Raw genomic sequence first — 56917 nt, 5'->3', positions numbered from 1 at the left:
TTTTTCTTTTCAGCGATACATTCCAGATACATTCCCGGGTCCGCCAGCTGTCACAGCGCGGCGCTCTTCGGTTATCCTTTCACCTATGAAAAATTATCTCCGGCCACTCTGCCTCGCGCTCGCAGCGGCATCCCTGATGAGCGGCTGCGCCACGCGCCCGGCAGCGCCGCTTGAACTCAACGTGGTCGCGCTGAACGACTTCCACGGCCACCTCGAAGGCGGCAAGTTCAACTACACGGTCAACGGCCGGCAAACCACCGTCCACGCCGGCGGCATCGACGTCATCGGCGCCGCGCTGCAGGCCTGGCGCAAGGAAGACAGGGAGCTGATGTTCGTCGGCGCCGGCGACCTGGTTGGCGGCACCCCGGCGCTGTCGTCGATGTGGGCCGACGAAGCCAGCCTGACCGCGCTGTCGATGCTGGGCATGAACGCCAGTTCGGCGGGCAACCACGAATTCGACCAGGGCCGCGCCGAACTGCTGCGCCAGCAGCATGGCGGCTGCGACTCGCACCGCGCCGACAAGGCCTGCAAGCTCGATCCGGACTACCGCGGCGCCTCGTTCACCTACCTGGCCGCGAACGTGATCGACACCGCGACCGGGAAAACGCTGCTGCCTGCCTACAAAATAGAGGAAGCCAAAGGCGTCAAAGTGGGCTACATCGGCGCGGTGTTGAAGGACACGCCATCAGTGGTGCTGGCCTCGGGCATCAAGGGCCTGGCCTTCCTCGATGAAGCCGACGCGATCAACAAGGCGCTGGTTGAAGTGCGCGCCAAGGGCGCGACCGTGTTCGTGGTGCTGATCCACGAAGGCGGCCACACCGACGAAGCCTTCAACGAGCCTGACTGCAAAAACCTCAAGGGCCCGATTGTCAGCATCGCCAAGCGCCTCGACCCGGAGCTGAAACTGATCATCAGCGGCCACACCCACACCGGCTTCCAGTGCAAGGTGGACGGCCGCACGATCACCCAGGCCGAGATGGGCGGGCACGTCCTGTCGCGCATCAAGCTGCTGGTGGACCCGGATTCGCGCCTGCTGCGCGACATCAGCGTGCGCAACGTCGTGCTCACGCCGGGCGAGTACCCGGCCGACCCGCGCATGGCGGCCTACCTGCAGCAAGTCAAGCAACGCAGCGAGGCCGTGCTGGCGCGCCCGGTGGCGCGGCTTGGCGCCAAGGTCGTCACCCGCAAGCTCAATGACGCCGGCGAAGCCCCGCTGGGCAACCTGATCGCCGACGCGGTGCTGGACGCGACCAAGGCGCAAGGCGTGCAGGTCGCCTTCATGAACACGGGCGGCATGCGCAAGGACCTCGAAGCCGGCGACAACCTGGTGGCCACCTACGGCCAGGCCCAGGTGGTGCTGCCGTTCTCGAACACCATCGTGGTGATGGACATGACCGGCGCGCAGCTGCGCGCGGTGCTCGAACAGCAGTGGATCCGCAAGCATGCCGACAGCAACGCAGCGATGCTGCACCCGTCGCGCGGCTTTACCTATCGCTGGGACGGCGCCAGGCCGCGCGGCCAGCGCGTGGTGCCGGGCAGCGTCAAGCTCGATGGCGTGGCCATCGACGAGGCCAGGATCTACCGCGTCGCGGCCAATAATTTCCTGGCCGAGGGCGGCGACGGCTTTGCCGCGTTTGCCGAAGCGTCCAACAAACGCGATACGCAGATACTCGATCTCGACGCCTTTGTGCGCTACCTTGCCGCCAGCGACCGCTCCGGCAAGCCGGCGGGCAGCAGCGCGGTAGCGGGCCGCGTCGAAACAACGAAATAAACTTGAGAGAACAAACAATGAAAAAGCTGGCTTGTGTACTTGCGCTGTCGAGCGCCTTTGCGTCGTTCGACGCGCTTGCGTGGGGTTATGAAGGGCACCGCGTGGTCGGGTCGATCGCCGAGAAGCTGATCAAGGGCAGCAACGCCGAGAAGCAGGTCGCGGCCCTGTTGTTGCCTGGCGAGACGCTGGAGTCGATCACCAACTGGGCTGATGGCGCCAAGGGTGGCGTGGGCTATCCGGCGGCGACGCCGGAGCAGGTCGTGTACACCACGGCCAATCCAAAGCACGAGGAGTACCACTACGTTAACATCCCGTTCCAGAAGCAGCATTATCACGACCATGAAGTGGGCACGTCGCCGCACGACATCGTGAAAACGCTGCGCCAGGCGATCGCGGTGTTGCAGGGCAAGACGGGACCGGACGTCAATCCGCACAACTTCACCAAGCGCCAGGCGCTGCTGCTGGTGGCCCACATGACCGGCGACATCCACCAGCCGCTGCACGTGGGCGCGGCCTTCCTCGACAAGAACAGCAAGTTCGTGGTGCCGAAGACGCAAGCGGAAGTCGACGGCGTCAACATCTTCGAATCGCGCGGCGGTAACAGCCTGCTGCTCGACGACGACAAGCTGTCGACGCTGTCGAAGGCGCTGATTCCGGGCCAGGACAAGCCGCTGCCGGAAGGCGCGAAGAAGTGGACCACGCGTCCGTTCCACTCGTACTGGGACAGCACGGTGGTGAACTACGCGATGCGCCGCATCAGCACCACGACACCGGCGCAGTTCGCCGAAAAGGTGATCACCGACCCGGACAAGTTCCGCAACTGTGAAATCTGCCCGGTTCTCCCGGTTAACACCACGACTGACCCGACATTCTGGCCGTACGAATGGGCAAACGACTCGCTGGCCATCTCCAAGCGCGCGTATGATGACGTGACGCCGGGCCAGATCGCCCCGCAGGTCAACAAACGGGGCGAAACGTATTACACGTTCAGCCTGGAAATGGGCCAGAACTATCCAGTACCGAGCTCGGCCATTGCGAAGACGCAGCTGATCAAGGGCGGCCAGAACCTGGCGGCCGTGTTGAAGGCGATCTGGCCGGACGCGTAAGCCGAGCGGTAAGGCATTGGGTGGCTCACGGTCGAATCATCATCTGAACGGAGACACCCGATGCCGGAATTGAATCGTCCCTTGCTGTGCGCTGTCTTGCTGGCGTTCCCCCTTGCCGCTGCTGCCCAGCAAAACCTGCCGCTGTGGGAAATTGGCGTCGTCGCAGGCGCCGTTTCCTCACCAGCCTACCCGGCCGCCGACGACCGTTCGTCGCGCCTGCTGGTGCTGCCGGCCCCGATCTACCGCGGCAAAATTTTCCGGTCCGATGAATCGGGCATCGGCGCGCGCCTGTTCCGCAGCGACGTGGCCGAGTTCGATGTCGGCTTTGCAGCCTCGCTGCCGTCGCGCTCGGATGATGTCGATGCGCGCGCCGGCATGCCCAATCTGGGCACCCTGGTGGAATTTGGCCCGCGCCTGAAGCTGACCCTGATGCGCAGCGAAGCGGGCCGCTTGCGGCTGGAGCTTCCGCTGCGCACGGTGATTGAAGGACGGGGAGGGCTGCGTAACCAGGGCTGGAACTTCGCGCCGCGCCTGTCCTATCAGATGGGCGACCGTGGCAATGGCTGGAGCGGCGACGTACATGCCGGCATCTCGGTTGCCACCGAAAAGCTGAACCGCTATTTCTATGACGTGCGGCCCGAGTATGCGACCGCGCAGCGGCCCGCGTATGAGGCGAAGTCGGGCCTGGTGCTGCTGCGCACCGGCGCGTCGGCCTCACGCAGGATCAATCCCGACCTGCGCGTGTTCGGCTATGTCTGGTACGAGAACTACGCGAAGTCTGCCAACCAGGACAGCCCGCTGTTCCGGAAGAACAGCGGGACCGCGGCGGGCGTCGGCTTGCTGTGGACCCTGGCGCGGTCATCGCGCCGCGCCGGGGACTAACTCAGTTCCACTTGCCGTTGATGCCGCCAACGCTGTAGCGGCCGGCGCCAAGCAGTGCCACGGCGATCGCGCCAAACAGGAACATGCCCTGCAGCTCCAGCGCCCAGCCGCCCTGCTTGTTCAGCTGCGCCAGTTCGGCGGAGTGGGCCAGCATGATCGCCACCACCATATTGATCGCCATGACCGCGGCGGCCGGGCGCGTCCACAGGCCGATCAGCACCAGCAGCGGCGCGAGCACCTCACCGACATACACACCGTAGGCAAAGACGGCAGGCAAACCTGCGCCCGCGACCATGCCGGCAATACCGTCGATGCCGCCAGTCAGTTTGGAGATGCCGTGCAACAGCACCAGGATGGCGACTGCGCTGCGGATGACGAGTTTGCCCAGGTCGTCGGTTGAGGTATTGATCGTGTTGGTTTGCATGGCGATTCCTTTTGTTTGATTGAGTTATCAAGAACGACACCGCGGTCTATTCTACCCCTGGGTGAACGCGTACACATCCATTGCGAGGATGCCATATTCGTAGCTCGCGTGAAGCCTCTCCGCCCGGGAGTTGTCGCCCGCCGCGCCAAGCGCGACATACAGCGGCAGCAAATGCTCTTCGGTGGGGTGATTGCGCGCGGCGTTCGGCGCCCGCGCGCGGTAGTCGCGCAGCGCCTGCAGGTCGTTCGCATCGAGCCGCGCCTTCATCCAGTCGCCGAAGCTGCTGACCCATTCGGGCGCCGGGATGTCGATGGGCTGGCCGCGAAATTCGTGCAGGTTGTGCGTCAGCGAGCCGGAGCCGATGATCAGCACACCGTCCTCGCGCAGCGGCGCCAGCGCGCGGCCGATGCGTTCGTGCTCCTCGGGGGACGCGCCGCGCACGACCGAGATTTGCGCGACCGGGATGTCGGCGCCGGGATACATCAGGTGCAGCAGCACCCAGGCGCCGTGGTCGAGGCCGCGGCTGGGGCTTTGCGCGACCGCCACGCCTTCGCGCGACAGCAGCGACGCGGCGCGCGCAGCCATCTCCGGTGCGCCCGGCGCCGGATAGCGAATGTCGAACAGCGCGTCGGGAAAGCCGCCGAAGTCATGGATGGTCTGCGGGGTGGCCGCCAGGCTGACGGCGGGACCGCCGTGCGATTCCCAGTGGGCCGATGCGACCAGGATCGCTTTCGGCCGCGGCAGCGTCTGGCCCAGCTCGCGCAGGAAGCGGCTGGCCGGGCTGTCGACGATGGCCAGGGTCGGCGCGCCGTGGGAGACGAACAGGGTCGGTAAGGTGCTCATGGTGACCTCCTTGAAGAATGTATCCAGTTTATCTGTCTCATAAATCGAGATAAATATGCTTTAATTAGATAGTTCGTTTCATATTTAGAGACAATGGATAAATTCCAGGAAATGCAGGCCTTCGTGGCAGTGGTCGATGCGGGCAGTTTCGTGCGCGCTGCGGATGCGCTGGGCAGCTCCAAGGCGGCGGTGTCGCGCTACATCAGCGATCTTGAGGACCGCCTGGGCGTGCGCCTGCTCAACCGCACCACGCGCAGCCTGTCGATGACCGGCGATGGCCAGGCGTTCTACTACCACTGCGTCGAGCTGCTGGCCGCGCTGGACGAAGCCGAGGGCGACCTGAGTACCCGCAGTGCCGAGGCGAGTGGCCTGGTGCGCATCAGCGCCCCGGTCACCTTCGGCATCCTGCACCTGGCGCCGCTGTGGGGCGATTTCCTGGAGCGCTATCCGAAGGTGCGGCTTGAGGTGGCGCTGTCGGACCGCGCGGTCGACCTGGTCGAAGACGGCTTCGACCTCGCCATCCGCATCTCCAGCGTGATGCAGCCGTCGCTGATCGCGCGCCGCCTGGCGACCACGCGGCTGGTGCTCTGCGCGTCGCCGTCGTACCTGGAGCGGCGCGGCACACCGCAGCACGCGAGCGAGTTGGCGCAGCACGACGTCGTCGCCTACACCTATGGGGCGTTCCGCGACGAGTGGATATTTGAGGGGCCGGATGGCGAAGTGAGGGTCAAGGTCAGCCCGCGCCTGTTCGCCAACAACGGCGATACCTGCCGCGCCGCCGCGCTGCGCGGACAGGGCGTCATCCTGCAGCCCGACTTCCTGGTCGGCGGCGACCTGCGCTCGGGTGAGCTGGTTGAAATCCTGCCTGGGTACCGCACGCCGGACCTGGGCGTGTACGCCCTATACGCGTCGCGGCGCCACCTGCCGCTGAAGCTGCGCTACCTGATCGATTTCCTGGTGGAGGCGTTCAAGCCAGCCGCCTAGCCTTTACAGGCGATACCGTAAGGCGTGGCGACGCAGCCGCGCTTGACGCACTGCTGCGCGTGATAGCCGGCGGCGCGGCACTGGCGCAAGGTCTCGGCCATCTGCGCTTCACGGATTTGCGCGGCGCTCGGCGCAGGAGCGGGCTTCGGACGGCGCGGCGCGGCGGCGATCGTGCGCGCGCGGCTGCGCGGCCGTTTCGCCGCGACCGGGGTCGGGTCGAAGTCCGGTACGTCGGCGTAAAAGTCAGTTTCCAGCGGCGCCAGTTCGGACGCCTGGATATCGATCGGTTCAACCGTCTTGAGCGGCGCGCGCGTCACGTTGGCAGGGATTGGGTCGTCCAGGGCCAGCGAGGCGACAGCCAGCGCCTCGTCTGTCTTGGTTTCGGTGTACATCCACGCGGCGGCGCCGGCCACCAGCACGAGCGCGGCGAGACCGGTGCTGACGGCTGCGGCGCGGCGTCCCCAGCGCTCGAACCAGGTCGGGCCGGTGCTGGGATTGGCAATTGCCCAGCTCTCGGCCAGCGGGTCGGGATCGAACGAGTGGATCTGTGGCTCGGGAAGGAGCGGGGCAGGCGCGGGGGGCGGTGGCGGTGGTGCGGCCGCGACCGGTTCGCTGGCCGGCGGCGCGGCCGCCATGCGCTGGCGCCACGGTCCCGCGGTCCATTTGTCCGCCTTCGGCGCGGCAGCAGGCTGCACCGGCGCACTGGCACGCAGCAAAGCGGCATCGTCGGGAGAAACTGCCGGCAGAGAATTGTTTTCGCCGATGTCTTCGAGGAGTTGGGTTTTCATGTTTCAGTGCCACGCCCTTTAGCAGACCCCGAAAGTCTAGAACAAACCGGCAACTTGGGGCGCACGGCCCCAAGCACCTGGATCAACGCGACTTGACGAACGGCTTGCCGATCGCTTTCGGCGCCACCGACTTGGCCATCAGGCCGGCCAGCACGATCACCGTGACAACGTATGGAATCATCTGGATCAGCGAGCCCGGAATGCGGCCGATGCCCGGCAGGTCGACGCCTTCGATCTGGATCTGGACCGCGCTGAAGAAGCCGAACATGATGCAGCCGAGCGCCGTGTAGATCGGGCGCCAGTTGCCGAACACCAGCGCGGTCAGCGCCAGGTAGCCTGCGCCTGCCGACATGTCGCGCAGGAAGAAGCCGCTTTGCACGATCGCCAGGTAGGCGCCCGAGAACGAGCACAGGATGCCGCACACCAGCATCGCCATGTAGCGGGTGCGCTCGACGCTGATGCCTGCCGCGTCGGCGGCGTGCGGATTCTCGCCGCAGGCGCGCAGGCGCAGGCCGAAACGGCTGTGATAGATCACCCAGTGCACCAGCGGGATCAATGCGAACGCCAGGTACACCAGCGCCGAGTGGCCGCCGATCACATGGCCATAGAACCAGCCGAGGAAGGGCACGTCGGCCACTGCCGCGGTGCCGGGCAGGACGATGTCGAACAGGCGCGCTTCGCCCAGGTCCGGCGTGCGGCCGCCTTGCTGGTAGAAGAACTGCGCCAGCACGAAGGTCAGGCCGCTCATGGCGATGTTGATCGCGATGCCGCCCACCAGCTGGTTGCCCTTCTGGGTGATGCTGACATAACCCTGCAGCAGCGCCAGCGCAGCCGATACGGCGATGCCCGCCGAGACGCCGTACCAGGCGTTCTGGGTGGTGTAAGCCACCGCTGCCGAGACGAACGCGCTGGCGAGCATCTTGCCTTCAAGGGCAAGGTCGATCACGCCGCTGCGTTCGGCGAACAGGCCGGCCATCGCGGCGAAAATCAGTACCGGCGCGTTGCGGATGGTCGATACGACGATGCTGGAGAGGTGGAAGTCTTCAAACATGGCGTTATCCTTTCACCGGCGCCGACGTGCGCGTCATGTTGATCAATCGGAGCAGCGCAGGTCCGTACAGGTTTTCCATCGCGCCGCAGAACAGAATGATCAGGCCCTGGATAAAGATGAAGGTCTCTTGCGGGATGTTCGGTTTTTCCAGCGACAGGTCGAAGCCGCCCTGGATCAGGGCGCCGAACAGCACCGACGACAGGAAGATGCCGACCGGGTGCTGGCGGCCCATCAGCGCGATCGCGATGCCGACAAAGCCCGCGCCTGCCGGGAAATTGAGCGACAGGTAGTGGGTCGAACCCATGATCGAGTTGACCGCGCCGAGGCCCGCGAGGGCGCCCGAGATCAGCATCGCGACAATGATCATGCGGCTGATCGACACGCCGGCGTAGTGCGCCGCGTTGTGGTTCAGGCCCGTGGCGCGCAGCTGGTAGCCCCACGACGAGCGCCATACCATCACGCCGTAGATCGCCAGCGCGATGATGGCGATGATGAAGCTGACGTTCAGCGGCGTGTCGCCCAGTACCGGGAACCATTCGCCCAGGCGCGGCATTTCGCCGGCGCTTGAAAACACCCGGCTGGCCGGATTCTGCTGGCCTTCCGGAATCAGGTATTTGACGATGATGAAGTTCATCAGGCTGGCCGCGATGAAGTTGAACATGATCGTCGTGACCACCACGTGGCTGCCGCGTTTCGCTTGCAGGTAGCCGGGCAGGAAGGCCCAGCCGGCGCCGAACACCGCCGCGCCGACCATCGCCAGCGGGATCAGGAGCAGGGCAGGCAGGGTCTGGTCGAACGCCAGCATGACCAGTGTCAGGCCAAGCCCGCCGATGTAGAGCTGGCCTTCGCTGCCGATGTTGAACAGCCCGGCCTTCATGGCGATCGATACCGACAGGCCGGTGAAGATGAAGGTGCTGGCGTAGAACAGCGTGTAGGCCAGGCCTTCCGGATTGAGTACCGCGCTGTCGATCAGGATCGCCAGCGATTCGGTCGGGCTCTCGCCCAGCAGGTGGATCACCAGCGCCGCTACCAGCAGCGCCGACACCAGGTTCAGGATGGGCAGGACAAAGCCTGTGGCCCAGCGTGGGAGTTCGGTCGTTTTCATGTTTTGTGCAGTCCGCCCATCAGCAGGCCAAGGCGGGTGGTGTCGAATTCTTCAATCTTAAGTTCGCCGGTGATGCGTCCACCCGACATGACGATGATGCGGTCGGCCAGCGCCCGCACTTCTTCCAGCTCCACCGACACCAGCAAAATGGCGACGCCTTCGTCGCGCATCTTGAGCAGCTGGGTATGAATGCTTTCGATGGTGCCGATGTCGACGCCGCGGGTCGGCTGGCCAACCAGCATCAGCTTCGGCCTGGCCGATACTTCGCGCGCGATCACCACTTTCTGCTGGTTGCCGCCCGAGAGCAGGCCAATGCGCAGGTCAGGGTCGGACGGGCGCACGTCGAAGGCCTTGAGCAGGTCGGCGCAGCGCGCCGCAATCGCCTGGAAGTCGAACAGGCCGGCGCGGCCGGTGACCCGGTCCTGGTAGCCGAACACGGTGTTCTGCATGACCGAGAAGTCCTTGATCACGCCGTCGCGCAGGCGGTCTTCCGGAATGTGGGCGATGCCCAGTTCGCGGAACACCTTCGGCAGGCCGTCGGCGTCGCTGCGTTTTGCGAAGGGCAGGTCGCGGCCCAGGAATTCCACCTTGCCGGAGGTCGGCAGGCGCATGCCCGACAAGATCTGCAGCAGCTCGCTCTGGCCGTTGCCCGACACGCCCGCAATCGCGACGATCTCGCCCGCGCGCAGGGTGAAGTCGATGTCGGCCAGCAGGCGCACGCCCTGGTCGTCGGTCAGCTGCAGCTGGTTGACCTTGAGGACCGCTTCGCCCGGGTTGTACGGCGCGCGCGGCAGCTCGCTCTGGATCGGACGGCCTACCATCATGTTGGCCAGTTCCTCCTTCGAGGTGCCGGCGGTGGCGACGGTGCCGATCACGGTGCCGCCCCGCATCACCGTCACCTGGTCGGTGATCTCCATGATCTCGCCCAGCTTGTGGGTGATCAGGATGATGGTCTTGCCTTGTTCTTTGAACAGCCGCAGGATCTCGAACAGCGACGCGGTTTCCTGCGCCGTCAGCACGGCGGTCGGCTCGTCCAGGATCAGGATCTCGGCGCTGCGGTAAATCTGCTTGAGAATCTCGACGCGCTGCTGCGCGCCCACCGACAGGTCTTCGATCTTCGCCAGCGGGTCGACGTCGAGCCGGTAGCGCGCGCAGATCTCGCGCAGCTTCGCTTCGGTCGCGCTGCGTTTGGCCGCCAGCTTGAAACCGCCTTCGGTGCCGAGCATGACGTTATCGAGGACGGTGAAATTTTCGACCAGCATGAAGTGCTGGTGCACCATGCCGATCCCCAGCGCGATCGCTTCATGGCTGGTGCGGATGTTGCGCTCGTGGCCGTCGATCAGCGTCTCACCGCTGTCAGCGTTGTAGTAGCCGTACAGGATGCTCATCAAGGTGGACTTGCCGGCGCCGTTTTCCCCGATCACGCCATGGATCGAACCCTTGGCGATGGAGAAGCTGACACCGGCGTTCGCCTGCACGGACCCGAAGGCCTTGCTGATATTGCGAAATTCTACGGCTGGCTGCATAGAGGTCAGTGGTAAGTGGTGGTGATATATTCAAAAGCGCGCCGGGCCGGATCACCGGCGCGGCGCGCTTGGATAATGCAGTTGAAAATCAGACCGGGCAGCTGCCCGCGGCGCGGTAGTCGACCACCTTGGTCTTGCCGTTGATGATGCTGGCCTTGACTTCATTGACCTTCTTTTCGATGGCCGGCGTGACCACCATGCGGTTGTCCTTGTCCAGCGCCCAGTCAACGCCGCCTTCTTTCAGGCCGCGGTGCGTGACGCCTGCCTTCCAGGTGCCGTTCTGGACCTGCTTGAACGAGTCGTAGATCGCCAGGTCGACGCGCTTGACCATCGAGGTCAGCATGCTGCCCGGGTGGAGGTAGTTCTGGTTGGAGTCGACGCCGATACCCAGCTTGCCTTTTTCCTTCGCCATCTGCAGGGTGCCCATGCCGCTGCCGCCGGCCACCGCGAACACCACGTCGACGCCACGGTCGAACTGCGCGCGCGCCAGCTCGCCGCCTTTGGCCGGGTCATTCCAGGCTGCGGCGGTGGTGCCCACCATGTTCTGCAGCGATTCGATTTTCGGGTTCACCGATTTCGCGCCCTGGGTATAGCCGCAGGCGAACGCGCGGATCAGCGGAATGTCCATGCCGCCGACGAAACCGATCTTTTTCGACTTCGATGCCATTGCCGCGGCGACGCCAACCAGGTACGAGCCTTCTTCTTCCTTGAACAGGATCGAATTGACGTTGTTACCCTTGGCGATGGCGTCGATCAGCACGAAGCGCACATTCGGGAATTCTTGCGCGACCTTTTGCACGGCCTGCGTTTGCGAAAAGCCCACCGCGGCGATCAGGTCGAGCTTCTTGCGGGCCAGGCCGCGCATGACTTGCTCGGCCTGGGTGTCGCTGCTGGCCTGGACTTCGATGTATTTAATGCCGGTCTCTTTTTTGAACCGCTCCGCGCCTTCGAACGCGGACTGGTTGAACGACTTGTCGAACTTGCCGCCTGCATCGTAGACGATGCCCAGCTTCGGCGTGGCAGCGGAAGCGCTGGCGGTCACGCAGAGTACGGCCATCGTCATGCTGAGGTGCTTGAATGTCATATGAGTGAACTCCTGGAATATCGATATTGTACCCGGCGCTAACGCTGCGTTGGGACGAAGACTGCGACAGCTTAAACGGACTAGGCAAGCAAGGCCAGCAAAATGGGGCAGGCCAGAGCGCATTGTGTCAGTCAACCGGGGCCGGCGGGGTTACCAATTGTATCGAGCGTAACTGTTGCGCGACGTCACTCCCTTACGCAGATGTTGTCGTGTTTACACAACGTTGTTGCCTACGCACATTTGTATTTTTCAATCGCCGATCTACCTTGAAGGAAAGATATCTTGTCGACAAGCCCAAAATCTACCCAAATTCCGCAGGAAATCGCGGAAACCCTTGCCCGGCGCGGGTCGCGCGCGTGGCCAGGCACAAGTTTCGAAACTATGCACTATCGATTATATGTAGGGCAAATATGTTTTTGCTTTGCTATTTATATGGCGGTGATATAAATGAAAAGATATTTACACCACTTTCGTACGTGCTAGCATCAATTTTTCTTCGCCGATTTGGAAGGAAAAACAGCGGTAAGCGGCTAAAATCACGCCGAAATTTGTGCGCTGCAATAGCCTCGGCCGGACCGTTCAGGCGCCGTATAGATTGATGTCTTCAACTAAGGGAACCCCAAGAATGAATACCAAGAGCAAGCAAACGAGCTCCACGACCCGCTCGCTGATCGCCCTGGCGATCGCCAGTGCCTTTCCGCTGCACGCTGCAATGGCTCAGGAAGCCACCAGCGCCGCCGAGAAAGCCCAGCCGGGCCAGCTCGAGACCGTGATCGTGACGGCGCAGCGCCGCTCCGAGAACATCAAGGACGTGCCGATGGCGATCACCACCCTGAAGGGTGAAAAGCTCGACGTGCTGACCTCCGGCGGCCAGGACATCCGCTTCCTGTCGGGCCGTTCGCCAAGCCTGAACATCGAATCCGACTACGGCCGCTCGTTCCCGCGCTTCTACATCCGCGGCCAGGGCAATACCGACTTCGACTTGAACGCATCGCAGCCGGTTGGCCTGGTCGTTGACGACATCGTGCAGGAAAGCCCGATGCTCAAAGGCTTCCCGGTGTTCGACGTCGACCAGGTGGAAGTGCTGCGCGGCCCGCAAGGCACGCTGTTCGGCCGTAACTCGCCAGCCGGCGTGATCAAGTTCGACTCGGCCAAGCCAGTCATCGGCAAGACCGAAGGCTACGCCTCGCTCGGCTTCGGCAACGAAAGCGCGGTCAACGCCGAAGGCGCGATCAACCTGCCGATCAGCGACACCATGGCAGCGCGCGTGTCGGTACAGTCGCAGAACCGCGACGACCGCGTCACCAACTACCGTCCTAACGCACCGACCAAGGAGTTCGAGGGCTACGGCGACCACGCCGCCCGCGTCCAGCTGCTGGTCAAGCCAAGCCGCGACTTCAGCGCGCTGTTCAACGTGCACGCACGCGACATGAAGGGCAGCGCCACGCTGTTCCGCGCGAATATCCTGAAGCAGGGCACCAACGACCTGGTCGACAATTTCGACTACGACACCTACAACACCGACGGCGGCAACGAGCAGACCCTGAAGACCAAGGGCGCCAACATGCGCCTGCGCTGGGACATGCCAGGCATGACCCTGCATTCGATCACCGGCTACGAAAGCGCTGAGTTCTACAGCCGCGGCGACGTCGATGGCGGCTTCGGCGCAGCCTACGCCCCGCCGATGGGCCCTGGCCTGATCCCGTTCGTCGTCGAAACCGCCGACGTGCTGCCTGATCACAAGCAGTTCACGCAAGAGTTCCGCGTCGAGTCGAGCAACAGCGGCCCGCTGCAGTGGATCGGCGGCCTGTTCTACTTCAGCGAAGACATCCAGATCGACAGCATCGGCTTCGACTCGCTGGCGCCAGGCAATCCGCAGAACCCGTTCTACGCTGTACAGACCCAGGACACAAGCTCGTGGGCGGCGTTCGCATCGGTGAACTACACCGTTTCGGACAAGCTGAAACTGCGTGGCGGCGTGCGCTACACCGATGACAAGAAGGACTTCGCCGCATCGCGTATCGAAGCGACGACCTCGGGCCCGCACCGCATCCACAGCGAGTCGACCAACGTGAGCTGGGACGCCAGCGGTACCTACGCGCTGACCAAGGACACCAACCTGTTCGCGCGCATCGCTACCGGCTACCGCGCACCGAGCATGCAGGGTCGCCTGTTCGGCCTGTCCGACCGTCCATCGTTCGCCGATGCGGAAAAGGTGCTGTCGGTTGAAGCAGGTATCAAGCAAGAGCTGTTCGACCGCCGTGCGCGCATGTCGGCCGCCGTGTTCCAGTACCGCGTCAAGGACAAGCAGCTGACCGCAGGTTCGGGCACGATCAACATGAACCAGCTGATCAACGCGGACAAGGTCACCGGCCAGGGCGTCGAACTCGACTTCCAGGCGATCCTGAGCAGCGAGCTGCAAATGTCGCTGGGCGGTAGCTACAACGACACCGAGATCAAGGATGCGAACCTGTTCGTCCAGACTTGCGGTAACTTCCCGAACACCAATGGCGTGGCTGGCTGCACCGTCACCGGCACGCCAGGCCCGTTCGCGTTCACGCAGCTCCTCGACGGCAACCCGCTGCCGCGCGCACCAAAGTGGCAGGGTAACTTCACGCTGCGTTACAGCACCCCTGTCGCCAACGGCGAGTTCTTCGCTTACACCGACTGGGCATACCGCAGCACGTACAACATGTTCCTGTACGAAGCCAAGGAATACAAAGCCAAGTCGCTGGTCGAAGGCGGCCTGCGCGTCGGCTACAAGTGGGATAACTACGAAGTGGCTGCATTCGCCCGCAACATCACCGACAAAGTACAGTCGGTCGGCGCGATCGACTTCAACAACCTGACCGGCATGGTCAACGAACCGCGCACCATTGGCGTTCAGATGAAAGCATCGTTCTAAGCGATAGCAGTTTCACAACTAGCCCGCGCGCCGAGAGGCCCGCGGGTTTTTTTACGCCTGGCCGTGCACTGCGTTCGGTACCACACGGATGGCTTGACCGTAATCCGCGATATTGGATGTGGGTCACTTCTGGCTCGTTGCCGGCGCTTCGGCGGAAACCACAGGCGACGGGACACGATGATGATCTTGATAGTTGACGATGATGTCGGCATGGCCGAAACCTGCCGCATGCTGCTCGAGGCGCATGGGTTCGATGTGAATCTGGCCGGCAGCGGTACCGAAGCCCTCTCGAAAGCGCGCGCGGCGGCGCATGACCTGGTGATCTCGGATTATGCAATGCCCGGAATGACCGGCATCGAGCTGGGCGAGCACCTGAAACGCGACCCGCTCACCGCGGAAATCCCCATCTTGCTGATGAGCGCCTCGCTGCGGGGCGAGCTCGCCGGCAGCACCTGCTACGACGCATTCCTCAAGAAGCCGTTCCTCGCCGAGACGCTGCTGATCGAAGTGCGCAGGCTGCTCAAGCCTGCCGCTGTGCCGTTCAATGACTATCCAGGCATATAAATATGCCATCAACCTTGCCTGCGACGGCAATCGACAAGTGCCTGACAATCGACCCGCCCCGAGCGGGTTGTTTTTATTTCGGATTCCCCGCGACTCAAGCCTAGCTGCTCAATGGTAATATCTGCGCCGCCCCTTCGCGCAGTGGAGAATCAATGCAATCAGCAGTCAACCTGTGGCCACTGGCCGGTGTCGCAGTCATCGTGCTCGGCTTTGTGATGCGCGCGCATCCGGTGCTGGTGGTCGTGGCCGCCTGCGGCGTCACCGGCGTCGCCGCCGCCATGCCGGTCGAAACCATCCTCGCCTCGATCGGTACCGCCTTCATCAAAACCCGCAACCTGCCGCTGATCCTGCTGCTGCCGCTGGCCGCCATCGGCCTGCTGGAACGCTTCGGCCTGAAGGAGCATGCGCAGGCATCGATCGCCAAAGTCAGATCGGCGACCACCGGCCGCCTGCTGATCTTCTACCTGTTCGTGCGCGAGCTGTCGGCAGCGTTCGGCCTGACCAGCCTTGGCGGCCACGCGTCGATGGTGCGTCCGCTGGTCGCGCCGATGGCCGAAGCGGCGGCCGAGCTGCAGAACGCCTCGCTGCCCGAGAAGATGCGCTACCGGATCCGCGCCATGGCGGCGGCCACGGACAACGTCGGCCTGTTCTTTGGCGAAGACGTGTTCGTCGCCTTCGGCGCCATCGTGCTGATGACGACGATCCTTAACGCCGAGGGCATCGCCGTCAATCCGCTGCACATCGCCATGTGGGGCATCCCGACCGCGATTACCGCTTTCATCATCCACGCGTGGCGGCTCGGCCGGCTCGATGGCGAGATTCGCCGTGCCGGAGCCGCTCAATGATCATCCTGCTCGATTACTTCTACCTGGTACTGGGAGCGATGCTGACGGTCGCCGCGTTCATGACGCTGCGCGACAAGCACAATCCGAAGCGCTTTACGACCGCGCTGTTCTGGGGGCTGTACGCTGTCGTCTATCTTGCCGGCGAGCGGATTGCGCCAGTGGTCGCAGGCGCGATCATGATCTTCATGGCGCTGATCGCCGGCTTTGGCGGCATCGCGCTTGGCAAATACGGCTTCCTGCCCGAGGGCGAACGCCGCGCCAGCGCGCAGCGTCTTGGCAACCGGCTGTTCATACCGGCACTGATCATCCCGGTCGTGACCATGCTCGGCTCGACGCTGCTGAAGGACGTGACCATCAACGGCATGCTGCTGTTCGAGCAGAAGCACCTGACGCTGGTGGCGCTTGGATGCGCGTCGCTGCTGGCGGTCGCGGCGGCGTGCTGGCTGACCCGGTCCACGCCGGTGCAGGGCATGCGCGAATGGCGCCGGCTGGTCGATGCTGTCGGCTGGGCGCTGGTGCTGCCGCATATGCTGGCGGTGCTTGGCTTGCTGTTTGTCGAAGCGGGCGTCGGCAAGGCTGTGGCACACGTCGCCACCTCGTACGTGGCGATGGATTCGCGCTTCGTCGCAGTGGCCGTGTTCTGCATCGGGATGGCGCTGTTTACCATCGTGATGGGTAACGGCTTTGCCGCATTCCCTGTCATGGCCGGCGGCGTCGGCATTCCGATCCTGGTCGGCGTGTACGGCGCCAATCCAGCCATCATGGCGGCGATCGGGATGTTCAGCGCCTATTGCGGCACCTTGATGACGCCGATGGCCGCCAACTTCAATATCGTTCCCGCCGCGCTGCTGGAACTGCCCGACAAGAACGCGGTGATCAAGGCGCAGATACCGACCGCCTTGCCGCTGCTGGGCGCGAATATCCTGCTGCTGTACTTTTTGATGAACATGTAGAGAGACGAGCGCCATGACAAAGACTGTGCTGCTGACCGGCTTCGAGCCGTTCAACAAGGAGACCATCAACCCCGCATGGGAAGCGGTGAGAACGCTCGCGGGTTGGGCAGGGGAGGGCTTCGTCGTCGAAGTGCGCCAGCTGCCGTGCGTATTCGGCAATGCGCAGGAAGTGCTGAAGGATGCGATCGGATCGCTGCGGCCCGATGTCGTAATCGCGGTTGGCCAGGCTGGCGGCAGGGTCGACATGTCGGTCGAGCGTGTCGCCATTAACGTCGACGATGCGCCGATCGCCGACAACGCGCAAATTCAGCTGGTGGACCAGCCGGTTGTCGCCGATGGGCCGGCCGCCTACTTCTCGACGCTGCCCATCAAGGCGATCGTGCACGCGCTGCGCGATGCGGGGCTACCGGCGTCGGTGTCGCAAACCGCCGGAACCTTCGTCTGCAATCACGTGTTTTATGGCTTGATGCACCACACCGCGGCATCGGCCACCAAGGCGGGCTTCATCCACATTCCTTACTTGCCGCAGCAAGCGGCGGCACATCCGGGCGCTGCCAGCATGTCGCTGGCGGAAGTGATTCGCGGATTGAAGGTGTCGATCGAGGTGGCGCTGACGGCCGACGAGGACCTGCACGAGGCGGGCGGCCGTATTCATTGAAGGGACCTTGGATGGCCTGGCTTATCATCAAATACCTGCTTACCTCGGCCATCGTGGTCGGCGTATCGGAGTTCGCAAAGCGCAGCGACAGGATTGGTGCGTTGATCGCCGCGCTTCCCCTTGTCACGGTGCTGGCCCTGGTCTGGCTGCATGTGGAAAATCAGCCGCAAGCGAAGATCGCCAACCATGCGTGGTACACGTTCTGGTACGTGGTTCCCACGCTGCCGATGTTCCTCGCGTTCCCCGCCTTGCTCGGCCGGATCGGCTTCTGGCCGACGCTGGTTGCGAGCGTCGTCCTCACCACCGCCTGTTTCGCTGCGTTGGCCCTCGTGTTGCGCCGCTTTGGGATCGAGCTTCTTTAAGCACTAGCCGGTTAACGTGCCAGCGCCTGTTCTGCCTTCGCCAGGCTGCTGCGGTAGCCACTCAGCGTACGCTCGCTCTTGCCCAGCTTTTCTGCGATCGCAATCGCCTTCTGGAACTGCACAATCGCCTCGGCCGGCTTGTTCGCGCCGAGCAGGACTTCGCCATAACTGTCTAGCGCATTGTCCGACTGTGCGTGGTTCTGTACGTTCGCCTTGAACACCACTTCCGCTACTTGCGGCTGCCTGCGCTTGCCCAGCAGTTCGTAGCCGATCCGGTTGACCTCGGCCTCGCCGAATTTGCTGGCGCTGATCGCGTCGGCAACCACTTTGGCTGCTTCGGCGTCGCGCCCGTTTTTCAGCATTGCAGTGGTCCGATCGAGTTCGCCAAACAGTGCCGCGCGCGCCGCCGCATGCTGCTTGCGCTTTTCCTGATCGGCGGCCATCGCGATCACTTGCTCGATTGCGGCAATGACGAGCTGCGGCTGTTCCATGTGGATGTTGTGGCCGGCATTCGCCGTCACCGTGTGGGTGCCGGTGCTGAACTGGCGAAAGAAGCTCTCATGCAGGCTGCGCCAGATCTTCATCCCTTCCGGCGAGTGCAGGAAGAACTCGGGCTTTTCGTGCTTCATCGACGACGTCAGCACCGCGACCGGCACATCGGGAAGCGGTCCTGCGGCGGGCAGTTTGCCGCTGTCGAGAATGCCCTGTACATACTTTAACTCCGCCTTGTATTTTGGCGGCGTGTAGCCTTCGCTGAGCTTCGCGTCCTGCGCCGTCCTGGCCGGATCGATCTTGCGCAGCTCGGTCTCAATGCGCTCATCGCTGGCATCGACGAACACCATCCCGGCCACCTGCGCGGGATGCCTGGCGGCGAAGTCGCGGATCAGGAACCCGCCGTACGAATGGCCGACCAAGATGAACGGCGGGCGAAGCTGCGCCGCGGCGATCATTCGCTCCAGGTCCGTCGTGTTGGCCCTGATGGTGCGCTCGCCCGGCCGTGCCTGCGACTTGCCCAGGCCGGCGCGCGAGTACGCCACCACTTGCGCCGATTTGGCGACCGCTGGTGCGACATGACGCCACGCGCTCAGGTCGGTTCCGAACCCGGATTCGAAAACGACGGTGTACGGTCCGGCGCCCATCTTCACCATGTTGACCTGGTGTCCAGCGACGCTGATCATGTCCGCAGCTTCGTTGGCATGGGCCGGCATCGCCGAGAAAAGGGTGATGGCGATAGTGGCGGCGCCGAAGGTGCGCTTGAATGGCATGCTCAACGTGGACTCCTTGGATGACGGGATATGGATAATCCTGATTGTATTTGCGCCGATTCGCCCGGGGTACTGTCAGAATTGACAGCGCCCGGCGTCAACCGGCTAACGTTTGCCAGACGGCAGTGCCCATTTCAGTCCGCGCGTGATGATCACCGGCGCAACCGATAAATGATCTTCGTCCGCGAGAATCGCGGTTTCCATTTTCAGCCCCGGATATTGGCGCTTCTTCAGCAGCGCCTCGAATTCGAGCAGGTCGGCCACCATGTCCTCATCGGTGTTGTAGCGCGTGTCGCGGCTGCCCGGCTTGAACGTCTCGAAACCGCCGACAGAGAAGTAGAACTTTGCGTCCAGGTCTTTGTGGCTGGCAGCATAGGCCTTCTCGCGCGCAAACATCACGCGCTTGCCGTACCACAGGGAAGGACTGCCCAGGATGTAGTGGCTGAACATCGCCGGCTCGGTGAACGCGATATGCAGGCCAAGCAGGCTGCCGTACGAATGCCCTGCAAATACCTTGCGTTCCATGTCGGCGCGGTAGCGCTGGGCGATGACGGGGAACACTTCGTCCTTGATGAAGCGGCGGTATCCTTCGCTCTCGCCGAACTTCGGGGCGCGTCCCGGCATGTCGGACACGCGGCCTTTTTCGGCGGTGTCGCTAGGCGTGTAGTCGCGGCGGCGGCTGTACTCGGGGGTATCGCCCTTGGCATAGGACAGCCCGACCAGGATGAATTCCTCGACCCCGTGGCTTCCGGTGCCGAGCCGTCGCGCCATGCTGCGGATCAGCGGGAATGCGTAGTCGGCGTCGGTGACGAATACGACCGGATAGCGCCTGGCCGATTTTTCGTAGGATGGCGGCAGGCTGACGAATAGCTGGTAGTCGCGCTTCAGCTGGGTGGCGCGCACATCGACGACATCGGTGCTTTTCAGGACGTAGGGAGTGGCATCGGCGGCGCGTGCTGACGGCATCAGGGCCAGGGTGAATACAAGGGAAGCGATGAGCGGATAGTTCAAGATGGCTCCGGGAGGTGGGGGCTGCTCACAGTAGCCGTCTTGACATCGTTTGTCAAAATACCGGCGTTGACGCACCGCGCCGGTATGGTCATACTCGGTTCGCGCGCTGCATGTTGAAACCGACCTCGAAAGGCTATTGAATGAAACGTCCTCACCTGATCGCAGCACTGTGCTTCGCAATCGCAGGCCTGTTCTACATCGCCGGCCTGTCGAAGGACTACCTGGTCGGGTTCCTGTTGCTCGGCGTGGGCTTTGAAGTCGCCGCGTGGGCCAATGTGATCAAGGCCTTACGCGACAAGCGCGCCGGCTAGCCGGTAGCCCTGGCCTGCCATTCACGCCGCAGCAGGCCAAACAGTTCGGAGTCGCACACCTCGCCGCCGACGATCCAGCGCTCGCGCATGTAGCCCTCGCTGACAAACCCCAGTCGCTCAAGGCATACCCGGGACGGGTCGTTGCGCGGATCGATGTCGGCCTCGAGGCGGTTCAGGTCAAGGTCATTGAACGCGTGGTTCACGAGGGCTGTCAGCGCTTCGATCATGTAGCCCTTGCCCCAGTGCTGGCGCTGCAGCGCATAGCCGATTTCGGCACGGCGGTTCTGGCGATGCACCGCGAACAAGGTGCAATTGCCGATCATCTGTCCGGTCTCCTTCAGCACCAAAGCGAAGCGGAAGAAGTCGCCCCGTTCGAAACCTGCGGCGTCGTCGTCGATCTGGCGCCTGGCGCGCTCAGGATCGGTCCATGGCGGCTCGCTGAAGTAGCGCATCACTTGCGGATCCGAGTGCAGGGCGAACAGCGCGTCTTCGTCGCCATGGCGCGGCGAACGCAGGGTGAGGCGTGCGGTCGATAAGGTCTTGATGCTGCCCATGCATTGTCCGGTAGTGAATTACGCCGTTGGCGGGTTCAGGATATTCAGGAAAGCGCGTATGACCGGCGCGTCGTCCTGCGTCGTATAAGCAATGTACAGGTTTGCCGATGGCGGATTGGTTTTGATCGGCAGGAAGCGCACGCCCGGCCAGCCGATCCGGCCGGTTGTCTCGGGCATCAGCGCCACCCCAAGGCCGACGCCGACCATTGCAAGCAGGGTTTGCGGCTCGTTCGCTTCCTGGAAGATCGCCGGCTGGAAGCCGGCGTTGACGCAACATTGGATCAGGTAGCGCGGGAACGACGACTTGTCGAGGGCCAGCGTCAGCATCGGTTCATCGGCGAGGTCGGAGAGCTCGATGTGCGGGCGGGTCGCGAGCGGGTGGTGCTCGTTGACCGCGACGCACACATTCTCGCGGAAGCACAGCTCCTGGCGCAGGTTGTCGTTTTTCAGCTCGTCGTCGTTCATCTTTGGCTCGCGCCAGAATCCCACGTCGATCTGCTTGGCGCGCAGCGCTTCATACTGAACGGTCGGCCCCTGCTCGTGCAGCGTCCAGGTCACGCGCGGGTACTTGGTCTGGAATTCTTCGAGCAGGCTCGGGATCGGGCCCCACATCGCCGACCCGACGATGCCAACCCGCAGGCGGCCCACTTCGCCGCGGTCGATCTGGCGAATCGTGTCAATCGTCATGCGCATCTTGGCCAGCATGTCGGACGCTTCGCCCATCAGCGCCTTGCCCGCCACCGTCAGTTCGAAAGTGCGCGTGGTGCGTGCGAACAGCTTCACACCCAGCTCGCTTTCGAGCTTCATGATTTGCTGCGACAGCGGCGGCTGCGAGATATGCAAGCGTTCGGCCGCACGGCTGAAGCTCTTTTCTTCAGCGACGGCGAGGAAGTACTTCAGCTGCTTGAGGTCGATCGACATTGCTGTAAGTCCCGTTCAGATTGGCTGCATGCCGGGCAGGTCATGCATGGCGGCGGCCAGTTTTGCGCCAATCAATGCATTGTGCTTCACCAGGGCGATGTTTGTCACGAGGCTGCGCCCTTCGGTCAGCTGCTTGATGCGGTTCAGCAGGAACGGCGTCACCGCCTTGCCCTTGACGCCGCCCTGGTCAGCCTCCTTGAGCGCTTGTTCGGTGATGTTGTCGATCTCGGCCTTGGGCATGGCGAACATCTCCGGTACCGGATTGCTGACGACGACTCCGCCACGCAGGCCCAGTTCCCATTTGGTGTTGATGAAGGCCGCCTGTTCGAGCGCGCTGTCCATCTGGAAGTCGGCCTGGAACCCGCTCTCGCGGGTGAAGAACGCCGGGAAGCCAGGCTGCCCGACGCTGATGACAGGTACGCCGTGCGTTTCGAGGTATTCGAGCGTCAGGCCGATATCGAGGATCGATTTGACGCCGGCGCAGACGACGGCGACATCGGTCTGCGCCAGTTCCTGCAGGTCGGCGGAGATGTCGAAGCTGGTCTCCGCGCCGCGGTGCACGCCGCCGATGCCGCCGGTGACGAACACGCGGATCCCCGCCAGCGCGGCGCAGATCATGGTCGCGGCCACAGTGGTGGCGCCCAGCTTTCGGGTCGACAGCACGTACGGCAGGTCGCGGCGGCTGACCTTCATCGCGTCCGGCGAATTGCCAAGCAGTTCAAGCTGTTCGTCCGACAGGCCGACGCAGATCTTGCCGCCGATGACGGCGATCGTGGCAGGCACCGCGCCCGCGTCGCGGATGATCTGCTCGACTTCCTTGGCGGTGGTGACGTTCTGCGGGTAGGGCATGCCGTGCGAGATGATCGTCGATTCGAGGGCGACGATCGGTTTGCCGGCGGCACGCGCAGCGGCGACTTCCGGGGAGAACAAGAGAAACTGGTGCATGGTCATTCCTGGTAAAGGGCGTTGAACGGCTGGCCGTCCGATGGAAGGGCGGAATCGATGGCATCGAGCGAATCGGCGCAGAGGGAAGGGCAGACCGTTTGCGCGCACGCCACCGTCATGGCGGACAGCGCCAGGCCGCGCCGGCACGCCAGGTCGAGGTTGTCGATGCCTTGGTACAGCGTCCAGATGACCGCTGCGGCGAACGCGTCGCCGGCGCCGGTGACGTCGACCACCGCGGCGTCGAGCGCGTCGAGATGGGCGATGCCGCCCGGCGTGGTGTGGCTGACGCCGCGCGCGCCGCGCGTGACGACCAGGTCTTTTGCGCCCTGCGCCTGGACGGCGGCGCAGGCGCTGGCCAGCGCCGCGCCGCTGCGCACCGGGTAGCCTACCCGGGCTTCGAGCTCGCCTTCGTTGAGGATCAGCAGGCGCAGGCCTGTCAGGTCCGCTGGCAGGCGGTCCATCTTGGGCTGCGACACGGCCACGACGATCAGCGGCACATCGAAGCGGGCAGCGTCGCCGAGCAGCGCCTCGATCGTCGCCAGCGGCAGGTTCAGGTCCGCCACGGTGAGGGCGGCATTGGCGCGCTGCTGCTGCGTGCGGCCGAGGGCGTCCGGGTCAAGCTGGTCGTACAGCGCCATGTCGGCCAGGGCCAGCAGCATGTCGCCTTGCTGGTCGAGGACCGCGGTGTAGGTGCCGCTGCCGGTGCCAGGCAGGCGCAGGCTGCCGCGCGTGTCGATGCCGACGGCTTCGGCCTGCGCCATCAGCGCCGCGCCGGATGCGTCGTCGCCGACCGCCGTGATCAGGCCCGCCGGCGCACCGAGGCGCGCCAGGTTCTCGGCGATGTTGCGGGCGACGCCGCCGAACGACTCGTGCTGGCGCGCCGGATTCGAGGTTCCCATCTGGACCGTGCCGATCGAGCGCAGCTTGCGGTCAAGGTTGGCCGCGCCAATGCACATGATGGCGCGCTGGTCGGCCAGTACATACGCGCGGCCCAGCAGGCGGCGTTCCCGGATCAGCCCCGCGATGTGGCCGGCGACAGCCGAGCGCGACAGTCCAAGCTGCACGCCCAGGTCTTGCTGGGCGATGAAAGGGTTCGCGCGTATCAGTTCGAGTAACTGGTCCTTCTTGGAAAGTTCGGTCACATGCGCATCCGTTTAAACAATTGTTTGTGATGGTAGACTTTTGTCTTAGTGAAGTCAACGATAGTTTTTCTAAGCTGCACCACTGTGTGAGTGAACGAACGGTGCGATGCCTGGCAAATCCAGATACTCGTAACGAGCCGAAATTTTTAGGAAGAATGATGACTATCACCAGCCAGCAATCCCGCATCGAAGCCGAGATCGAACGCGAGCGCAACGAGCGCCAGCACAATGACGAAGTGAAAACCGGCGAGAGCCTGGGTGACGATTTCCGCATCAAGGATGCGCGCGAAAACGATAGTTCAGGCAATCTGCACCGCGCCCGCGGACGCTGATCCCGCACGCAAGATCGCTGCCGCCCGGCAGCGATCGGCTATTTATATCTCCACGATATAAATAGCCAAGAAAAATGGTATTTGCCATACATATCAAGAATAATGCATAGTTATAATATCTAGCAAGCCCATTCCCACTACGGCAGTAACAGACCGAGGCGTCTGGCGACTGCCGTATTCGCATGACCGGCACGACCGGGCCGCTACCACCTCAACGCCGAAAACATCAAGGAATACCATGTCCAACAATACCCCTTTTGAAGCCGTCGACATCATCAAGGCCAAGAAGCCTGGCTTCGCGCCGCGCGTTGCCATGATCCTCGGTTCGGGTCTGGGTGTGCTGGCCGAGCAGATGACCGACGCCGTCTCGATCGGCTTCGACGAACTGCCAGGCTTCCCGATCAGCACCGTGCACGGCCACGCCGGCGAACTGGTGCTCGGTACCCTCGCGGGCGTGGACGTGGCGTGCATGAAGGGCCGCGGCCACTTCTACGAAGGCTACGGCATGGGCGTGATGACCAGCGCGGTGCGCACCATGAAGCTGCTCGGCTGCGAGATGCTGTTCGTGACCAACGCGGCCGGCTCGCTGCGTCCGGAAGTCGATGCGGGCAGCCTGGTTGCCATCACCGACCATATCAACCTGCTGCCGGGTACCCCGATGATCGGCGCCAACGACGAGCGTTTCGGACCGCGCTTCTTCAGCATGTCGAACGCATACGATGCCGATATCCGCGACCTGGTCAAGGACACCGCGGCGGCAAAAGGCATCACGCTGCACGAAGGCGTGTTCGTCGCCTACCCGGGCCCGAACTTTGAAACCGCCGCTGAAATCCGCATGATGTCGCGCCTCGGCGCCGACACGGTTGGCATGTCGGTGGTGCCGGAAGTGATCTCGGCGCGCCACTGCGGCCTGAAAGTGACCGGCGTTTCGGTCATCACCAACCTGGCCGAAGGCCTGTCGCCGTTCCAGCTGTCGCACGAGCAGACCCTGAAGTACGCCGCCATCGGCGCCAAGGACCTGGTCGCGCTGATCCTGGCCTTCCTCACGCGCGTGGCCGAACAGCCGCGCGCCGCAGCCTGATTCCCTTTCATATCGAGCGATAACATGTCCCGCGCATTCATCCTCCTGTTTGACTCATTCGGCCTTGGGGCCACGCCCGACGCCGTCACCTACGGCGATGTCGGCGCCAACACCTTCGGCCATATCGCCGAGTGGGCCGCCAGCGAAGGCAAGCCGATGTCGCTGCCGAACCTCGAACGCCTCGGCCTCGCCGCCGCAGCCCACAAGGCCAGCGGCGAATGGGCTGCCGGCTTCAGCCTGCGCGACGGTTTCGCCGGCGCCTGGGGCGCGGCGCGCGAACGCTCGACCGGCAAGGACACCCAGAGCGGCCACTGGGAAATCGCCGGCGTGCCGGTCGAATTCGACTGGGGCTACTTCCCGCGCACCGTGCCGTCGTTCCCGAAAGAGCTGACCGACAAGCTGCAGGAACTGACCGGCGTGCCTGGCTTCCTGGGCAATTGCCACGCGTCGGGCACCGACATCATCAACAAGCACGGCGACGAGCATGTCGCCACCGGCAAGCCGATCCTGTACACCTCGTCCGACTCGGTGTTCCAGATCGCCGCGCACGAACAACACTTCGGCCTCGAGAAGCTGTACGCGATGTGCGAAGCGGCCTACGAGCTGGTCAAGCCGTACAACATCGGCCGCGTGATCGCGCGCCCGTTCCTGGGTGCCAACGGCGACTATCGCCGCACCAGCAACCGCCATGACTACGCGGTGCCGCCGCCGTCGAAGACGCTGCTCGACCACGTCAAGGAAGAGGGCGGCGAAGTTGTCGCACTGGGCAAGATCAGCGATATCTTCGCTGCGCAGGGCGTATCGCGCATGGTCAAGGGCGTCGACAACATGGCGCTGTTCGACGCGCTGCTGAAGGTGACCGATGAAGTCGGCGACAAGTCGCTTACCTTCGTCAATTTCGTCGACTTCGACATGCTGTTCGGGCACCGCCGCGACATCAAGGGTTACTCGAACGCGCTGCACGAACTTGACGCGCGCCTGCCGGAGTTCATCGCCAAGCTGAAGGAAGGCGACATGGTCGTCATCACCGCCGACCATGGCTGCGACCCAAGCTGGCCTGGTTCGGACCACACCCGCGAACACATCCCGATGATCTTCTTCGGCCCTGCCGTCAAGGCGCAGGAACTGCCTATCTCCGAGACCTTCTCCGACATTGGCGCTACCCTGGCCAAGCACCTCGGCGTAACACCACTTTCCAACGGAACCAGTCTGCTATGACCCAACACTCCGCATTCAAACGCAACGAGGCAACTGGCCTCGACCTCGGCTGGGTCAACCAGATCAAAGTCAACCGCAATGCCGCCGACCGCCGCGCCGCCAGCCTGGCGAACCGCCGCACGGTCAAGAAGGAATACCAGGCCGCGTGGCTGGTCAAGGCGATCCAGTGCATCGACCTGACCACCCTCGGCGGCGACGATACCCCGGGCCGCGTCGAGCGCCTGTGCATGAAGGCGCTGCGTCCGCTGCGCTCCGACCTGGTCGAAGCGCTCGGCGTGCAGGGCCTGACCACCGGCGCCGTCTGCGTGTACCACGAGATGATCGCGCCAGCGGCCAGGGTGCTGAACGGCCGCTTGCCGATCGCCGCCGTGTCGACCGCGTTCCCGGCCGGCCTGTCGAGCCTTGAGACCAAGCTGCGCGAGATCGAACTGTCGGTCGCCGCAGGCGCCACCGAAATCGACATCGTCATCACCCGTCAGCACGTCCTGACCGGTAACTGGCAGGCGCTGTACGACGAGATGCTCGCTTACCGCAAAGCCTGCGGCGAAGCACACGTGAAAGCGATCCTCGCCACCGGCGACCTGATGACCCTGGAGAACGTCGCCAAGGCGTCGTGGGTCTGCATGATGGCCGGCTCCGACTTCATCAAGACCTCGACCGGCAAGGAAGGCGTCAACGCCACCATCCCGGTATCGCTGGTGATGGTGCGCGCGATCCGCGAATACTACGAGCAGACCGGCTTCATGGTCGGCTACAAGCCGGCCGGCGGCGTCAGCACCGCCAAGAGCGCGCTGCAGTACCTGACAGTGATGAAAGAAGAACTCGGCAACGAGTGGCTGGAGCCGCACCTGTTCCGCATTGGCGCATCGAGCCTGCTGACCGACATCGAACGCCAGCTCGAACACTACGTCACCGGTAACTACTCGGCGAGCCACCGCCACGCGCAACCTTAAACACGGATTCGTCATGCCAACTATTAACGAGATTCTTCAGACTATGGACTACGGCCCTGCACCCGAGAGCACCAAGGAAACGCACGCATGGCTGGACCAGCATGAGCGCCGCTTCGGCCTGTTCATCGACAACGCATGGACCCCGGCGTCCGACACCTTCGCTTCGGTGAACCCTGCCGACGGCAAGGAACTGGCGCAGGTAACGCAAGCGACCGGCAGCGACATCGACCGCGCCGTGGAAGCGGCGCGCCGCGCGCAGCCGGGCTGGGTCGCGCTGGGCGGCCATGGCCGTGCGCGCGTGATGTACGCGCTGGCGCGCCTGCTGCAAAAGCACGCACGCCTGTTCGCGGTGCTCGAGACGCTCGACAACGGCAAGACCATCCGCGAAACGCGCGATGCCGACCTGCCGCTGGCCGCGCGCCACTTCTATCATCACGCCGGCTGGGCCCAGCTGCAATCGGAAGAATTCGCCGACTACCGCGCCGTTGGCGTGGTCGGACAGATCGTCCCCTGGAACTTCCCGCTGCTGATGCTGGCCTGGAAAATCGCCCCTGCCATGGCAGCCGGTAACACCATCGTCTTCAAGCCGGCCGAATTCACTTCGCTGACCGCGCTGCTGTTCGCCGAGATCTGCCAGCAGGCAGGCGTGCCGGCCGGTGTCGTCAACATCGTCACCGGCGACGGCCGCGTCGGCGAAGCGATCGTCAACCACGCGGGCATCGACAAGATCGCCTTCACCGGTTCGACCGAAGTTGGCCGCATCATCCGCCAGGCCACCGCAGGCAGCGGCAAGAAGCTGTCGCTCGAACTGGGCGGCAAATCGCCGTTCATCGTTTTCGAAGATGCCGACCTCGACGCAGCGGTCGAAGGCCTGGTCGATTCGATCTGGTTCAACCAGGGGCAGGTCTGCTGCGCCGGTTCGCGCCTGCTGGTGCAGGAGTCCGTCGAACAGCGCTTCTATGCCAAGCTGCGTTCGCGCATGGACAACCTGCGCATGGGTTCCCCGCTCGACAAGTCGATGGACATCGGCGCACTGGTCGATCCGGTCCAGCACCAGCGCATCCATGGCCTGGTCGAAGCGGCGCGCCTCGAGGGCTGCACGATCTACCAGCCGGCCGGATGCGAAATTCCCGCCGACGGTTCGTGGTTCCCGCCGACCCTGATCACCGGCGCCTCGACCTCGGCCGGCATCGCTCAGACCGAAGTCTTCGGCCCTGTGCTGGTGGCGATGAGCTTCCGCACCCCGGCTGAAGCAGTCCAGCTGGCGAACAACACCGTGTACGGCCTGGCCGCATGCGTATGGTCCGAGTCGATCAGCCTGGCGCTGGACGTCGCGCCGCAGATCAAGGCTGGCGTGGTATGGATCAACACCGCCAACCAGTTCGACGCGGCCTGCGGCTTCGGCGGCTACAAGGAATCCGGCTTCGGCCGTGAAGGCGGCCGCGAAGGCATGTACGAGTACATGACCGCGCTGTCGGAAGACGCACGCCCGGCCGCGCCTGTCGTTGAAGCCAGGGGCAAGGTCAAAGCCGCTGACGGCGATGCGCCGTTCGCGATCGATCGCACCGCCAAGCTGTACATCGGCGGCAAGCAGGCGCGCCCTGACGGCGCCTACAGCCGTGCCATCACCGGCGCCAACGGCCAGTTCATCGCCGACGTCGGCGAAGGCAACCGCAAGGACATCCGCAATGCCGTGGAAGCTGCGCACAAGGCGTCCGGCTGGGCCAAGGCGACTTCGCACAACCGCGCGCAGGTGCTGTACTACATCGCTGAAAACCTGGCCATCCGTGCCGACGAATTCGCAGCCCGCCTGGCCGCGATGACCGGTTCGAAAGACCCGCAGCGCGAAGTGCAGGCCTCGATCGAGCGCCTGTTCTACTACGCGGCGTGGGCCGACAAGTACGACGGCCTGGCGCACCAGCCGCCGATGCACGGCATCACCGTCGCGCTGAACGAGCCGGTTGGCGTGATCGGCATCATCTGCCCGAACGAGAACCCGCTGCTCGGCTTCACCTCGCTGGTCGCTCCTGCGCTGGCGCTGGGTAACCGTGTGATTGCGGTGCCGTCGGAAGCGTTCCCGCTGTCGGCGACCGACCTGTACCAGGTGCTGGATACGTCCGACCTGCCGGGCGGCGCGCTGAACATCGTGACCGGCAGCGCCGACGAACTGGCCAAAACGCTGGCATCGCACGCGGATGTGGATGCGGTATGGCGCCATGATGGTTCGGCTGAAGGCTGCGCGGAAGTGGAGCGCCTGTCGGCTGCCTCGCTCAAGCGCACCTGGGTCGGCGGCGCCAAGGGCCGCGACTGGTTCGACACCAGGCAGGCGGGCGGACGCGCGGTGCTGGCGCATGCAAGCCAGGTGAAGAACGTCTGGATCCCGTACGGCGTTTAAACCGACCTATTTGAACACCGTCGTTCCCGCGAAAGCGGGAACCCATACGTCGCCGCAATGCAGCGCCGGTATGGGTTCCCGCATTCGCGGGAACGACGTTTTGGAGCCAACAAAATGTTTTTAACCCAAGAAATCATCCGCAAAAAGCGTGATGGCGGCGCCTTGAGCGCGGAAGAGATCAAGTTCTTCGTCAGCGGTATCCCCAACGGCGCGGTCACCGAAGGCCAGATCGCGGCACTCGCGATGGCGGTCTACTTCAACGACATGAACATGGACGAGCGCGTGGCCTTCACGCTGGCGATGCGCGATTCCGGCCAGGTGATGGAATGGCGCTCGCTGAACCTGCCAGGCCCGGTCGTCGACAAGCACTCCACCGGCGGCGTCGGCGACGTGGTCTCGCTGATGCTCGGACCGATGATCGCCGCCTGCGGCGGCTTCGTGCCGATGATTTCCGGCCGCGGCCTAGGCCACACCGGCGGGACGCTCGACAAGTTCGACTCGATTCCCGGCTACTGCACCGTGCCTGATCCTGAGCTGTTCCGCAAAGTGGTCAAGGACATCGGCGTGGCCATCATCGGCCAGACCGCGCAGCTGGCGCCTGCCGACAAGCGCTTCTACAGCATCCGCGACACCACCGCGACGGTGGAATCGGTGGCGATGATCACCGGCTCGATCCTGTCGAAGAAGCTTTCCGCTGGCCTCGATGCACTGGTGATGGACGTGAAGGTCGGCTCCGGCGCCTTTATGCCAACCTACGAGAAGTCGGTCGAACTGGCCGAGAGCATCGTCACCGTCGGCAACGGCGCCGGCACCCGCACCTCGGCTTTGCTGACCGAGATGAACGAGTCGCTCGGCCCGGTCGCCGGCAATGCGCTGGAAGTGCGCCTGGCGATGGATTACCTGACCGGACGTTCGCGCCCGGCGCGCCTGCACGAAGTGACGATGGCGCTGTGCGCCGAGATGCTGATCCTGGGCAAACTGGCAGCCGACGAGACCGAGGCGCGCGCCAGGCTGCAAGCTGGCCTCGACTCCGGTGAAGCCGCCGAGCGCTTTGCGCGCATGGTGGCGGCACTGGGCGGTCCGGCCGACCTGGTCGAGCGCCCGGATGCCTACCTCGAAAGCGCGCCAATCGTGGTGCCGGTTCCGGCGCTGGAAGCCGGTTTCGTGTCCGAGACCGACACGCGCGGCCTCGGCCTGGCAGTGGTCAGCCTCGGCGGCGGCCGCCGCCGTCCGGAAGACGCGATCGACTTCGCGGTCGGACTGGCCGGACTGGCAGAACTGGGCGACGCGATTGCCGTCGGCCAGCCGCTGGCGATGGTGCATGCGCGTACCCAGGCGGCAGCCGAGCAGGCGGTCCGCGAAGTGCAGGCGGCCTACAAGATCGGCGCGCACAAGCCGGCTGCCAACCCGATCATCTACCGCACCATCCGCCCTTAAAGGATCAGCATGACATACCAAACCCTGATCGACGAAGCACGCGCGGCGCGCGAGCTGGCGTACACGCCGTACTCCAACTTCAAGGTTGGCGCGGCGCTCGAGTGCAAGGACGGCCGCATTTTCCGCGGCTGTAACGTGGAGAACGCATCCTACGGCCTGTGCAACTGCGCCGAACGCACTGCCTTGTTCAGCGCGATCGCGCATGGCTACAAGCCGGGCGACTTCGCCGCGCTGGCCGTCATCGGCGAGACCGATGGGCCGATCGCACCATGCGGCGCCTGCCGCCAGGTGGTGCTCGAGTTGGGCGGCAACGACCTGCCGGTGGTGCTGACCAACCTGAAGGGCGACATCTTCGAGACCACCGCCGCTGAGCAACTGCCGAACGCGTTCGGTGGCTGGGATTTGAAGAAGTAAGCGTTGAGAAAGACGATCGACGTTCAGGCCGCGGTAGCCATCGCGGCCAATGAAGCGGTAGCCGCCAAGATCCAGGGGACGTTTGGCGTTGGCGGGCTGCTGCTCGATGGGCAGGGCAATGTGCTTAAGTCCTTGCAGAACAACGTTGTGCGCGACGGTCTGGTGTTCGACCCCACCGCGCACGGCGAGCGCCAGCTGATCGACTGGTATTTCTGTGAGCGGGCCAAAGGCGCGGCGCTGCCGCCGCCGGATGAAGTCACGGTGGTCACCTCGCTCGATCCGTGCGCGATGTGCACCGGTGCGATTCTCGCGGCCGGATTCAATGTGGTGGTCGCGGCGATGGACCCGAATGCGGGTATCAATCATGACGCGAGCGGCAGCTTTGCCGCCTTGCCTGAACCGCTGCGCGCCGGCGCTGTGGCGTCGTTCTACTATCCTGCGGTGCTCGGCGCGTCGGCGTATGCGCGTGAAGCGTGGGGATCGCCGCCGCGCGGACTGTTTATCGGCAAGACCATCGCCGAGAGCACGCAGGCTCTGTGTTCACTGGCGTTCGAGGCCACCGAAGAAAAGGTGCAGGCGCTATGCAGCAGCGATGTGGCGCAGGATCAGCTGCGCGATCCGGCCACGCTGGCGCCGACGCATCCGCTGGTGCGCAAGCTGCGTAGCTTGTATCCGGAGGCGCTGATGTACCGCTGCGCGCCGCAGGCGCCCGATGCGGGACTGGCGCCGTTCCTGCTGGCAGCCGTGGAGAAGGATCGGGCGCAGGGAGGCGAGGGCGACGCGGTCGCCTTGCTTGATGCGTTCGGCAATTTGCTCCTGTGCGTGCCCGGACGGAAGGCGCAGTCGCTGATCTGCACGGCGTTCATGGAGTGTACGCGCCAGTATGCGCAGCTGCGCTACATGCTGATGCGCGATGCGACCGCGCAGCAGCAGCTGGAGATCGGGCAGTATCTGGCGCATCCGCGCGATGGCACGTTTGTGTTTGTGCGCGGGCCAGGCAAGGATGCGCGCGGGTTCATGGATCTCGGCGCGTATGGGTCGACCATGGAGGGGCCGCTGCCGGAGCATAATCCGCAGCAGTTCCAGTATGTGAAGGCGAGCATGCCGCAGGAGGAGCTTGACGCCGTGTGCGCGTCGATGCCGCCGTTGTACCGGGATGTGATTCGAATCAGGCCGGTGCGGGTTGCGAGCCAGGCGCTGATCGAGGCGCTGGCGATGCCCGTCATTCCCGCGTAGGCGCACTGCTGTCCGGAATATTCTGCTTGACACGAATCGCTCGGCAGCCAGGCGTCGATTTAGAAACGACAGCCACGACCGAATCGGCAACGCAGGCCAGCGTCGCCCCTGCGAAAGCAGGGGCCCATACCAAACATGCCGAGTATGGACCCCTGCCTTCGCAGGGGCCACGTTGACTCTCGCATTCCAGGTCTCAACGTCGCGATTTCTGTGAGCGCCCCGAACCTGTATCAGTTCGCGCCGCCGCGGGAACGGCGTCAGGCCGCCGAAGCGAGCATGTTGGCGTCGCGCGTCAGGCGCCACTTGCCATCGGCTTGCTTGCGCAAAATCGACAGCGTGTCGCCATTGCGCAGGATCGGCAGCTGCCCATGCTTCGACGTGATCGTCACCGTGAGCCTGGTCCGGCAATACGCCAGGTCGCCGCACACCACAATCTCCGCGATCTCGCTGGTCGATTCGATCACGTTCTCCGATAGCACCTTGTTCAGCCCGCGCGCAAACGCGTCGCGCCCGATCATCGGCTGCTGGCCGGCCGACAAAAACATGGCGTCGTCCGACATCAGCGACAGCACCGCGTCAACATCGCCCGCCTGCGTCGCGCTGAGCCACAATTCAATCAACTGGCGGATTTCCTGTTCGTCCTGAGTCATGCTGCCTCCGGGTCTTCTTGCATCATGCCGAATATGTTCCCGTCCGGGTCCCTGGCGTAGCCGAGCCAGCCGATTCCTGGCACCGCCATCTTGGGCACCACAACCGTTCCCGCGCTGGCCAGCGCGCCATCGATGTCGGCGACATCGACGGTGATGACAAAGGCGTTTACCGCGGCCATCGCCTCCGGCGCCGGCCCGCGCCGCGGCAGCAGGCCGCCGTTGATGCCCGGCTTGTCTTCCGGCCCGGTGTGGATCAGCCAGTATTCGCCGCCTTCCCATTTGTTGAACGACCAGCCGAACAGGCCGCTGTAATAGTCGATCAGCGCCTGCGGGTTGGACGCCTGGATTTCGAAGTGGACTGCACGTGACATGCGATGCTCCTTCTTATGCAAACGGGTCGTAGGTGCCGAAGCTCCAGATGTGGCCTTCGAGGTCGCGGCAGGTGAAACCGCGCCCGCCGTAGTCTTCGTCCTTGATGTCCATGACGATTGGCGCGCGCGCGTCGAGCACACGGTTGTAGACGGCGTCGGCGTCGTCGACGACCACGTACACGGTCTGGGTCTGGGCGCCGCCGATGTCGCCCGGCTGCTTGATGAATTTTGCGTATTCGCTGTCGACGTTGCTGGCCGAGCCGAGCATGATCATGCCGTTGCCAAAGCTGAGCTGGGCGTGGGCAATGGTGTTGCCTTCGCCGGGAACGACCAGGTGCTGGGCGAAGCCGAAGGTGCTGCACAGCCATTCGATGGCGGCGGGGGCGTCGCGGTAGCGAAGGCAAGGGATGACGTTCGCCCTGGTTTGCCTGGGTGCGACTGACATGGCAATCTCCTCTCAAACATGGGAACCAAGGTACATATTAGTTCATTATTTGATCGCGGTGCGCCCGCTGCGACTACATCTGCTGGAACAGGCCGGCGTGGTTGCGGCTGACCTCCAGCTCGCGCGGATGGCCGCGAAGCTTGACCATCTGGCGGCCACGTTCGTCGCGCGAGACTTCGACGATCGCATCGACCCGCACCAGCGTGGAGCGGTGGATGCGCCAGAATTCGTCGGGGTCGAGTTCGTCCGCCAGCTCCTTGAGCGTCTTGCGGATCAGCAGTTCGGCCGACGCGGTCTGCACCAGCGTGTACTTGTCGTCGGACTGGAAGAACAGCACTTCCTTGGTGCTGATCATGCGCAGGCTGGTGCCCACCTGGGCCTGGATCCAGCGCAGGTACTGCTGCGGTTTGGCGGCTTGCCCGCGTTCGAGAATCTGCGCCAGCGCCGACAGCTTCTGGTCGATGTCGGTTACCGGCTTGCCGATGCGCCCGCGCAGGCGCTCGCAGGTCAGGCGCAGGCGCTCCGCCATCACCGGCTTGAGCAGGTAGTCCATCGCACCGTGCTCAAATGCCTCGACCGCGTACTGGTCGTAGGCGGTGACGAATACCACCTGGCACTGGCTGTACAGCTGGCGCGCGGTTTCGATGCCGCTCGGGCCAGGCATGCGGATATCCAGGAACACGATGTCGGGCTTCAGGCGCGCGGTCATTTCGATCGCTTCGATGCCGTTGGCCGCTTCGCCGGCGATGGCAAGGTCGGGCCATGCCTCGGCCAGCCGCGCGCGCAGCTGGTCGCGCATCGGCGATTCGTCGTCGACGATCAGGGCGGTGACACTCATGCTGCTTTCTCAGTAACGATGAAGGGCACGCGGATCGAGGCCAGCGCGCCCCCGATGGCCGGCATTTCGATCGCCAGTTCGGCGCGGCTGCCGTACAGCAGGCGCAGGCGCTCGCGGATATTCGCCAGTCCCATGCCTTCCCCAGCATGCATGTTAAAGCCAACGCCGTTGTCCTGCACGTCGACGTGCATGGTGCCGTCGATGAGGTAGGCGCGCACGTCGATGCGGCCGCCCGCGATCTTCGGCTCCAGGCCATGCTTGATCGAGTTCTCGATCAGGATTTGCAGCATGGTCGGCGGGAACACGGCGTTCTCCAGGTAGTCGGGCACGTCGAAGTGGAATGCGAGGCGTTCCTTCATGCGCGCCTGCATGATGGTCAGGTAGGCGCGCGCCAGCTCGACCTGGTGTTTGAGGGTGCCGCCGTTCGGTGCGCGCATTTGCGGCAAGGTCGAACGCAGGTACTCGATCAGGTTGGCGTGGATGCGCGCCGCCTGCGGCGGATCGGTCTCGATCAGCTGGCCGATCAGGGCCAGCGTGTTGAACAGGAAGTGCGGCTCGACCTGCGCCTGCAGCGCCGCCATCTGGGCTTCCGTCAGGCGCCGCTCCAGCTCGGCCACGTCGGCGTGCTGCACCGCTTCCTTGGCCTCCAGTTCGGCCTTGCGCTTGCCGCCGGCCAGCACCTTGACGCCGAACGACACGAATACGAACCAGACCGCAGGTTCAGGGTAGCCGAGCAGGACGCCGAACGAGAACACCAAAAAGGCGATGATCGCCAGCTGGCGCCATTCAACCATCGCCAGCCAGTCGAAGAAGCGCCACCACACGACCGCGGCTTCGGCCACGATCTCGCGCAGCAGGTCGACGAACCGGTTCAGGTTGCTGGCGCTCATGTTATTCTCCCGCGTCCCCGACCGTGCGGTATGGCGTGGCCGGGCCGCGGCGACGGCGGCTGGCACAGGCAATGACGACCATCCGGGCGGTCATGAAGACGATGAACAGGAACAGCGCCAGCGGGATAACGGTGATGGCCAGCGCCAGTGCGACGCAGCTCACCAGCAGCGCAGGCCACGACATCGAGGCCATGGCGCGGGCGACGTAGCGGCCGGCGCGGATGAAAGCGTTGCCGACGTCCGCGAGCAGGGTCGAAAAGTTGTCGAAGCTTGGGTTTTTCATTACATTCTCCTGATGGAGTGGATCGATGGAGCCACTGTAACGCCGGGCCGCCCTGCGTTCCACACGCGTCCGACGAAATGCATATTAGGAGGGTTGACCGGTGGCTGGACCGGATAAATGCGCGCACGTCTTTACGGCGCAATCGCCACCGCCGCCAGCACCATATCGACGATCAGCGCTTCGCCGTTGTCGAAATCGTCATCGCTGAGTTGCTTTCGGTTTAACACCAGATTCATTTGCGCGGCGAAGTCCGCATACGCCTGGGTCATGTGCCAGATCGCGAACAGCAGGTGGGTGGCGTTGACGGGCGCGATGCGTCCTTCGCGGATCCAGCCTTCGAACACCTCGATGTCCTTGCGCAGCAGCGGCAGCACGCGTTCGCGGATCTGCTGCCCGTACAGCTGGGCGCCGCCGATCACTTCGAGCGCATACACGCGCGAGGCCAGCGGCTGTTCGCGCGAAAAGCGCATCTTGGCCTGGATGTACGCACGCAGCACGTCGCGCGGATCGCGCTCGCGGTCGGCCAGCTTGTCCATGCGCTCGAGCCAGTCATCGAGCACGCTGTCGAGAACCCGCTCGTACAGCGCCTGCTTGGTCGGGAAGTAGTACATCAGGTTTTGCTTCGACAGTCCGGCATTCTCGGCGATGGTGGCGACGGAGGCGCCTTCGTAGCCGCATTCTGCGAACACGCGTACCGCTTCGGCAAGGATGTCGGTTTCGAGCTTGTCGCGGTTGATGACACGGCGTTTGACGGGAACAGTCATTGCATCTCCTCGCGTACCGATTTCAGGAAGGCGCTCAACAGCGGCGCGTCGGCCGCATAGGCCACATTGAAGCGGAACCAGACCGAGTCGGGCTGGCGCAGCATGAAGAACTCGTTCGGCGACAGCAGGATGCCCTGCTTGACGGCGCGGTCGGCCACCACCTTGCCGTTCCATTGGGCGCTCGGCGCTTCGGGCCAGCCGGCGCTGACGAACATGCCGCCGCGCGGCCGCGCCACTGGCGACATGCCTACCTCGCGCAGCCGTTCGATGGTCTGTTCGCGGCCCGAACGCAGCTGGTCGACCAGCTTTTCGACCATCCGCTTGTAGGGCCGCGTGGAGATCGCGTGGTAGACCGCGCGCTCGTTGATCTCCGAGGTGGTCAGCCCGGTCAGCATTTTGATGCGCAGCAGTTCGGGCACCAGCGAGCGCGATGCGCAGATCGAGCCGACCCGCAGCACCGGCGACAGCGTCTTCGAGAAACTGCCGACCCGGATCACGCGGCGCAGGCCGTCCATGGCCGCCAGCGATGCTTCGCCGGGCGCGGCCAGCTCGCGGTAGATGTCGTCTTCCACCAGCCAGAAATCGAACTGCTCGGCCATCCCCAGCAAGCGGTGGGCCTGGGCCTGGCTGAGCGAGGTGCCGAGCGGGTTTTGCAGCACGGTGTTGACGAACATGAGCTTGGGCTGGGTGGCCCTGGCCTGCGTTTCGAGCGCATCGATGTCGAGGCCCGCATCGCCGCGCGGGATGCCGACCGGGATGCAGCCGTGGTGGCGGATCAGCGACAGCAGGTTGCTGTAGCCGGGGTCTTCGACCAGCACGGTGTCGCCCGGCTTGGTCAGGGTGCGCAGGATCAGGTCGAAGGCGTGGGTGGCGCCGTGGGTCAGCAGGATCTGGTCGGGTTCGACCGAGAACAGGTCGTCGGCCATGCTGCTGGCCATGTGCTGGCGCAGCGTCGGGAAACCGAGCGGGTGGCCGTAGCCGCGCAGCCGGTTGGCCGGGATTTTCATCGCGTGGCGCACGCAGTCGAGAATCGTGGTCTCGCCGTACCATTCCGGCGGCAGCCAGCCGGCGCCGACCGGCAGCGCATCGGAGACGCCGGAATACAGGTCGGGGGTGAGGGCGTCGATGGCGGAGGGGCTGGCCGGCACGATGCTTGGCTGGGCCGCGGCGACGACGTCACTGCGGGCAACAAAAAAACCGGAACCGCGGCGCGAGGAAAGCAGTCCCAGGTTCAGCAGCCGGTCGTACGATTCAACGACGGTGAAAGTGGAAATGCCGTTACACTTTGCGAATTGTCTAACAGACGGCATTTTTGTGCCGATCCGCAATTCGCGCTCATTTACCATCCGCGCGATCGCTGCCACAATCTGATCGACCAGGCTGCCGCGTTGTTTGCGCTCAATCGCCAATACCGGCCAGGCCGATTTGCCATTGCCAGTTGGAAATTCCTCAGTCGATGCCGCCGATTCTTCCATTCACAACTCCTGTTGCGGCACCCGCAGAACTGTACAGTTTAGTCAGCCAATACGGTTGGCGGCTTTCGCGGTTTGTGTATCTGTGCCGATGGTGTATTGCTTACTATTATTGCATCAAGATTTTGCCAACTGGTAAATTATTTTTCGCTCGTAAAAATTGGAGAGCTGTATGAATGAGACCCGCCCAGAATCGATGTCGTCATTTTGGATGCCATTTACCAATAACCGCGACTTCAAGGCCAATCCGCGACTGCTCGTATCGGCGCAAGGCATGTACTACAAGGACGTCGACGGCAACTCCGTGCTCGACGGTACCGCAGGCTTGTGGTGCGTACCGTGCGGCCACGCCCAGCCGAAGATCGTCGCCGCCGTGCGCGAAATGGTCGGCCAGCTCGACTTCGCGCCAACCTTCCAGATGGGCCACCCGGCCGCCTTCGACCTCGCCGAAAAGCTGATGGACTACACCGGCCGCCGCTTCGGCCATGTGTTCTACACCAACTCCGGCTCGGAAGCGGTCGACACCGCGCTGAAAATGGCGCTGGCCTACCACCGCGCGCGCGGCGAGGGCAGCCGCACGCGCCTGATCGGCCGCGAGCGCGGCTACCATGGCGTCGGCTTCGGCGGCATCTCGGTCGGCGGCATCGGCGGCAACCGCCGTACCTTCGGCCCGCTGCTGCCGGGTGTCGACCACCTGCCGCACACCCACAACCTGGAACAGAACGCCTACAGCCGTTGCGAGCCTGAGCATGGCGCCAACCTGGCCGATGAACTCGAACGCATCGTCGCGCTGCATGATGCCTCGACCATCGCCGCCGTCATCGTCGAGCCGGTCGCCGGCTCCACCGGCGTGCTGATTCCGCCCAAGGGCTACCTGAAGCGCCTGCGCGAACTGTGCACCAAGCACGGCATCCTGCTGATCTTCGACGAAGTGATCACCGGCTTCGGGCGCCTGACGACGCCATTCGCGTTCGACTACTTCGACGTCGAACCGGACCTGGTCACCGTCGCCAAGGGCTTGACCAACGGCATGGTGCCGATGGGCGCGGTGTTCAGCAAGCAGCATATCCACGACGCGTTCATGGACGGCCCGGCCGGCATCGAGCTGTTCCACGGGTACACCTACTCGGGCCATCCGCTGGCCTGCGCCGCCGCGCTGGCGACCCTGGAGGTATTTGAAGAACAGAAAATCCTCGATAACGCAAAGGACGTGCGCGACTACTGGACCGACGCGGTGCATTCGCTCAAGGGCCTGCCGCACGTGATCGACATCCGCACCATCGGCCTGGTGGCCGGCATCGAACTCGAACCGATCGCCGGCAAGCCGGGCGCGCGCGCCTTCAGCGCCTTCAAGAAGGCGTTCGCCGAGGGCATCCTGATCCGCACCACCGGCGACATCATCGCGCTGTCGCCACCGCTGGTGATCGAGAAGAAGCACATCGACGAATTGTTCGGCAAGCTTGCCGCTGTACTGAAAAACCTGGACTGATCATGACCGACCTCGACACCATCACCCATTTCATCAACGGCGCCAAGGTGGACACCGCCAGCGGCCGCCACGCGGACGTCTTCAATCCGGCCGTCGGCGCGCCATGCGCGCGCGTGGCGCTGGGTACCAAAGAGGATGTGGACAGCGCGGTCGCCGCGGCGTCCGCGGCGTTTCCATCGTGGGCCGCGACGCCACCGCTGTCGCGCGCCCGCGTGCTGTTCAAGTACCTGCAGCTGTGCCAGGAACACACCGACGAATTCGCCGCGATGCTCACACGCGAACATGGCAAGACCTTCGCCGACGCCAAGGGCGAAGTCGCGCGCGGCATCGAGATCGTCGAATTCGCGGTCGGCATTCCGCAACTGCTGAAGGGCGAATTCACCGACCAGATCGCGCGCGGCATCGACGCCTGGTCGATGCGCCAGCCGCTTGGCGTGGTCGCCGGTATCACGCCATTCAACTTCCCGGTGATGGTGCCGATGTGGATGTTCCCGGTGGCGATCGCCTGCGGCAATACCTTCATCCTCAAGCCGTCCGAACGCGATCCGTCGGCATCGCTGCTGCACGCCAAGCTGCTGAAGGACGCAGGCCTGCCGGACGGCGTGTTCAATGTGATCCAGGGCGACAAGGTCACCGTCGACGCGCTGCTGGACCATCCTGAAGTGCAGGCGATCAGCTTCGTCGGCTCGACGCCGATCGCCGAATACATTTATTCGCGCGGCAGTGCCGCCGGCAAGCGCGTGCAAGCGCTGGGCGGCGCCAAGAACCACATGGTGGTCATGCCCGACGCCGACATGGACATGGCGGTCGACGCGCTGGTTGGCGCGGCCTACGGTTCGGCCGGCGAGCGCTGCATGGCGATCTCGGTGGTCGTCGCGGTCGGCGATGCGGGCGACAAGCTGGCCAGCGCGATGGCCGCGCGTACCGCCGCCCTGAAGATCGGCGACGGCATGGCGCACGATTCCGAAATGGGCCCGGTTGTGACCGCCGCAGCCAAGATGCGCATCGAAAAACTGATCGGCGAAGGCGTCGAGCAGGGTGCGACCTTGCTGGTCGACGGGCGCGGCTGCCAGGTGGCCGGACGCGAAAACGGCTTCTTCGTGGGCGGTACGCTGTTCGACCACGTCACGCCCGACATGACCATCTATAAGGAAGAGATCTTCGGACCGGTGCTGTGCATCTTGCGCTCGCCGGACATCGCGAGCGCGGTCAACCTGATCAACGCCAACGAGTATGGCAACGGCGTGGCGATCTTTACGCGCGACGGCGGTACCGCGCGCGAGTTCGTGCGCCAGATCCAGGTCGGCATGGTGGGCGTCAATGTGCCGCTGCCGGTGCCGATGGCCTTCAACAGCTTCGGCGGATGGAAGCGCAGCATGTTCGGCGACCATCATGCCTACGGTCCGGAAGGCGTGCGCTTCTACACGCGCCACAAGGCGGTGATGCAGCGCTGGCCGAATACCGCCAGCGCCGGCGCGGAGTTTTCTTTCCCGCAGATGAAGTAATCAGACGAGACAGGGTGGACCATGATTGACTCTCTCAAGCACCTGCCGCACGCCACGGCGTCCGATCGCGAACTATGCGCGCACTTCACCGACCTGGCGCCGCCGCTGACGCAGCGGCAGGCGGCCATCGAAGCGGCGCGCTGCCTGTACTGCTACGACGCGCCGTGCATGCGCGCTTGCCCGACCGAGATCGATGTTGCGAGCTTCATCCGCAATATCCACGACGGCAATATCAACGGCGCGGCGGCCGGCATTTTGAAACAGAACATCATGGGAGGCGCCTGCGCGCGGGTCTGCCCGACCGAAATCCTGTGCGAGCAGGCTTGCGTCCGCAACCACGACGACGAGCAGCGTCCCGTCGCCATCGGCCTGCTGCAGCGGCACGCGATCGATAACGCCACCTTCGCGTCGCATCCGTTCCAGCGCGCCGCCTCGACCGGCAAGACCATCGCGGTGGTTGGGGCCGGACCGGCCGGCCTGTCGTGCGCGCATCGCCTGGCCATGCTGGGCAACGACGTGGTCGTGTTCGAGGCGCGCGAGAAAGCGGGCGGCTTGAACGAGTACGGCATCGCCAAATACAAGCTGACCGATAACTTCGCGCAGAAGGAAGTCGAGTTCCTGCTGCAGATCGGCGGCATCGAGATCCGCAATGGCTTCCGGCTGGGCGACAACCTGCAGCTGCGCGACCTGCATGCGCAGTACGACGCGGTATTCCTCGGGATTGGCCTGAACGCCAGCCGCCAGCTTGGGCTGACGGGCGAGGATGCTCCCGGCTTGAGCGCGGCAGTCGACTACATCGCCGCGCTGCGCCAGGCCAGCGACTTGTCCACGCTGCCGGTGCCGAAGCGCGCGATCGTGATCGGCGCCGGCAACACCGCCATTGACATGGCGGTGCAGATCCAGCGCATGGGCGCCGAAGATGTGACGCTGGTATACCGGCGCGGCGCGGAGTCGATGAGCGCAACCCATCACGAGCAGGACATCGCCAAGGCCAATTTCGTGCGCATCCGGACCTGGGCCGCGCCTGACGCGGTGCTGCTGGACGACGACGGCCGTGTGCGCGGCATGCGCTTTGAACGTACCCGCATGGAAGGCGACAAGCTGATTGGCACCAGCGCCTTCCTTGAAATCGCGGCCGACGCCGTGTTCAAGGCGATCGGGCAGGGCATGGAGCCATCGGCACTGTCGGATCAGATGGCGCAGCAGCTCGCGCGCGACGGCGACAAGATCCGCGTCGATGGCTTGTTCCGCACGGCGGTGCCCGGCGTGTACGCCGGCGGCGACTGCGTCGCACCAGGGCAGGACCTGACGGTACAGGCCGTCCAGCACGGAAAGCTGGCCGCCATCGTCATCCACAACGACATTCAATCCCGTCTGGAGGCTGCATAATGGCTGATCTGAGCATCGAGTTTTGCGGCATCAAGGCGCCGAATCCATTCTGGCTGGCCTCCGCGCCGCCAACCGACAAAGCCTACAACGTGGTGCGCGCCTTTGAAGCAGGGTGGGGCGGCGTGGTGTGGAAGACGCTGGGCGAAGACCCGGCCGCGGTCAACGTGTCGTCGCGCTATTCGGCGCACTACGGGAAGAACCGCGAAGTCCTTGGCTTTAACAATATCGAGCTGATCACCGACCGCAGCCTGGAGATCAACCTGCGCGAAATCACGCAGGTAAAGAAGGACTGGCCGGACCGCGCGATGATCGTCTCGCTGATGCTGCCCTGCGAAGAGTGGTACTGGGCCGATATCTTGCCGAAGATCGAGGCGACCGGCGCGGACGGCATCGAGCTCAATTTCGGCTGCCCGCACGGCATGCCTGAGCGCGGCATGGGCGCCGCGGTCGGTCAGGTGCCCGAGTACGTCGAGCTGGTCACCCGCTGGTGCAAGCAGCACACGCGCCTGCCGGTGATCGTCAAGCTCACGCCGAACATCACCGACGTGCGCAAGCCGGCGCGTGCCGCCAAGGCGGGCGGTGCGGATGCGGTCTCGCTGATTAACACCATCAATTCGATCACCCACCTTGACCTTGACCGCATGGTGGCGTTCCCGATCGTCGGCAACGCCAGCACGCACGGCGGCTATTGCGGTTCGGCCGTCAAGCCGATCGCGCTGAACATGGTCGCCGAGATCGCGCGCGATCCGGAGACCCATGGCTTGCCGATCTCCGGCATTGGCGGCATCGGCAACTGGCGCGACGCGGCTGAATTCATCGCACTGGGCGCAGGCTCGGTGCAGGTTTGTACCGCCGCCATGCTGCACGGCTTCCGCATCGTCGAAGAGATGAAGGACGGCCTGTCGCGCTGGATGGACGAGAAGGGTTACGCCAACATCGCCGCTTTCTCCGGCAAGGCGGTGGCGAATACGACCGACTGGAAGTACCTCGACATGAACTACGCGGTGATCGCGCACATCGACCAGGACAAGTGCATCAAGTGCGGCAAGTGCTACGTCGCCTGCGAAGACACGTCGCATCAGGCCATCGCGCGCCTGGTCAGCGAGGCCGAGGAGCGTACCTATGAGGTGATCGCGGACGAATGCGTCGGCTGCAACCTGTGCGAGATCACTTGTCCGGTGGAGGCATGCATCACGATGGTGCCGCAGGAGACCGGCAAGCCGTACATGAACTGGACGCAGGATCCGCGCAATCCACGCGCCGAGAACCTGGCGCCGGAGGCGCCGGAGCGGATACTTATATAGCTATCCCGTCATTCCTGGCACTGCCAGAAATGACTTCCCGCGAAAGCGGGAATCCATACTCAGCATAGATTCCCGCCTGCGCGGGAACGACTGGGCCACGCTTTGCGTTACACTGATTTAGCACCTTTTGACTCAACTACAACGGAGAAAAACACTGTGAGCAAAGACCTGTCAGCGAACACGCAACTCTGGAACGCGGACCTTGCCCCGACCACCGAGGCGCAGCGCACCTGGCGCTGGTACCACTTTGCGGCGCTGTGGGTCGGCATGGTGATGTGCATCCCCGCATACACCTTGTCGGCCACGCTGATCGAAGGCGGCATGTCCGGCTACCAGGCAGTGGTTACCGTGTTCCTGGCGAACGCCATTGTGCTGATCCCGATGCTGCTGATCGGGCATGCCGGCACCAAGTACGGCATCCCATATGCCGTGCTGGCGCGCTCTTCGTTCGGCACCTCGGGCGCCAAGCTCCCCGCGCTGATGCGCGCCATCGTCGCGTGCGGCTGGTACGGCATCCAGACCTGGTTCGGCGGCAGCATGATCTACACGCTGCTCGGCGTGATGCTCGGGTATGAAATCGGTGGCGGCGAGATCGCCGGCCTTGGCATCAACGGCGCGCAGCTGGCGTGCTTTTTGGGCTTTTGGCTGATCCAGCTGTATTTCGTCGTGCACGGCATCGACTCGATCCGCAAACTCGAGACCTATACCGCGCCACTCAAGATCCTTATCTGCTTCGTGCTGCTTGGCTGGGTCTACAACAAGGCAGGCGGCTTCGGCCCGCTGCTGGACCAGCCGTCGCAGTTCGTCGAGGGCGGCAAGAAGGCCGGCTTGTTCTGGGCTACTTTCTGGCCATCGCTGACCGCGATGGTGGGCTTCTGGGCCACGCTGGCGCTGAACATCCCCGACTTCACCCGCTTCGCCAAAACACAGCGCGACCAGGTAATCGGCCAGGCAGTCGGCCTGCCACTGCCGATGGGCCTGCTGGCCGCGCTGGCGGTCATCGTCACGTCGGCGACCGTCGTCCTGTACGGCAAAGCGCTGTGGGACCCGGTCGACCTGGCCAGCCGCATGACCGGCATTGCGGTGCTGGTGGCGCTGATCGTGCTGCTGGTCGATACCGTCAGCGTCAACCTCGCGGCCAACCTGGTGGGGCCAGCCTATGATTTTTCGGCACTGTCGCCGAAGCAGATCTCATACCGCGCGGGTGGCTACATCACGGCCGGTATCGCGCTGGTCATGATGCCCTGGAAGATACTGGAGACCACCCAGGGCTACATCTTCACCTGGCTGATCGGCTACTCGGCGCTGCTCGGGCCAATCGCCGGCATCATGATCATCGACTACTACTTCATCCGCAAGACAACGCTCAATGTCGGCGACCTGTATCGCCACGATGGCGAGTACTCGTACCGCAAGGGCTGGAACATCGCGGCCATCATCGCGTTCATACTGGGTGTGCTGCCGAATATTCCTGGTTTCCTGAACGCGGCTTTCCCGGCCTCGTTCCCCGAGGTGGGCGACATATTCAAGACAATCTACACCTACGCCTGGTTCGTCGGCGTCGCGATCGCGGCGCTGGTCTACGGCGTCATGATGAACGGCCGGCCGCAGCCCGCGCTGCGGGCGGCCACCCATTCCTAGAACGGTTTTTCCGGAGATGTAAATGACGACCATTATTCGAGGCGGTACCGTTGTCAACGCCGACCGCGCTTTCCGCGCCGATGTGCTGTGCTTCGGCGACAAGATCGTCGCTGTGGGCGAACACCTCGAAGCGCCGCCGCATGCCACGGTGATCGACGCATCCGGCCAGTACGTCATGCCGGGCGGGATCGATACCCATACGCATATGCAGCTGCCGTTCATGGGTACCGTCACCGCGGACGACTTCTTCACGGGCACGGCGGCCGGCCTGGCCGGCGGCACCACGACGATCATGGATTTCGTCATTCCCGATCCGAAGCAGTCGCTGCTCGAGGCGTATCACCAGTGGCGCGGCTGGGCGAAGAAATCCGCTGGCGATTACACCTTCCACGTCGCCGTCACCTGGTGGGACGACTCGGTGCATGCCGAGATGGGCACGCTGGTGCGCGAGCACGGCGTGAACAGCTTCAAGCATTTCATGGCCTACAAAAACGCCATCATGGCCGACGATGAAACGCTGGTGAAAAGCTTCACCCGCGCGCTCGAGCTGGGCGCCATCCCGACCGTGCACGCCGAGAATGGCGAACTGGTGTACCAGCTGCAGCAGGACCTTCTGCGCAAGGGCATCACCGGCCCGTCGGCGCACCCGCTGTCGCGTCCTCCCGAAGTGGAAGCCGAGGCGGCCAACCGCGCCATCGCCATCGCCAATGTACTTGGCACCCCCGTCTACATCGTGCACGTGTCGTGCGCCGAATCGCTCGAAGCGATCACCCGCGCCCGCGCCAAGGGCCAGCGCGTGTACGGCGAAGCGCTGGCGGGCCACCTGGTCATCGACGACAGCGTGTACTACAGCAGCGACCTCGAATTCGCGCGCGGCCATGTGATGAGCCCACCGTTCCGCGGCAAGCACCACCAGGCCGCGCTGTGGCAGGGACTCCAGGGCGGCAACCTGCACACCACCGCGACCGACCACTGCACCTTCTGCGCCGAACAGAAGGCGGCCGGCGCCGACGACTTCACCAAGATCCCGAACGGCTGCGGCGGTGTCGAGGATCTCATGTCTGTGGTGTGGGACGCGGGTGTCGCCACCGGCAAGCTGACGCCGTCGGAGTTCGTTCGCGTCACCTCCACCAACGCCGCGCAGATCTTCAACATGTATCCGCGCAAGGGACTGATCGCAACCGGCGCCGATGCCGACATCGTGGTGTGGGACCCGCAAGGCACCCGCACCATCTCGGCCAGGACGCAGTTCGCCAAAGGCGGCTTCAATGTGTTCGAAGGCCGTACGGTGCAGGGGATCCCGACATGCACGCTTTCGGCCGGCAACGTCGTGTTCTCGAACGGCGAGTTGCGCGCGGTGGAAGGCGCGGGCCGGCACATCGACCGGCCGGCGTTCGCGCCCCTGGTGGCTTAAAGCACATTTAGCATGGGTTTCCGTTTTCACGGGAACGACGGCACAACCTGACGGAGTTGAACATGAACGACCTGCGTATCAATGGCGAGCGCCTGTGGGCATCACTGATGGAATTGGCGAAGATCGGTGCGACGCCGAAAGGCGGCGTCAAGCGCCTGGCGCTGACGGACCTGGACAAGCAGGGCCGCGACCTGGTGACTGGCTGGGCGAAGGAAGCCGGCCTGTCGGTGACTGTCGACCAGATCGGCAATGTGTTCATGCGCCGGGAAGGCCGCAACCCGGCGCTGGCGCCGGTGATGACAGGCTCGCATATCGATACCCAACCAACCGGCGGCAAGTTTGACGGCAACTATGGTGTGCTCGCGGGGCTCGAAGTCGTGCGCACCTTGAACGACCAGGGCATCGTCACCGAAGCGCCGATTGAAGTGGCTTTCTGGACCAACGAGGAAGGTTCGCGCTTTGTGCCGGTGATGATGGGCTCGGGCGTGTTCTGCGGCGCCTTCAGCCTCGAGACCGCGTATGCGGCCGTCGACACCGAAGGCAAGAGCGTGGGCGACGAGCTGGCGCGCATCGGCTACAAAGGCGACCAGGTACCGGGCCAGCATCCGATTGGCGCCTATTTCGAAACGCACATCGAACAGGGGCCGGTGCTGGAAGACGCGGGCATGGTCATTGGCGTGGTGCCGGCGGTGATGGGGCTGTCGTGGTACGACTGCGTCGTCAGCGGCATGGAGGCGCATGCCGGGCCGACGCCGATGGGCCTGCGCAAGGACGCGCTGCAGGTCGCCACGCGCATCATGCAGGAAGTGGTGCAGATCGCGAACCGCTATCCGCCGTACGGCCGCGGCACCGTGGGCATGGTGCAGGTGTTCCCGAACAGCCGCAACGTGATCCCGGGCGAGGTCAAGTTCAGCATCGACCTGCGCAACGTGAACGACGAACTGCTCAACACGATGCACGAAGAGATGCTGGCATTCGTGGACAAGACCAGCGCCGACAGCGGCTTGTCGATCAAGGTCGAGCGGGTGTCGTACTATCCGCCATGCCCGTTCCACCCGGACTGCGTGGGTGCGGTGCGCAGCGCGACCGACAAGCTCGGATATTCGACCATGGATGTGGTGTCGGGCGCCGGCCATGACGCCATCTACACCGCGCGCGTAGCGCCGTCGGGCATGATCTTCGTGCCTTGCAAGGACGGCATCAGCCACAACGAGATCGAGGATGCCAAGCCCGAGCACCTGGAAGCCGGCTGCAACGTGCTGCTCCATGCGATGCTCGACCGGGCGCAGGCGGTGCTGCGCTAGCGCATTCCTCGGCGGAAATTTCGTCGGCGCGATCCTACCACCAGCGGGGCGTGTTTCTTATACGTGCGCGCGTCAGACCTTGTTAGGCTGTCTGTTTGACAAGGAGAACGCAATGCGCGCACTTACCTATCACGGTAGCCATGATGTCCGTGTGGATACGGTCCCCGATCCTATCCTGCAAGATCCCGATGATGCCATCCTGAAGGTCACCGCCACCGCGATCTGCGGCTCGGACCTGCACATGTATCGCGGGAAGATTCCTGCGATGCAAGGCGGCGATATCCTCGGCCATGAATTCATGGGCGAGGTGGTCGACGTCGGGCCGAACGTCACCAATCTGCAAAAAGGCGACCGTGTCGTCGTGCCGTTCGTGATTGCATGCGGCACCTGTTTCTTCTGCGATATGGAAGCCTACTCCGCCTGCGAGACCACCAACCCGGACCGCGGCTCGATCATGAACAAGAAGAAGCTGCGCTCGGGCGCGGCGTTGTTCGGATTTAGCCACCTGTATGGCGGAATCCCGGGCGGGCAGGCCGAATATGTGCGCGTACCGAAGGCGAACGTCGGGCCGATCAAGATTCCGAGCTCGCTGGCCGATGAGCAGGTTCTGTTTCTGAGCGATATCCTGCCGACCGGGCACCAGGCAGTGGTCAATACCGGTGTGGGCAAAGGCGGCAGCCTGGCCATTTTCGGGGCTGGTCCGGTTGGCCAGATGGCAGCGGCCAGTGCGCGAATGCTCGGTGTCGAGAAGATCTTCATGGTCGACCACCACCCGTTCCGGCTGGAGTTCGCGCGCCAGACCTATGGCGTCATTCCGGTTAATTTCGACGAGGTCGACGCGGCCGAATACATTATCGAGAACACCGACTATCGCGGCGTTGATGGCGTGGTCGATGCGGTCGGCTTCGAGGCAAAAGGCAGCACCATCGAAACGGTGATGACGAACATGAAGCTGGAAGGCAGCAGCGGCAAGGCGCTACGCCAGTGTATCGCGGCCTGCCGCCGCGGCGGGACGATCAGCGTTCCCGGGGTATACGCCGGCTTTATTCACGGCTTCCTGTTCGGCGATATCTTCGAGAAGGGCCTGACCGTGAAGGCAGGGCAGACGCACGTGCAGAAGTTCATGCCGGAGCTGCTCGCCGCGATTGAAGAGGGCAAGCTGCACCCGAACGCGATCATCTCGCACCGCCTCAAGCTGGAACAGGCGGCGGAGGGATACACAATGTTCGACAAGAAGGAAGACGAGTGCAGGAAGGTTGTGTTGACGCCTTGACGTTATAAGTCAAGGCGGCGGATGACGCTTCGCCGTTGCGCCCTGCGGCCTCCACTGACCGTAGGGCGGAAGAGCGCAGCATCATCCGCCGAAATTCACGCGTGCTCGGGAATCGGCTTCTTCACCAGGAACAGATACGACATCGCGCCGCCGAACGCGATCGCCGCACCGGTCAACAGCGCCGGCACGAACGACCAGGTCTGCGCGATATAGCCTGTCAGCACAGGCGCCAGCGCACCCCCAAGGAATCCCGCAAAATTCTGGATGCCGCCCAGCGACGCCACGCGGCTTGGCGGCGCGGTCACCGTCGCCAGCGACCATGAACACGCCGACGACGCATTGGCCAGGAAGATCACAATCGAGATGCAGGCCACCGCCAGCACATTACTCTCGACCAGCGCGGCTGGAATCGTGAACACCACCATGCCCAGCATCGCCGCCACCACCGCATTGCGGCGCGCAACCACCGGCGAGGCGGCGCCGCGCGTGACGCGGTCGGACGCCCAGCCCGCGATCAACGCGCCCGCAAAGCCGCAGAAGAACGGGATCGAAGCGGCGATACCAGCATACGCCAGGTCCATGTTCCGTTCGGTCCTCAGGTAGCCCGGCAGCCAGGTCAGATACACCCAGTTCAGGTAGACCGAGCCGAAGAAACCAAACATCATGCCCCACGTGGCGCGATAGCGGAACAGCGCGCGCCAGGCGGCGAAGTCCACCTTCGGCTTGGCGGTGGTTGATTCATCCATCTCAAGATAGGCGCGTTCTTCGGCGTTCATGTCGGCACGGACCGGATCGCGATACAGCGCGACCCAGACGACTGCCGCCACCAGGCCCATTGCCCCGGTGACGAAGAACGCCCAATGCCAGCTTGTAGCGACGATCAGCGGCGTCAGGCAAATCGGCGCGAGCGCGACGCCGAGGGGCGAGGCTGAATTGAAGATGCCGGTCGGCGTGCCGCGCGAACGCAAGGGGAACCAGTTGGTCACGACGCGTGCCGCGGCCGGAAACTGCGGCGCTTCGCCGATGCCGAGCACGATGCGCGCAAGGACGAACCAGCCGAAGGTGGAGGCAAAGCCGCCGGCAGCTTGCGCGAGCGACCAGATCACCAGGCCCGCACCGAGCAGCCAGCGCGGACCGACCTTGTCGACCAGCGCGCCGACCGGCAGCTGGCACAGTGCGTAACTCCACGAGAACGCCGACAGCAGCAGGCCCATTTGGCCAAGCGACAGCCCGAGGTCGGCGCGGATGTATTCATTGGCGACGGCCAGGGTGGCGCGGTCAAGGTAGTTGATCACGCCGCAGACCACCAGCAGGATCAGCGCCAGGGTCTGGCTGCGGCGAATGCGGGGCGGGGTGGCTTGGTTGGCAAACATCGTGGTCATGTCGGAACGCAGGCTGCGCCTTGGGGAAATGATGGCGAGTATAGATGACGGCGCGATGCCCGACCAGTGCATCGTGTTGGAAGGCCCTGCAACGTCACTTGCAGTTAAGGTGCATAGACCTGATCAAGCCTGCCCTTACGAAGCTTTTCACCGTGCCGCCAACATGAAGTTGCACTGACATTCTCCAACCTAGGAACATATGCCTCAATCAAGTCGGCACAACCCCGTTTCCGGCCCTTTCCTCGTCTTCCGATGCAGCGGCCTGCGAATATACAAATGGCATGCGCTTCTCCGATGAGCGCCGAAGCCGGCGTCGTGAGCATCATCGTAGAGCGCACAACATCAGGACTTGATGGTCACCAATGAACTTGCTAACGCTGAAAAATTGCGTTTCAACGCGACCGCAAGCCTCGCAAGAAATCGAGCAGCACCTGGCCTGCGACTTCGGCATCGTCGGCCGTCATGGTCTCGAGCCGGTTATGGCTGATGCCGCCGTTGCCGCAGCGCGTGAACAGCATCGCCACGTCGGTGATCTTCGCCATGGCCATGGCGTCATGCCCTGCGCCGGAGGGCAGGTCATGACGCGGCAGTCCGGCGCGTTCGACGGCGGCGCCCAGCTGGTCCATCATCCATGGCGCGCATGGCGCGGCCTGTGCGGAAACCACCTGCCGGATGTCCGCCTCCACCTGGCGCCGCGCGCAGATCGCGGCGATGCCGTCGAGGACGTCCTTGACGGCCGCCAGGCGCATGTCGTCGCTCGCCGCACGGATATCGAGCGACAGTTTGCAGTGGCCCGGAATGACATTCACGGAACCGTGTGGCACTTCCAGCTGGCCGACGGTGCCGACCAGCGAGTCGCCCTGGCTGCAGCGCGCCTCGACCATCAGCACGATCTCCGCCGCGCACGCCGCCGCGTCCTTGCGCATGCTCATCGGCGTGGTGCCGGCGTGGCTGGCCAGCCCGGTGAGATTGACCAGGTAGCGCGAGCTTCCCGCAATCGCCGTCACGACGCCGACCGGCAACCCTTTTTCCAGCAGCACCGGCCCTTGTTCGATATGGACTTCGACATAGCCAAGCAAGCTGGCGGGATCGCGCGCAATCGCCGCGATGGCGTTCACATCGTGGCCGGCGTCGGCAAGCGCCTGGCGCATCGTGACACCATCGGCATCGACCTGGTCGAGCTGGGTCATGTCGAAGCGTCCGGCAATCGCGTTACTGCCCAGGAAGGTGCTCTTGAAACGTACCCCTTCTTCTTCGGCGAAGCCGACGATCTCCAGGTGGTACGGCAGACGCTCGCCGCGCGCGTGCAGATGGCGCACGACCGCAATCGGCAGCAGGATGCCAAGCCGTCCGTCGTACTTGCCGCCGTCGCGCACGGTGTCGTAGTGCGATCCAGTCATCAGGGTCTTGGCGCCCGGGTCGGCGGCCTGGTAGCGCCCGACCACGTTGCCGACCGCGTCGATGTGCGCGCTCATGCCGGCCTCGCGCATCCAGTCCGCCAGCTGCGCAGCGGTGCGCCGGTGCGTGGGCGTCATGTATGAGCAGGTGAGACCATCCTCCGCTTCGCTCCAGGCGCCGATGGTCTCGGACCATGCCATTACCGCGGGTCCGAAGTCATGCGCGGTCCTGAGCAGCTCGTTGAGGCGAATCTCGGCGATGCGGTGGATCTGGCGCAGGCTTTCGGCCATCTCGTCGGCGTGCTGGTTCTTCAGGCGGCGGGTAAAGGTCTCGATCACTTGCTGGCGGGTCAGGCCATTGCCGGTCGGGCCCTTGACGGCGAGGATGAAGGGGAAGCCGAACCTGGCGTTGTAGTCCGCGTTCAGCGCGTGCAGCGTCGCATACTCTTCGGCGCTGCACAGGTTCAGGCCGGATTTGGCCTGCTCGCCGGTCGACTCGGCAGTGAGCTCGCCCGCGATGGCGGCCTTGCCGGCCAGTTCGGGGTGGGCGCGGATCAGGCCCAGTTGTTCATCAAGGCTGGCGCTGGACACCACGGTTTGCAGCGCCAGCTTCAGCGCCGGCGCCGTGGCGAACGGGCGCATGGCGGCGGCGCGCTCGGGAATCCAGGGCGAGTGCTCATAGATGCCGCGCAGGGTGTCAATGAAGGCCTGCGTGTCGCAGCTGTTCAGTTCTGAAAGTGTGCTCATGTTCTCGGTATCCGGGCTAGCTTAACCGCCGATGATAAGGCCAGGCAGGCGCCTGATCATACGGCCGGGATGATGAGGCATATATATGGTACGCGCCTACTTTTGAATCAGGGCCTTGGCCGTGGCGCTGAGCTGGTCGCGCAGCCATTTGTGTTCGGGCGCCTGGTGTACGCGTTCGTGCCACAGCTGGTAGAAGCGCATCGGCGGAAATTTGACCGGCACGGTGAAGGTCTTGAGCGGCAGCGTGCGTTCATAGAAGCGGATGAACTGGCGGCCGGTGGTCAGCACCAGGTCGGTCTGGGTCAGCATGTAGGGAATCAGGCCGAAGTAGGCCGATTCGACCGCCACATTGCGGCGCATGCCTTGACGCTCCAGGAAGGCATCGACCACGCCGCGCTGGCCCTGCATCATCTGCGAGGGCGCCACGTGCGGCAGGCTGAGATAGTCGTCGATCGTCATCGCGTCGGGCGCGGTGCGCTTTGCGTACGGCGCATCGGCGCGCATGGTGCAGACGATCGGGTCTTCGAACAGCTTCGACATGTGCAGGTGCGCGGGCGGCTCGTCCCAGTTGGCGATCACAAGGTCCATGTCGCCGTCGGAAAGCAAGCGGATGTAGTCGACGCCTGGGCCCAGGCTGTGGATCACGACTTTGCTGTTGGGCGAACCGCGCCGCAGCGCAGCCACCACGTTGGGCAGGAACTGGCTGTCCAGGTAGTCCGGCGCGGCGATGTTGAAGATGCGCGCTTCCTGTTCGGCGATGAAGGGCGACTTCTTGACGAACAGGCTCTCGGTCTCGTCGAGGATGCGCTTGGCCGGCGCAAGCAGGCTCTCGCCGTGCTGGGTCGGCACCATGCCGCGCGCGCCGCGCACCAGCAGCGGGTCGCCGGTCAGCTCGCGCAACTTGCGCAGCGACGCCGAGATCGACGGCTGGGGCTGGTTCAGCTTGAGCGCCACCCGCGACACGTTCTTCTCGACCAGCAGCAAGTACAGGATGCGGATCAGGTGCAAATCGAGGTGTTGGGGCAGGCCGGCCATGCGAGAGTCTATATCAGATTGAGTATGTGGAATATACGCCACATTTCATGTGACGTGAATGGAAAGCGTTTATCTTCTGTAAATTCGCCGTACCATTGTCGCTGTTTGCGCAACAAGGAAATACATGGAAGTTTTTGGACACCTGCTCCCCTATGGCCTGGACTGGCTCAACCTGCTGATCCGGTGGCTGCACGTCATCACCGGCATTGCCTGGATCGGCGCCTCGTTCTATTTTGTCTGGCTCGATAACACGATCCGCCCGCCGGCGCCGGGCTCGGAGCTGGCCAGCAAGGGCGTGTCGGGCGAGCTGTGGGCGGTCCATGGCGGCGGCTTCTACAACCCGCAAAAATACCTGGTTGCGCCCAGCGAATTGCCGAAGGAACTGCACTGGTTCAAATGGGAAGCCTATTCCACCTGGCTGTCCGGCTTCGCGCTGCTGACGATCGTCTACTACTTCAATGCGCAGGCGATGATGGTCGACACCGCCGTCGCCAACCTGAGCAGCTGGCAGGCCGTCGGCATCGGCCTTGGCAGCATCGTGCTCGGCTGGACCGTGTACGACCTGCTGTGCCGCTCGAAGCTGGGCCAGCACGACCTGGCGTTCGGCGTGGTGATCTTCGCGCTGCTGGTGGCGAGCACCTGGGTGCTGACCCATTACCTGAGCGGGCGCGCGGCGTACATCCACGTCGGCGCGATGATCGGCACCATGATGGTCGGGAATGTGCTGATGCTGATTATCCCGGGCCAGCGCAAGATGGTGAACGCGATGATGGCGGGGCAGAAGCCCGATCCGATCCATGGCCTGAAAGCCAAGCAGCGCAGCGTTCATAACAACTATTTCACCTTGCCGGTCCTGTTCATCATGATCAGCAACCACTACGCGATGACCTATCGCCACGCGCATGCATGGGCGATCCTTGGTGCGATCATGGCCGCTGGCGTGTTGATCCGCCACTTCTTCAACCTGCGCCACAAGGGGCGGGTGGAGTGGAAGTACCCGATCGCCGGCGTGGCGCTGCTGGCGGCGGTGGCCATTGCGATCGCGCCGCAGCCGCCGGCCGCGCGTGACGCCGCCGCCGATCCGGCGCTGCAGTTCGCGGCGGTAGAGCAGATCATGACGCAGCGCTGCGTGTCGTGCCACGCGGCCGTGCCGGCCCAGCCGGGCTTCGCTTCGGCGCCGGCCGGCATCATGCTGGAAAACGCCGCGCAGATCCGCCAGAACGCGGCCAAAATCTATGAACAGTCGGTGCAGCTGAAGGCCATGCCGATCGGGAACCTCACCAACATGACAGACGCCGAGCGCGCGCAAGTCGCCGCGTGGTTTGAAGCAGGCGCGAAATAGGAATCGAGATGACGACGCAACAACAACTGACCGCTTGGATCGACACGCACTTCGACGAAGAAGTCGCTTTTCTCCAGCAAGTGATCCGCGTGCCCACCGACACCCCGCCAGGGAACAACGCGCCGCACGCGGACGCCGTGGCCGACCTGGTGCAAGGCTTCGGATGGAACGCCGAGAAGCACGTGGTGCCGGCGCAGCTGGTACGCGACTATGGCATGGAAAGCATCACCAACCTGATCGTAAGGCGTCCGTATGAAGCGGGCGGGCCGACCGTCGCGCTCAACGCCCACGGCGACGTGGTGCCGCCGGGCGAAGGCTGGACCAGGCCGCCGTACGGCGCCGTGGTCGAAGACGGATTTATTTACGGGCGCGCCGCCGCGGTATCGAAATGCGACTTTGCGACTTATATTTTTGCCGTGCGTGCGCTGGAAGCGCTGGGCGTGCCGCTCAAGGGCGCGGTGGAACTGCACTTCACGTATGACGAGGAATTTGGCGGGTTGCTTGGACCGGGGTGGCTGCTGGAACAAAAGCTGACCAGGCCGGATTTCGTGATCGCGGCGGGCTTCAGCTACAACATCGTCACCGCGCACAACGCCTGCCTGCAACTGGAGATCACGGTGCATGGCAAGTCGGGCCACGGCGCGATGCCGGAGACCGGGCATGACGCGCTGCAGGCGGCCACCAAGATCCTCAATGCGGTGTATGGCCAGCTGCCCGAGCTGAAGAAGATCAAGTCGACGGTGCCGGGCATCGACTCGCCGACCATGCTGGTGGGACGCATCGACGGCGGCACCAACACCAACGTCGTGCCGGGCAAGGTGGTGATGAAGATGGACCGCCGCATGATTCCGGAAGAAGATCCGGCGGCGGTGGAGGCGCAGGTGGTGGCGCTGATCCAGGATGCGGTCAGGGGCGA

At 64.0% G+C, this 56917-nt stretch carries 53 protein-coding genes (1 of these 53 running past the window's edge); 29 read left to right on the top strand and 24 right to left on the bottom strand.

All coding sequences use genetic code 11. From position 1 onward, the window contains the following. Positions 1 to 85 precede the first annotated feature (85 nt). Genes I4X03_RS16055 through I4X03_RS16045 form a run of 3 tightly spaced genes read left to right on the top strand, consistent with a single transcriptional unit; the run spans position 86 to position 3759 of the window. Positions 86 to 1771: a bifunctional metallophosphatase/5'-nucleotidase gene (locus I4X03_RS16055; protein ID WP_502572552.1), complete on the top strand. Its 1686-nt coding sequence runs from the start codon at positions 86 to 88 to the stop codon at positions 1769 to 1771. 17 nt (positions 1772 to 1788) lie between these two features. After that, positions 1789 to 2877 (top strand): S1/P1 nuclease, encoded by a 1089-nt coding sequence (locus I4X03_RS16050; protein ID WP_223469249.1) that lies wholly within the window; start codon positions 1789 to 1791, stop codon positions 2875 to 2877. A 60-nt stretch (positions 2878 to 2937) separates the two neighbouring features. Next, a complete protein-coding gene (locus tag I4X03_RS16045) occupies positions 2938 to 3759 on the top strand; it encodes a MipA/OmpV family protein (RefSeq protein ID WP_223469248.1) in 822 nt (273 codons plus the stop codon). Position 3760: 1 nt separating this feature from the next. Here I4X03_RS16045 and I4X03_RS16040 read toward each other — a convergent pair whose 3' ends face one another. After that, positions 3761 to 4183 carry a DoxX family protein gene (locus I4X03_RS16040; protein WP_223469247.1) on the bottom strand — a complete coding sequence of 141 codons (423 nt, stop codon included), beginning with the start codon at positions 4181 to 4183 and terminating at the stop codon, positions 3761 to 3763. Between the two features lie 51 nt (positions 4184 to 4234). Beyond that, complete coding sequence (locus I4X03_RS16035) at positions 4235 to 5026, bottom strand: dioxygenase family protein (RefSeq protein WP_223469246.1); 792 nt, start codon at positions 5024 to 5026, stop codon at positions 4235 to 4237. Between the two features lie 93 nt (positions 5027 to 5119). Here I4X03_RS16035 and I4X03_RS16030 point away from each other — a divergent pair, with 93 nt between their 5' ends. Further along, the gene (locus tag I4X03_RS16030; protein ID WP_223469245.1) at positions 5120 to 6010 is read left to right on the top strand and encodes a LysR family transcriptional regulator; all 891 of its coding nucleotides are present in this window, start codon (positions 5120 to 5122) and stop codon (positions 6008 to 6010) included. Here I4X03_RS16030 and I4X03_RS16025 read toward each other — a convergent pair. The 5 genes from I4X03_RS16025 to I4X03_RS16005 form a co-directional block, all read right to left on the bottom strand. Further along, positions 6007 to 6798 (bottom strand): hypothetical protein, encoded by a 792-nt coding sequence (locus I4X03_RS16025; RefSeq protein ID WP_223469244.1) that lies wholly within the window; start codon positions 6796 to 6798, stop codon positions 6007 to 6009. The two genes, I4X03_RS16030 and I4X03_RS16025, sit on opposite strands and share 4 nt — an antisense overlap. 82 nt (positions 6799 to 6880) lie before the next feature. Then, a complete protein-coding gene (locus tag I4X03_RS16020) occupies positions 6881 to 7849 on the bottom strand; it encodes an ABC transporter permease (protein WP_223469243.1) in 969 nt (322 codons plus the stop codon). Positions 7850 to 7853: 4 nt separating this feature from the next. Next, positions 7854 to 8954: an ABC transporter permease gene (locus I4X03_RS16015; RefSeq protein ID WP_223469242.1), complete on the bottom strand. Its 1101-nt coding sequence runs from the start codon at positions 8952 to 8954 to the stop codon at positions 7854 to 7856. Beyond that, entirely contained in the window at positions 8951 to 10480 is a 1530-nt protein-coding gene (locus tag I4X03_RS16010; RefSeq protein ID WP_223469241.1) for an ABC transporter ATP-binding protein, read from the bottom strand. Before I4X03_RS16010 ends, I4X03_RS16015 begins: the two co-directional genes overlap by 4 nt. A gap of 88 nt (positions 10481 to 10568) precedes the next feature. Further along, complete coding sequence (locus I4X03_RS16005; RefSeq protein WP_223469240.1) at positions 10569 to 11564, bottom strand: BMP family lipoprotein; 996 nt, start codon at positions 11562 to 11564, stop codon at positions 10569 to 10571. Positions 11565 to 12189: 625 nt separating this feature from the next. On the opposite strand from I4X03_RS16005, the gene I4X03_RS16000 reads away from it, so the two are divergent. The 6 genes from I4X03_RS16000 (at position 12190) to I4X03_RS15975 (ending at position 17851) form a co-directional block, all read left to right on the top strand. Further along, positions 12190 to 14469: a TonB-dependent receptor gene (locus I4X03_RS16000; RefSeq protein WP_223469239.1), complete on the top strand. Its 2280-nt coding sequence runs from the start codon at positions 12190 to 12192 to the stop codon at positions 14467 to 14469. A 177-nt stretch (positions 14470 to 14646) separates the two neighbouring features. Continuing rightward, complete coding sequence (locus tag I4X03_RS15995; RefSeq protein ID WP_223469238.1) at positions 14647 to 15033, top strand: response regulator; 387 nt, start codon at positions 14647 to 14649, stop codon at positions 15031 to 15033. 152 nt (positions 15034 to 15185) lie between these two features. Then, positions 15186 to 15878 (top strand): DUF969 domain-containing protein, encoded by a 693-nt coding sequence (locus I4X03_RS15990; RefSeq protein ID WP_223469237.1) that lies wholly within the window; start codon positions 15186 to 15188, stop codon positions 15876 to 15878. Further along, the gene (locus I4X03_RS15985; protein ID WP_223469236.1) at positions 15875 to 16831 is read left to right on the top strand and encodes a DUF979 domain-containing protein; all 957 of its coding nucleotides are present in this window, start codon (positions 15875 to 15877) and stop codon (positions 16829 to 16831) included. Before I4X03_RS15990 ends, I4X03_RS15985 begins: the two co-directional genes overlap by 4 nt. A gap of 13 nt (positions 16832 to 16844) precedes the next feature. Next, positions 16845 to 17489, top strand: a complete 645-nt coding sequence (pcp, locus tag I4X03_RS15980) for a pyroglutamyl-peptidase I (RefSeq protein ID WP_223469235.1) — start codon at positions 16845 to 16847, stop codon at positions 17487 to 17489. A gap of 11 nt (positions 17490 to 17500) precedes the next feature. Continuing rightward, complete coding sequence (locus I4X03_RS15975) at positions 17501 to 17851, top strand: DUF3147 family protein (RefSeq protein WP_223469234.1); 351 nt, start codon at positions 17501 to 17503, stop codon at positions 17849 to 17851. 11 nt (positions 17852 to 17862) lie between these two features. Here I4X03_RS15975 and I4X03_RS15970 read toward each other — a convergent pair whose 3' ends face one another. Continuing rightward, complete coding sequence (locus I4X03_RS15970) at positions 17863 to 19116, bottom strand: alpha/beta fold hydrolase (RefSeq protein ID WP_223469473.1); 1254 nt, start codon at positions 19114 to 19116, stop codon at positions 17863 to 17865. Between the two features lie 105 nt (positions 19117 to 19221). Then, a complete protein-coding gene (locus I4X03_RS15965) occupies positions 19222 to 20127 on the bottom strand; it encodes an alpha/beta hydrolase (RefSeq protein WP_223469233.1) in 906 nt (301 codons plus the stop codon). 140 nt (positions 20128 to 20267) lie between these two features. On the opposite strand from I4X03_RS15965, the gene I4X03_RS15960 reads away from it, so the two are divergent. Then, positions 20268 to 20438, top strand: coding sequence for a hypothetical protein (locus tag I4X03_RS15960; RefSeq protein ID WP_223469232.1), 171 nt, complete (start codon positions 20268 to 20270; stop codon positions 20436 to 20438). Here the strand turns inward: I4X03_RS15960 and I4X03_RS15955 are convergent. The 4 genes from I4X03_RS15955 to I4X03_RS15940 are packed head-to-tail and all read right to left on the bottom strand — an operon-like array spanning position 20435 to position 24000. Further along, positions 20435 to 20992 carry a GNAT family N-acetyltransferase gene (locus I4X03_RS15955; protein WP_223469231.1) on the bottom strand — a complete coding sequence of 186 codons (558 nt, stop codon included), beginning with the start codon at positions 20990 to 20992 and terminating at the stop codon, positions 20435 to 20437. The genes I4X03_RS15960 and I4X03_RS15955 overlap by 4 nt on opposite strands. Before the next feature lie 18 nt (positions 20993 to 21010). Next, positions 21011 to 21913, bottom strand: coding sequence for a LysR family transcriptional regulator (locus tag I4X03_RS15950; protein WP_223469230.1), 903 nt, complete (start codon positions 21911 to 21913; stop codon positions 21011 to 21013). A 15-nt stretch (positions 21914 to 21928) separates the two neighbouring features. Beyond that, the gene (locus I4X03_RS15945) at positions 21929 to 22858 is read right to left on the bottom strand and encodes a pseudouridine-5'-phosphate glycosidase (protein ID WP_223469229.1); all 930 of its coding nucleotides are present in this window, start codon (positions 22856 to 22858) and stop codon (positions 21929 to 21931) included. 2 nt (positions 22859 to 22860) lie between these two features. Then, positions 22861 to 24000, bottom strand: a complete 1140-nt coding sequence (locus I4X03_RS15940) for a carbohydrate kinase (RefSeq protein ID WP_223469228.1) — start codon at positions 23998 to 24000, stop codon at positions 22861 to 22863. A gap of 158 nt (positions 24001 to 24158) precedes the next feature. On the opposite strand from I4X03_RS15940, the gene I4X03_RS15935 reads away from it, so the two are divergent. The 8 genes from I4X03_RS15935 to I4X03_RS15900 all read left to right on the top strand — a co-directional run bounded on the left by I4X03_RS15935 (position 24159) and on the right by I4X03_RS15900 (position 33066). Then, positions 24159 to 24332 (top strand): hypothetical protein, encoded by a 174-nt coding sequence (locus I4X03_RS15935; RefSeq protein WP_223469227.1) that lies wholly within the window; start codon positions 24159 to 24161, stop codon positions 24330 to 24332. A gap of 238 nt (positions 24333 to 24570) precedes the next feature. Further along, positions 24571 to 25413, top strand: a complete 843-nt coding sequence (gene xapA / locus I4X03_RS15930; RefSeq protein ID WP_223469226.1) for a xanthosine phosphorylase — start codon at positions 24571 to 24573, stop codon at positions 25411 to 25413. A gap of 24 nt (positions 25414 to 25437) precedes the next feature. Further along, on the top strand, positions 25438 to 26631 hold the full coding sequence (locus tag I4X03_RS15925) for a phosphopentomutase (protein ID WP_223469225.1): 1194 nt from the start codon (positions 25438 to 25440) through the stop codon (positions 26629 to 26631). Continuing rightward, a complete protein-coding gene (deoC, locus tag I4X03_RS15920) occupies positions 26628 to 27584 on the top strand; it encodes a deoxyribose-phosphate aldolase (protein ID WP_223469224.1) in 957 nt (318 codons plus the stop codon). Before I4X03_RS15925 ends, deoC begins: the two co-directional genes overlap by 4 nt. A 13-nt stretch (positions 27585 to 27597) precedes the next feature. Continuing rightward, a complete protein-coding gene (locus tag I4X03_RS15915) occupies positions 27598 to 29979 on the top strand; it encodes an aldehyde dehydrogenase family protein (RefSeq protein WP_370660526.1) in 2382 nt (793 codons plus the stop codon). A 114-nt stretch (positions 29980 to 30093) separates the two neighbouring features. Then, positions 30094 to 31416, top strand: coding sequence for a thymidine phosphorylase (gene deoA / locus I4X03_RS15910; RefSeq protein ID WP_223469223.1), 1323 nt, complete (start codon positions 30094 to 30096; stop codon positions 31414 to 31416). Positions 31417 to 31425: 9 nt separating this feature from the next. Beyond that, positions 31426 to 31830, top strand: a complete 405-nt coding sequence (locus I4X03_RS15905) for a cytidine deaminase (RefSeq protein WP_223469222.1) — start codon at positions 31426 to 31428, stop codon at positions 31828 to 31830. A 3-nt stretch (positions 31831 to 31833) separates the two neighbouring features. After that, on the top strand, positions 31834 to 33066 hold the full coding sequence (locus I4X03_RS15900; protein ID WP_223469221.1) for a cytidine/deoxycytidylate deaminase family protein: 1233 nt from the start codon (positions 31834 to 31836) through the stop codon (positions 33064 to 33066). Between the two features lie 257 nt (positions 33067 to 33323). On the opposite strand, the gene I4X03_RS15895 is transcribed toward I4X03_RS15900, so the two are convergent. The 8 genes from I4X03_RS15895 to I4X03_RS15860 all read right to left on the bottom strand — a co-directional run bounded on the left by I4X03_RS15895 (position 33324) and on the right by I4X03_RS15860 (position 38782). Beyond that, the gene (locus I4X03_RS15895) at positions 33324 to 33716 is read right to left on the bottom strand and encodes a YybH family protein (protein ID WP_223469220.1); all 393 of its coding nucleotides are present in this window, start codon (positions 33714 to 33716) and stop codon (positions 33324 to 33326) included. Beyond that, entirely contained in the window at positions 33713 to 34087 is a 375-nt protein-coding gene (locus I4X03_RS15890) for a VOC family protein (protein WP_223469219.1), read from the bottom strand. The genes I4X03_RS15895 and I4X03_RS15890 overlap by 4 nt, the downstream gene beginning before the upstream one ends. 13 nt (positions 34088 to 34100) lie before the next feature. Next, complete coding sequence (locus I4X03_RS15885; protein WP_223469218.1) at positions 34101 to 34532, bottom strand: VOC family protein; 432 nt, start codon at positions 34530 to 34532, stop codon at positions 34101 to 34103. A gap of 73 nt (positions 34533 to 34605) precedes the next feature. After that, on the bottom strand, positions 34606 to 35370 hold the full coding sequence (locus tag I4X03_RS15880; protein WP_223469217.1) for a LytR/AlgR family response regulator transcription factor: 765 nt from the start codon (positions 35368 to 35370) through the stop codon (positions 34606 to 34608). Next, positions 35367 to 36260 (bottom strand): sensor histidine kinase, encoded by an 894-nt coding sequence (locus tag I4X03_RS15875; RefSeq protein WP_223469216.1) that lies wholly within the window; start codon positions 36258 to 36260, stop codon positions 35367 to 35369. Before I4X03_RS15875 ends, I4X03_RS15880 begins: the two co-directional genes overlap by 4 nt. Before the next feature lies 1 nt (position 36261). After that, positions 36262 to 36543, bottom strand: coding sequence for a hypothetical protein (locus tag I4X03_RS15870; protein ID WP_223469215.1), 282 nt, complete (start codon positions 36541 to 36543; stop codon positions 36262 to 36264). 131 nt (positions 36544 to 36674) lie between these two features. After that, the gene (locus I4X03_RS15865) at positions 36675 to 37307 is read right to left on the bottom strand and encodes a TetR/AcrR family transcriptional regulator (protein ID WP_223469214.1); all 633 of its coding nucleotides are present in this window, start codon (positions 37305 to 37307) and stop codon (positions 36675 to 36677) included. Then, positions 37304 to 38782, bottom strand: coding sequence for an aminotransferase-like domain-containing protein (locus I4X03_RS15860; RefSeq protein WP_223469213.1), 1479 nt, complete (start codon positions 38780 to 38782; stop codon positions 37304 to 37306). The genes I4X03_RS15865 and I4X03_RS15860 overlap by 4 nt, the downstream gene beginning before the upstream one ends. 169 nt (positions 38783 to 38951) lie before the next feature. Here I4X03_RS15860 and aptA point away from each other — a divergent pair, with 169 nt between their 5' ends. The 8 genes from aptA (at position 38952) to I4X03_RS15820 (ending at position 50098) form a co-directional block, all read left to right on the top strand. Beyond that, entirely contained in the window at positions 38952 to 40268 is a 1317-nt protein-coding gene (gene aptA, locus I4X03_RS15855) for an omega-aminotransferase AptA (RefSeq protein ID WP_223469212.1), read from the top strand. 2 nt (positions 40269 to 40270) lie between these two features. Beyond that, the gene (locus I4X03_RS15850) at positions 40271 to 41773 is read left to right on the top strand and encodes a CoA-acylating methylmalonate-semialdehyde dehydrogenase (protein WP_223469211.1); all 1503 of its coding nucleotides are present in this window, start codon (positions 40271 to 40273) and stop codon (positions 41771 to 41773) included. A gap of 21 nt (positions 41774 to 41794) precedes the next feature. Then, positions 41795 to 43162, top strand: a complete 1368-nt coding sequence (locus tag I4X03_RS15845) for an NAD(P)-dependent oxidoreductase (RefSeq protein ID WP_223469210.1) — start codon at positions 41795 to 41797, stop codon at positions 43160 to 43162. Further along, positions 43162 to 44466, top strand: a complete 1305-nt coding sequence (preA, locus tag I4X03_RS15840) for an NAD-dependent dihydropyrimidine dehydrogenase subunit PreA (RefSeq protein ID WP_223469209.1) — start codon at positions 43162 to 43164, stop codon at positions 44464 to 44466. Before I4X03_RS15845 ends, preA begins: the two co-directional genes overlap by 1 nt. Before the next feature lie 156 nt (positions 44467 to 44622). After that, positions 44623 to 46107, top strand: a complete 1485-nt coding sequence (locus tag I4X03_RS15835) for an NCS1 family nucleobase:cation symporter-1 (RefSeq protein ID WP_223469208.1) — start codon at positions 44623 to 44625, stop codon at positions 46105 to 46107. 22 nt (positions 46108 to 46129) lie between these two features. Then, entirely contained in the window at positions 46130 to 47521 is a 1392-nt protein-coding gene (hydA, locus tag I4X03_RS15830; protein ID WP_223469207.1) for a dihydropyrimidinase, read from the top strand. A gap of 62 nt (positions 47522 to 47583) precedes the next feature. Continuing rightward, positions 47584 to 48825 carry a Zn-dependent hydrolase gene (locus I4X03_RS15825; protein WP_223469206.1) on the top strand — a complete coding sequence of 414 codons (1242 nt, stop codon included), beginning with the start codon at positions 47584 to 47586 and terminating at the stop codon, positions 48823 to 48825. A gap of 112 nt (positions 48826 to 48937) precedes the next feature. After that, positions 48938 to 50098 (top strand): zinc-dependent alcohol dehydrogenase, encoded by a 1161-nt coding sequence (locus tag I4X03_RS15820; RefSeq protein WP_223469205.1) that lies wholly within the window; start codon positions 48938 to 48940, stop codon positions 50096 to 50098. Between the two features lie 95 nt (positions 50099 to 50193). Here I4X03_RS15820 and I4X03_RS15815 read toward each other — a convergent pair whose 3' ends face one another. The 3 genes from I4X03_RS15815 to I4X03_RS15805 form a co-directional block, all read right to left on the bottom strand. Beyond that, a complete protein-coding gene (locus I4X03_RS15815) occupies positions 50194 to 51480 on the bottom strand; it encodes an MFS transporter (RefSeq protein WP_223469204.1) in 1287 nt (428 codons plus the stop codon). 392 nt (positions 51481 to 51872) lie between these two features. After that, the gene (locus tag I4X03_RS15810) at positions 51873 to 53624 is read right to left on the bottom strand and encodes an allantoate amidohydrolase (RefSeq protein ID WP_223469203.1); all 1752 of its coding nucleotides are present in this window, start codon (positions 53622 to 53624) and stop codon (positions 51873 to 51875) included. Between the two features lie 96 nt (positions 53625 to 53720). Continuing rightward, positions 53721 to 54659 carry a LysR substrate-binding domain-containing protein gene (locus I4X03_RS15805; protein ID WP_223469202.1) on the bottom strand — a complete coding sequence of 313 codons (939 nt, stop codon included), beginning with the start codon at positions 54657 to 54659 and terminating at the stop codon, positions 53721 to 53723. A gap of 124 nt (positions 54660 to 54783) precedes the next feature. Here I4X03_RS15805 and I4X03_RS15800 point away from each other — a divergent pair, with 124 nt between their 5' ends. Both I4X03_RS15800 and I4X03_RS15795 read left to right on the top strand, forming a co-directional pair. Next, positions 54784 to 56001 carry a urate hydroxylase PuuD gene (locus I4X03_RS15800; RefSeq protein ID WP_223469201.1) on the top strand — a complete coding sequence of 406 codons (1218 nt, stop codon included), beginning with the start codon at positions 54784 to 54786 and terminating at the stop codon, positions 55999 to 56001. An 8-nt stretch (positions 56002 to 56009) separates the two neighbouring features. Then, positions 56010 to 56917: the 5' portion of a M20/M25/M40 family metallo-hydrolase gene (locus I4X03_RS15795; RefSeq protein ID WP_223469200.1), read on the top strand. It continues 322 nt past the right edge of the window; the window shows 908 of its 1230 coding nt (coding positions 1-908); it begins with the start codon at positions 56010 to 56012; the stop codon falls past the right edge of the window.

The sequence above is a fragment of the Massilia soli genome (genome assembly GCF_016809835.1).
GTDB classification, from domain to species: Bacteria; Pseudomonadota; Gammaproteobacteria; order Burkholderiales; family Burkholderiaceae_D; genus Telluria_A; species Telluria_A soli.
The sequence above is the reverse complement of the archived record's forward strand: the minus strand, read 5'-3'. Positions and strand labels throughout refer to the sequence as shown.

Bases quoted from the DNA above. Each gene is read 5' to 3' on its own strand.
- I4X03_RS16055 (WP_502572552.1), top strand. From the start codon at position 86: ATGAAAAATTATCTCCGGCCACTCTGCCTCGCGCTCGCAGCGGCATCC.
- I4X03_RS16050 (WP_223469249.1), top strand. From the start codon at position 1,789: ATGAAAAAGCTGGCTTGTGTACTTGCGCTGTCGAGCGCCTTTGCGTCG.
- I4X03_RS16045 (WP_223469248.1), top strand. From the start codon at position 2,938: ATGCCGGAATTGAATCGTCCCTTGCTGTGCGCTGTCTTGCTGGCGTTC.
- I4X03_RS16040 (WP_223469247.1), bottom strand. From the start codon at position 4,183: ATGCAAACCAACACGATCAATACCTCAACCGACGACCTGGGCAAACTC.
- I4X03_RS16035 (WP_223469246.1), bottom strand. From the start codon at position 5,026: ATGAGCACCTTACCGACCCTGTTCGTCTCCCACGGCGCGCCGACCCTG.
- I4X03_RS16030 (WP_223469245.1), top strand. From the start codon at position 5,120: ATGGATAAATTCCAGGAAATGCAGGCCTTCGTGGCAGTGGTCGATGCG.
- I4X03_RS16025 (WP_223469244.1), bottom strand. From the start codon at position 6,798: ATGAAAACCCAACTCCTCGAAGACATCGGCGAAAACAATTCTCTGCCG.
- I4X03_RS16020 (WP_223469243.1), bottom strand. From the start codon at position 7,849: ATGTTTGAAGACTTCCACCTCTCCAGCATCGTCGTATCGACCATCCGC.
- I4X03_RS16015 (WP_223469242.1), bottom strand. From the start codon at position 8,954: ATGAAAACGACCGAACTCCCACGCTGGGCCACAGGCTTTGTCCTGCCC.
- I4X03_RS16010 (WP_223469241.1), bottom strand. From the start codon at position 10,480: ATGCAGCCAGCCGTAGAATTTCGCAATATCAGCAAGGCCTTCGGGTCC.
- I4X03_RS16005 (WP_223469240.1), bottom strand. From the start codon at position 11,564: ATGACATTCAAGCACCTCAGCATGACGATGGCCGTACTCTGCGTGACC.
- I4X03_RS16000 (WP_223469239.1), top strand. From the start codon at position 12,190: ATGAATACCAAGAGCAAGCAAACGAGCTCCACGACCCGCTCGCTGATC.
- I4X03_RS15995 (WP_223469238.1), top strand. From the start codon at position 14,647: ATGATGATCTTGATAGTTGACGATGATGTCGGCATGGCCGAAACCTGC.
- I4X03_RS15990 (WP_223469237.1), top strand. From the start codon at position 15,186: ATGCAATCAGCAGTCAACCTGTGGCCACTGGCCGGTGTCGCAGTCATC.
- I4X03_RS15985 (WP_223469236.1), top strand. From the start codon at position 15,875: ATGATCATCCTGCTCGATTACTTCTACCTGGTACTGGGAGCGATGCTG.
- pcp (WP_223469235.1), top strand. From the start codon at position 16,845: ATGACAAAGACTGTGCTGCTGACCGGCTTCGAGCCGTTCAACAAGGAG.
- I4X03_RS15975 (WP_223469234.1), top strand. From the start codon at position 17,501: ATGGCCTGGCTTATCATCAAATACCTGCTTACCTCGGCCATCGTGGTC.
- I4X03_RS15970 (WP_223469473.1), bottom strand. From the start codon at position 19,116: ATGCCATTCAAGCGCACCTTCGGCGCCGCCACTATCGCCATCACCCTT.
- I4X03_RS15960 (WP_223469232.1), top strand. From the start codon at position 20,268: ATGAAACGTCCTCACCTGATCGCAGCACTGTGCTTCGCAATCGCAGGC.
- I4X03_RS15955 (WP_223469231.1), bottom strand. From the start codon at position 20,992: ATGGGCAGCATCAAGACCTTATCGACCGCACGCCTCACCCTGCGTTCG.
- I4X03_RS15950 (WP_223469230.1), bottom strand. From the start codon at position 21,913: ATGTCGATCGACCTCAAGCAGCTGAAGTACTTCCTCGCCGTCGCTGAA.
- I4X03_RS15945 (WP_223469229.1), bottom strand. From the start codon at position 22,858: ATGCACCAGTTTCTCTTGTTCTCCCCGGAAGTCGCCGCTGCGCGTGCC.
- I4X03_RS15935 (WP_223469227.1), top strand. From the start codon at position 24,159: ATGACTATCACCAGCCAGCAATCCCGCATCGAAGCCGAGATCGAACGC.
- xapA (WP_223469226.1), top strand. From the start codon at position 24,571: ATGTCCAACAATACCCCTTTTGAAGCCGTCGACATCATCAAGGCCAAG.
- I4X03_RS15925 (WP_223469225.1), top strand. From the start codon at position 25,438: ATGTCCCGCGCATTCATCCTCCTGTTTGACTCATTCGGCCTTGGGGCC.
- deoC (WP_223469224.1), top strand. From the start codon at position 26,628: ATGACCCAACACTCCGCATTCAAACGCAACGAGGCAACTGGCCTCGAC.
- I4X03_RS15915 (WP_370660526.1), top strand. From the start codon at position 27,598: ATGCCAACTATTAACGAGATTCTTCAGACTATGGACTACGGCCCTGCA.
- deoA (WP_223469223.1), top strand. From the start codon at position 30,094: ATGTTTTTAACCCAAGAAATCATCCGCAAAAAGCGTGATGGCGGCGCC.
- I4X03_RS15905 (WP_223469222.1), top strand. From the start codon at position 31,426: ATGACATACCAAACCCTGATCGACGAAGCACGCGCGGCGCGCGAGCTG.
- I4X03_RS15895 (WP_223469220.1), bottom strand. From the start codon at position 33,716: ATGACTCAGGACGAACAGGAAATCCGCCAGTTGATTGAATTGTGGCTC.
- I4X03_RS15890 (WP_223469219.1), bottom strand. From the start codon at position 34,087: ATGTCACGTGCAGTCCACTTCGAAATCCAGGCGTCCAACCCGCAGGCG.
- I4X03_RS15885 (WP_223469218.1), bottom strand. From the start codon at position 34,532: ATGTCAGTCGCACCCAGGCAAACCAGGGCGAACGTCATCCCTTGCCTT.
- I4X03_RS15880 (WP_223469217.1), bottom strand. From the start codon at position 35,370: ATGAGTGTCACCGCCCTGATCGTCGACGACGAATCGCCGATGCGCGAC.
- I4X03_RS15875 (WP_223469216.1), bottom strand. From the start codon at position 36,260: ATGAGCGCCAGCAACCTGAACCGGTTCGTCGACCTGCTGCGCGAGATC.
- I4X03_RS15870 (WP_223469215.1), bottom strand. From the start codon at position 36,543: ATGAAAAACCCAAGCTTCGACAACTTTTCGACCCTGCTCGCGGACGTC.
- I4X03_RS15865 (WP_223469214.1), bottom strand. From the start codon at position 37,307: ATGACTGTTCCCGTCAAACGCCGTGTCATCAACCGCGACAAGCTCGAA.
- I4X03_RS15860 (WP_223469213.1), bottom strand. From the start codon at position 38,782: ATGGAAGAATCGGCGGCATCGACTGAGGAATTTCCAACTGGCAATGGC.
- aptA (WP_223469212.1), top strand. From the start codon at position 38,952: ATGAATGAGACCCGCCCAGAATCGATGTCGTCATTTTGGATGCCATTT.
- I4X03_RS15850 (WP_223469211.1), top strand. From the start codon at position 40,271: ATGACCGACCTCGACACCATCACCCATTTCATCAACGGCGCCAAGGTG.
- I4X03_RS15845 (WP_223469210.1), top strand. From the start codon at position 41,795: ATGATTGACTCTCTCAAGCACCTGCCGCACGCCACGGCGTCCGATCGC.
- preA (WP_223469209.1), top strand. From the start codon at position 43,162: ATGGCTGATCTGAGCATCGAGTTTTGCGGCATCAAGGCGCCGAATCCA.
- hydA (WP_223469207.1), top strand. From the start codon at position 46,130: ATGACGACCATTATTCGAGGCGGTACCGTTGTCAACGCCGACCGCGCT.
- I4X03_RS15825 (WP_223469206.1), top strand. From the start codon at position 47,584: ATGAACGACCTGCGTATCAATGGCGAGCGCCTGTGGGCATCACTGATG.
- I4X03_RS15820 (WP_223469205.1), top strand. From the start codon at position 48,938: ATGCGCGCACTTACCTATCACGGTAGCCATGATGTCCGTGTGGATACG.
- I4X03_RS15815 (WP_223469204.1), bottom strand. From the start codon at position 51,480: ATGACCACGATGTTTGCCAACCAAGCCACCCCGCCCCGCATTCGCCGC.
- I4X03_RS15810 (WP_223469203.1), bottom strand. From the start codon at position 53,624: ATGAGCACACTTTCAGAACTGAACAGCTGCGACACGCAGGCCTTCATT.
- I4X03_RS15805 (WP_223469202.1), bottom strand. From the start codon at position 54,659: ATGGCCGGCCTGCCCCAACACCTCGATTTGCACCTGATCCGCATCCTG.
- I4X03_RS15800 (WP_223469201.1), top strand. From the start codon at position 54,784: ATGGAAGTTTTTGGACACCTGCTCCCCTATGGCCTGGACTGGCTCAAC.